Origin of the sequence: Streptomyces sp. MMG1533 (assembly GCF_001279775.1) — a bacterium.
Taxonomy (GTDB): domain Bacteria; phylum Actinomycetota; class Actinomycetes; order Streptomycetales; family Streptomycetaceae; genus Streptomyces.
Map to the genome: position 1 here is coordinate 1 of NZ_LGDG01000244.1, position 54963 is coordinate 54963.

Consider the following 54963-nt stretch of genomic DNA (forward strand, 5'->3'; position numbering starts at 1 on the left):
TGCTGGCGGATCTTCCGACGAGCTCGGTGCAGCCCGAATCGAATGACGTCAATCGCAGCAGCGGTCCTCGCTCTGGAGCGGCAACGCTGAAAGACCTCAATGAGCACATTCACCTTGCCACCGCAACCCCGCGAGTGACACTACTTCTCACGAACGACTTCCCAGCTAACCAGCCGGTGACATCCACTCAGACGGACAACTGACAACCCACAAACACCGTCAGAGCCATCCTTGCGAAAACCATTGGTGCCCGGCTTGCTCCGCTGATGGACTGACGTCCTGCCGTGAGTCTGCCGCGCGACGGAGGTAGTGGTTGTGACAGGCTATGACGTGCTTGCCGAGGTGTACGAATGGCTCATCTCGGATGCAAAGTTGCCTCCAGCCGAGTTCGCTGCGTCGTTCGACGACGTCCTCAATCTCCTGCCGTCGAACGCTCACGTCCTCGACTGTTCGTGCGGAACCGGACAGTTGGCGGTTGGCCTCGCCGGTCGTGGCATGCAGGTTGTCGCAACTGACGCCAGCGAGGCGATGGTTCGTCGGACTGCAGAGTTGTCTGAGGAGTTCGGGGCATCCGTCCGGGCCGTACGGGCGAACTGGGAAGAGTTGCCCGACCATTTCCAGGACAACACGTTCGACATGGTGTTCTGCGTTGGCAACTCGCTTCACCATGCCGCGGGCGCGACAGGCAGGGGTGCTGCTCTGGGGTCGATGTCACGGCTTCTGCGCCCCGGCGGGCGCTTGGTACTCACATCCCGCACTTGGGAACTCGTGAGGGCCAGAGGTTCCCGGCTGGAGATCAGTGACCGACTCGTCCGCCGGAACGGTCGCGATGCCCTCGTGGTCTACCGCTGGGAGATTGCGCCGCATTGGGAGGAGGAGCACCACATCGAGATTGCGATCGCGCAAGTTGATGCGACCGGATTGGTTCTTGTCCGCTCGGAACTGCTGTCCTGCTGGCCCTACCGGTACGAGGAACTCGAAGTCGAGCTGCACCGGGTCGGACTCCAAGCGGAACTGAGCACGTTCGATCTTGAGGCCGAGAACTACATGGTGGTCGCGAGCAAGGTATAAACACCGGACTCTCAGTCCCTGGCCGGACCGCGCGGTTGCTCGCAGGACGCTTGCGCCCTCTCATCGGTGCGGGTTCAAGTGGTCAACGCAACGCCTCGGACGAGGAGTGCTCGTCGATCAGACGGCGGTAGATCCGGGGTGACGGTGTGGCGCTGTTTCCTGGTCGCGTCCAGATCAATGAGCAGGATCTCGTCGATCAGCAGCGTGAACGGATCCAGCTTCGACGGCCGCGCCGAAGCGGTTGTCGTGCGTGGCTGCGGCCAAGCCGAGGTCAGGGTCTTGTTGACCGTGCTCCAGGTGACGCCGTACTTGCACTGCAACGCCCGGTTCGACATGCCATCGCGGGAGTCGCGCCGCAGCGCGGCGTACAACTCGACCTTCGACTGGCCAGGCGGCATCGGGGGTGCTGCTTTACTGAGCACATCCAGCTTGACACCGCAACCCCGATGGTGACGTCAGAATTCGCGAACATCTTTCTGGGCCATCACCTGGTGCCGTCAGCTTTCACGAACAACTGACGTCACCAACTACCGACAGAACCAGACCGCCAGCCACACACCTGAGTACGGCTACTCACATGGAGTGGCCATCAAGCCGGACTTCACCATGCGGCCGTCACAAAGGTCGCGGCAGGAGCAGTGTCTGACGGGGCCACCTGGTCCGTGCTTCCGACGCCGGGACACACGCCTGGGCGCACGCCCCCTGTCCGGCGATATCACCTGGTCATGGCCGAATGCCGTGCGCATCCGAGTGATCTGACCGATGCCCGCTGGGAGTTGACCGAGCCGGTGCTGCCGGCGTGGCGGGCCGAGCGGCACCGGTATGCGCTGAACATCGGCCGCCCGCCGGAACACCACCTGCGCGAGATCATGAACGCGATCTTGTACGTGGACCGCACCGGGGTGCAGTGGCGCTACCTGCCGCACGGCTTCCCACCCTTTCTGTGGAATCGGATTCGCCAAGTCCCAAGTGCTGTCAGCGAAGCGGATCGAGGACGTCGGGTGTTGCGTCCACGGCGGGACCGCAACCTGCGGGAAGGTGTGCGACAACCAATGCGACGGCTTCGTCGGCGGTGTCGGCTTCACCGACCTCTTCCCGTCCCGAACCTCGTGGTTCATGCAGCCTCAGCACGCGAAATCGTTCACCGATGAGGGGGAAGATCGAGGGGAGGTCGCCGGACCAGGGAAAGCGGGTGCATCGGCTGAACTGCAGCGATCCGTGGCTGACCAGCGGGAACAATCTTCGCAGAGCAGGGGCGGCGTAAGCCGCCTCGACGAGGGGCTTGTCTATGAGGTTCTCGTGCATCTCTCGCACCAGCTGCCACTTGGCGTCTACTGGATCGTCAGATGCCGTCTGGGGCGTGTCGCTGTCGTCCATGCGCGGACATTAGCGGACTCCGATGGGCTGGTTCCGGCACCTACCCCGTCGATGTCACCTCGGCGATCGGCGGCAGGGCTGCGGTGGCCGGGATCCCGAGCCGGCGTGGTGTCGGCCCCGCGGGAGCAGGGACACCGGTGAGCCGTTCCAGGAGTTGGCCGAGGCCGGCCTGGCCGCCGTCGACGGCGGCTCGTTCGTCGTCGGCGAGAGGGGATGCTGGCGAGCATCTTCTGCAGGTTCTCCTTCGCCTCCAGCAGCCGGCCCCTGCTGGAGTCCTTCGGGGCGTAGAAGTCGCAGCGTGCGCAGGCCATGCGGTGCCGGCACTGTTCGAGGAAGGTGTAGGTGCACCAGCCGCGGCCGAGGCCGAAGTACTGCCACGGTTCGCCGTTGGCGGCGGCGCCAGAGGCGACCGCGCCGCGGCCGACGAGGACCTCGATGGTGCGGACGTCGCGGGCGAAGCAGCCGGCGTCGTTGCAGGCCCTGGCCAAGGTGTCCGGAGTGAGCCTCGCGTAGTGAGTCGTCGCGTCAGGCGTCCGGTGACCGAGCCATTCCTGCAGCTCGAACAGCGTCATCGGCTCCTTGGCGTTGTAGAGCCGGCTGGCGATCGTGGAGCGGGCCCGGCAGCTGGTGACGTTGCCCCGGACCTCCGCGGTGGGGACGCCGGACCTGCGGCAGAGCATCGGGATGATCGCCGTGTTGATGTAGTGCTTGGCGACCCGGCGGGCTCGGTGGGCGAAGAAGTCGGCGCACTCGTCGGTTGCGCCCGAGCATCGGCGGCTGGGCGGACCTGACGGCCTGCCACGCCTCGATGACCTGGCCGAGCAGCGGGTCGACGGGCTTGGTGAACGAGGTTCCAGTCCTGTGGGTGGGCACGTCCGGCAGGCAGACAGCGTCGCGGGCAAGGACCTCGCCGGAATCGCCGGGGATGGGCAGGCTGTCGTGCTGCCAGCGGATGCAGCCCACCCACAGTCGAGAGCGTTACACCGCCAACCGGTGGCCGGAAAGGCGCCGCCAGGAGGCCGTGTCGTTCACCGTTCACCGTTCACCGCATCCTCGCGTCGGCCGTGGACGAGGACGAGCGGTGGGCGGCGATCGAGGACGCACCGTTCAACCCGCGCACCGGGGCGAGGCAATGGACGCCGGACGGTGCGAAGCGGGTTGTCGGCCAGCGGGTCGACCGGCCGGTCACGGTGGACGAGAAGGTCCAGGCCGTGGCCGACCTGAACCAGGGACGACGAGGTCGCCGCCCAGGTCGCCACCGACCTGCTGAAGCGGCCGGCGGTCACCGAACACGTCACCCCAGCCGAAAAGGTCCGGGGCGTCGCTGAGCTGACCAGGAACGACACCGTCGCGCAGAAGGTCACTAGCAGACTGCTGCACCGCCCGGACGCCGCCCGGAAGACAATGCGGGACGACACCGCCCGGACGCTCGTCAACCGCGCCCAGTTCGACAACTCCCACGAGACACGGGACCGGATCCGGGAGCGCACCCCGGCCGTCCGCGCGACCGAGCACACCATTAAAAGTCTCTGCGGCAATGCGATTTCGACGCCCACCCGAACATCGACCCAGCCGTGATACACACCCTCGCATCTTGCGAATGGGTGGAGAAGGGACTTCCACTCTGCCTCATAGGAGATTCCGGAACAGGGAAGTCCCACCTGCTGATCGCGCTCACAACCGAGGCAGCGATGGCCGACTACCGGGTGAAGTACGTCCTGGCCACCAAGCTGGTCAACGAGCTGGTCGAAGCCGCCGCCGAGAAGCAGCTGACCAAGACGATCGCCCGCTACGGACACGTCGATCTCCTCGCGATCGACGAGCTGGGATACATGGAACTCGACAAACACGGCGCCGAGTTGCTGTTTCAGGTTCTAACCGAACGGGAGGAATAGAACAGCGTCGCCATCGCCTCCAACGAAAGTTTTGGAGGGTGGACCAAAACGTTTACCGATCCCCGGCTCTGCGCGGCCATCGTCGACCGTCTCACCTTCGGCGGGAGCATCATCGAGACCGGCACCGACTCCTTCCGCCGCGCCCAGACCCGAGCCAGGGCCGAACAGGCCGCAGGCTGACGATCACAACGGACCCTTCCCCTGTTCGTTTCTGCGCGCCGTTCCTCTACGCTCAAGGAGGTCATCAACTGCCACATGACATCTGCCCGGTGACGGAGTCAGCGTGGGGTGCGCGTCCCCGCTCCACGCCACCACTGGACGGCTTCAGGCGCAGCCACGGGTCGGCACATCCGGACGCCGACGACCCCGTTGGCGCGTCCCGCCGGGCGGCGAAAGGGAAGCGCCGTGCCTTCGGCTTCGGCGAACTACCGCACCCTGCTGCGCACTTCGGGTGCCGCGGCCTTCTTCCTTCCCGCCGCTGTCGGGCGTCTGGGCATCGCCATGACGGGCATCGGCATCGTCTGGCTGGTGCACACACGCACCGGGTCGTATGCCGCCGCGGGCCTCGTCACCGGCGGATTCGCTGTCGCGGACGCCGTCGCCGGGCCCCAAATCGGGCGCCTTGTCGACCGGTTCGGGCAGACGCGGGTGCTTCCCTGCGCGCTGTGCGCACATGCCGGGGCCGTGGCGCTGCTGCTCGCCGGCGCCGTTCCGGACCTCGTCGCCGGAGTGCTCGTCGGGGCAACACTGCCCCAGCTCACCGCCCTGTCCGCCGCTCGCTGGGCCGCCCTGCTGTCCGGCGAACGGGCTGCCGCGCTGCCCACCGCCTTCGCCCTGGAGGCCCTCGCCAACGGCGTGTCCTACCTGGCCGGGCCGGCCCTGGTGAGCGTCCTCGGTGCGGCGGGCCGCCCGGGCACCGGGGTGCTGCTCGCCGCCGTGCTCGTCGTCGGCGGCGGGCTCGCCCTCGCCACCCAGCGCCGCACCACGCCACCCCTCACCGGCCGCGCCGAACGCCGGCACGCCGGACGCGCCCTGCTCCGCTCCGCATTCCTGCGGCAGGTCGCGCTCGGCCTCACGCTCGGGGTGTTCTTCGGCGCGATGCAGGTGTCCGTCACCGCATACGCCGTCGGACGCGGCACCCCGGACGCGGCAGCGCCGCTCTACTTCGCCTCCAACTGCACCAATCTGGTGGGTGGCTGGGCCTACGGAGCATGGCGTCACGGCAGCTCACCCCGGCGCCACCAGGCCGCAGCCGCAGCCGGCCTCACCCTCGCGAGCCTCCCGCTGACCATCCTCGACAAGCCCCTCGCGATCGGCGCCACCCTCGCCCTGACCGGACTCGCTGTCCCGGTCCTGCTGATCCTCACCTCCGTCCTCACCCAGTCTTCGGTCCCGCACGCCGTCCTCACCCAGGCGTTCACCTGGGGCAACTCCGCAAGCGCCGCAGGATCAGCAGCCGCCGCGGCGGTCGCGGGACGGGTGGTCGACGCGGGCGGTGCACACTGCGGCTTCGGCGTGGCGGCGGGGGCCGCGGTGGCGATGACGGTCCTGGCGCTCGGCGGTCTGCGGGACTCATCAGCAGCCGAGGACGAACGGCCTTGACCCTGGCCGGAGGACGGCCGCTATCAGGACACCGAGGAAGGAGCCGAGCCCCCGCAAACGGTGTCAAAACTCACTGACATTCTCCGCCTCACGGAACAGGAACCGCTGCCAGGACCCATCGAGATGCGGTGTTCTGTCTCGTCGACGAAGCCAGCCGCCGGTGAGCGCCGCCGAGCATCATGTCAGCGGCCGCTCACCCCTTGCCGTAGGCAGGGTTCGGATGCGTAGATGACCGTCGATGCCGCCCGTGGCGAAGAGTCTGCTGTCCGGTGAGAACGCAGATGCCGTGACGTAGCCGCTGTGGCCGATTTGTGGACCGGTCAGCTCAGTCCAGGTAGTCGTTTCCCAGATGTCGAAGCTGAAGTCCGGTTCTTCCGGATCGCTAGAGACCCGGTCGCCGCTGACGGCTACGAGGATGCGCCCGTCCAGGGAGAACGCCATCTCCGTAACCATGGCACTGAGCATTCGAGAGGCTCATGGATCATCTGGCGTGTACGTATGTCCCAGAGCTGGATGTCGTCGCTGCCGGTGGCGAGCACATCGCCTTTCGGTGTGAGGGCCAGGGCGGTGACGTCCGATTCGTGGCCGCGCAGGGGTGCGTCGATCCGTGTCTGCTCTTGTGCCTCCCAGAGCTGGGCAACGCCACCATCCGTAGTGACCCCCACCGGTCACCCAGAACAGGACCACCCGATGACCACCACCACTCCCGCTCCCCCGATCGCGGAACCGGACCCCTCCGCCCTGACCTGCCCCGGCGGCCGGGTCGGCCCCTGCTCCGGATGCCAGCGTCAGACCCACACATACGGCAGCGGTGGCAGCCCCCTGTGCCAGTGGTGCATGACTCCGCTCTGGAGAAGTGGGGCCCGGACGTGCGGTTCGTCAGCACGCACTCCTAGGCCAGCCCGCGGCAACCATGCCCGTCGCGGACTCGGTCGGGTGAAGCTGCCGGCACAGCAGAACTCCCGGGGGCGCCGGCGCGTAATGCCGTGTATGAAGCCGATCAACGAAGCACATGTGGCAGTACCGGGGCTGGCCGTGGTGGAGGTCGCCGACGACGACGCATCCGCGTTCGCGGTGCAGGAGCTGCTCGCCGCACGGTGGGCCATCGCGCCGGCGGACCGTACGACCCGGGAACCCGGCGAGCCCGGCGTGCGACTGCGCTGCTTCCTGGACATGCGCCAGGAGCCCGACACGTAACCTCCACGGGCGTGCGCCTTGTGGCCGGCCAGGTCGCCGCGATGGACAGCGCGCCCCCGGTCCGCCATGCTGCCTTGGCGATCATGCGCCAGCGTCGGCTGCATTGTGTGAGGGGTGGGTGTTGGTGGAGCAATTGCAGGTCGAGGCTATGCCGCCGCAGCGCATGCGGTACCGGTGTACGCGTCTCCAACGCGTACTGCCTGTTCTGCCCCTCCTTGTCGTCGTCGTGGGCACGAGGGTCTTCGAATGGATGGCCTGGAGGCTCACCGGGTCTGAGATGGCCGAGTCATTGGGTACGTGGGGCGCCATGCTGCTCGTGCTGTTGATCCTCGGGCAGTACTTCGGCGTCACTCTCACGGAGTCGACGGCCGTCGTGCACAGCCTCCGCCTCCGGACCATCCAGTGGTCGAACGTCCAGGCCATCCGTGTCGAACGCTTTCGGGGCGCCCAAATCGTTGTGATCTACGAAGCGGGTGGCCGTCGTACGCGCCTGCGGGCACCGATCACCGGGTTTCTCTGCCGGGATCACGAGTTCGGGGAGAAGTTCCGCGCCATCGACAGGTGGTGGCTGGACCATCGCGGCCCGGATTGGACGCCTGTCCTGCTTCCGGGGGCGCAGTGGGGCGGCCCACCGGTTCCTGACGGGAACCCTTTTACCTCTCCCACGTAGTCGGCTGCCGGTCCACGCACCGTCGGGCAGCGGATGCTCCTGGGTGCCCTGGGGCGGATCCGGTGCTTTCGCCGTCGTAGCAGGCGGTCATTGCGCAGAGGGCCGAGGCGGCGATGCCGGGCCGCCAGCACTGCCGGGCATACACGGTGGGGAGAACATGATCGGCTCCTGGTGCAGAGGACGACGGAACGCCGCTTTCATGCGCTGCGTGGTCGGCGTCCCGACGCCTTCTTGGCGGTCTTCTTCACGGCGGGCTTCTTGGCCGGCTGCTTCTTCGCGGCCGTCTTCTTCTTCGTGGTCTTCTTCGCCGGCAGGTCGTGCACTTCGGCTTCCGCGCCCTCACCGCGGGAGGCCCTGGCCTGCTGCACGGACTCCGTCAGGGCGGCCATGAGGTCCAAAACCTTGCCCGGCTCCCCGGGCTCCGGCGCCTCGGGCAGCTCACGGTCCTCCCGCTTCGCCTCGATGATCTTCGCCATGGCGTCGGTGTAGGCGTCCTGGAACTGCGGCCCGTCGAGATCCTCACGGCTCATGCTCTCCATCAGGGCGAGCGCGCCCTCGATCTCGTCCTCCGTCAGCTCCACGGGCGGCGGCAGGAGCTCGGACGGGTCGCGGATCTCGTCCGGCCACCGCATCGCGTGCAGCACGATCACGTCCTCGCGCACGCGCAGCAAGCCCAGTCTCTCCCTGCCGCTCCAGGCGTACTTCGCGACCGCGACCTTGGACGAGCGTCCGAGGGCCTGGACAAGCAGCTTGTACGGCTTGGCCGCGACCTGCCCGTCCGGCTGGAGGTAGTAGCCCTCACCGATCTGGATCGGGTCGATGGATTCCAGCGGCACGAACGCCTCGATCTCGATCGCCTTCGCCGTCGGCAGCGGCAGTTCCCTCAGCTCGTCATCGCTGATGGCGACGATCTGGTCCTTCGACCACTCGTAGCCTTTACCGATCTCCGACTGGGCAACCTCGCGGTCCTCCAGCTCGCACACCTTCCGCACCCGCACCCGCCCCATGTCCTCCAGGTGGTACTGGTGGAACTGGATGCTGTGGTCCTCCGTCGCCGACTGAACGCGAATCGGCACCGTGACCAGGCCGAAGCTGATGGCGCCGGACCAGATCGTTCGGGGCATGGCAGACCTCCCGCAGCAGCCCCGAGCATCCTCAGCCTAAGACTCGAGTACTCCCCCGGCCTCCTGCGGCAGCCGTCCTGGGGAACCGACGTTCGCACCGGGTCCGCGGACCGCGTCCGCAGAACCGTGATCTCGGGGCAAGCAAACACGGCCAGGCCCAGGCCGCGGAGATCGCCCGCCTCCGCCGCCAACTGCGAGACAGCCGACACGAGCAACAACGACTCCAGGACGAAGTCGACGCCGGCGCCACGGTGATCGCGGCCCTGATCGCCGAGAACACGGCCCTCCGCGAGCAACTCGTGAAAGGTCAGCCGTGCTGGTCCCGCTCGATCGCGGGCACGCAGTGCGAGAATGACCACCGGCATCATGCCCACGACTGACGCTCGGGCAAGAGCAAAGCGTCACGCCTGCGGCCGGGTGAGTTTGACGGCCACAGCGTCGAGGACCCAGTCCAGGCCGGTCGCGAAGGATGCCTCGGCGTCCACGTCCGTGCCTTCGTACACCGCCTTGGCCAGGGCCGGGAAGCGGCCGGTGGCCAGTATTCTCGTCACATGCGGGCCGTGGGCGCGCTGCCAGTCGTGCTTGGACAGGCCCGTGGCGTGCTCGGCCCGCAGGTTCGCGATCTCGCGCCTGATCGCGCCAATGAAGTAGGCGCTGACAGTCTCCACGGCGCGCATGACAGTGTCGACGTCGGCGAGGCCGTCGAAGGCGGCCAGCGTGGCCTCGGTCACGGCGAGGCCGTTCGGACCCAGGGTCGGGCGACCGCCGAGCAGGTCGGCCAGCCATTCGTGACGGAGAGCGGCCTGTCTGGTGCGATGGGCGAGGATGCGCAGCGCCTCCCGCCAGTCACCGAGGTGTTCCTCGGGGAGGATCTCGGCCTGGACCTCGTCCACCATGAGGTCGAACAGCTCCTCCTTGGTGGAGATGTATCTGTACAGCCGCATCGGGCCGGCGTCCAGGCGGGCCGCGACCTTGCGCACCGACACCGCCTCCAGTCCGCCCTCGTCGGCCAGTGCGATGGCGGCGGCGACAATCCGCTCCCGGTCGAGCGGCGCGGGGCGAGTCGGCGGTTCCGGCCGGTCCCAGACAGTCATGCTCACACCGTACCGTTGCGATGCACCGTATAGGAGCAATACAGTGTATCGACATGAGACACCGCATCGCAGTGGTCGGGAGCGGTCCTGCCGGCCTTACCTTCGCCCGCGTCCTGCACCGCCATGACCACCCCGTCACCGTCCTCGAACGCGATCCTTCCCCCGACGCCCGCCCCCCGGGCGGCACGCTGGACCTGCACGAAGGGCTGGGTCAGCTCGCGCTGGACAAGGCGGGGCTGCGGCCGGAGTTCCAGGCGCTGTCTCGTCCCGAGGGGCAGGCCATGCGCATCCTGGACACGGACGGGACCGTCCTGCGCGACTGGCGACCCCGTCCGGATGACCGGGCCAATCCCGAGATCGACCGCGGGCAACTCCGTGACCTGCTGCTCGGCCCTCTCGACGTCCAGTGGGGTCGGGGCGTGACGCAGGTGGTGCCGGGGCCCCGGGATGGCGTACTGGTCCATTTCGCGGACGGGCGACAGGAGACGTTCGACCTCGTGGTCGGCGCGGACGGCGCCTGGTCCCGGGTCCGCCCTGCAGTCTCGCCGGTGGCGCCGCACTACACCGGCGTCACCCTGGTCGAGACCTCCCTGGACGACGTTGACACCCGCCACCCTGACCTCGCCCGGTTGATCGGCGACGGTTCCGTGGCTGTGTACGGCGTGAACCGAAGCCTCGTCGCCCAGCGCAACAGCGGCGGCCACGTCAAGGTGTACACCAAATTCCGCGCGCCGCTGGACTGGCACACGAACCTGGACCTGGACGACGTCGAGGCCGCGCGATCGAGCCTGCTGGCTCTGTTCGGCGGCTGGGCCGCTCCCGTCCTCGACCTCCTCCGCCACGGCACCGCTTTCGTCCGCCGCCCCCTCTACGTCCTGCCCGAGTCCCACACCTGGACCCACGTCCCCGGGGTGACGCTACTGGGCGACGCCGCCCACCTGATGCCCCCGCTTGGGGCGGGCGCGAACCTCGCGATGCTGGAAGGCGCCGAACTCGCCGAGTCCATCGCCGCCGCCCCCGGTCCTGGAGATCTGGACGAGGCCATCCGCGCCTTCGAGGAACAGATGTGGGCACGGGCCAGCAGGTGGGCGAAGATCACGACGGCCGGTCTGGAACGCCTTGTGAGCCCAGACCCCGCCGAAGCCCTCGCCCTCTTCGACCAAGTCCAGCCATCCTGACTGCCAAGCGCGAGAGCACAGCACCAACAGCTCGCCATGGCTTCACGGGACGGTACGGCACCGCCGCAGTCCCTTCCGGCAAGACCACCGCTGGACCGTCTCATGAGACACGTCAAAGTCTGGAGAAGGATGGGTGGCGGACCCTGGTCTCGGTGGACGCCGGGCAGGTGGTGCTGCGCTCACGGCAGGGCACGGGCCTGGTCGCGTCGTTCCCGGAGATCGAGGCCGGGAGCGGCCGGTTGCCGGATGCGACGGCGTTGGACGGAGTCATGTGACCTGTGGGGGTGTCTCAGCCCCAAGGTGTCTCAGGCGGCGCAGCTCCCATAAACGAGACGTGACGGACGTCGCGGCCACGTGCCGCAGCAGCCGCTCAGAGGTGGCCGTCCAGGAACGTCCGTACCTCAGCGATGGTCATAAGCCCCGTGCCGTGCGCCACCGCCTCTCCCTCCTTCAGCAGGACGTAGGACGGGGCTCCCGTGATCCCGTATCGCTCGGTTGCGGCCGGACAACGCGTGATGTCGGTGCGGACGGCCGTCAGGCGGCCCGTGTAGTCGTCGGCGATGCCACCCACGACGAGGTCCATCACCCGGCAGGGCTCGATTGCCTTGGGCCATGTCCCGGTGAAGTAGGCGAGGACCGGAACTCGGCTCATCCCGAGGATGAAATTGAACTCCGCGTCCTCACGGGGTCGGTGAACCCGCTTCGTCATGGAAGCTCCTGACCTCACGTTCCGTCATTCCATCCCCATCATCCCTCGCGCGGTGTGCCAGGCCGGCCCGGTCGGTCGTCCGGTTGACCTGTCGGAAGGGAGGCACGGGGCCGTCGCAGAACCACGGTGGTCCCCGGCGCGAGCGGCCCGGCCCTCGCCTCTGGTGATCCGGCCTGGACGCCCCGCGGTCACCCAGTTGCAGCCCGCCGCGCGCCCGTGGGTCAGCTCCTTTCAGGACAGCGCCCTCCACGACGACATGAAAGCCGTTTTCCAGGGCATAGTTGCCCAGATCACCGACTCGATGCTCGATGGGCGCGTCGACGAGCGGGCCGGTGCGCATCGTCCACCGGATCCAGTCGAGCCGTATCCGCCACCGCGCTTCTCGGAGGCAGCGCCCCGACGGGCTTCCCGAGCCCTTGTCTGGTCTTCACATCAACCCGCGGTCTCAGCCGGCTCATACCGCTCTTCGCCGGGCCGCATGAGCCAGCTGATGGCACCGAGGACGAGGCACGATTCCTGGACCGCTCGCGGACGCGGTCGTGGTTGGTCGAAGTACGCGTCAGCTGACCCGAAGACCGACCGCCAGCGTCAGTTCAAGGACCCGGTGCGGCGATGCGAGATCCGGAAACAGCTCCCGCAGCTGCCCCATCCGGTACCGGACTGTCTGGGGATGGACGAACAACGCCGCCGCCACCTCGTCCCGCCTGCCCTGGTGCAGCAGCCACTCCCGCAACGTCTCCTCCAGCCGCCGTGCGGTCGCGACAGGCAAGGTCCGCAACGGTGCGAGGGCTCGGGCACGCAGGTCTGCGAACGCGTCCGCGTCGGCGCTCAGCACCAGCTCGGGCAGGTGGTCCTCGGTGTCGCGAATATCAGAGGAGAGCAAGCGCGCGCGTACGGCTCGTGCGTACGAGGCGGACGCACGAGTCCATGGCCGGGCCGGGCCGACCACAGCGGTGCGGTCGGTCAGCTGCCGCAAGAGATGTGATCGGTCGGCATCGGGGACGAGCAGCACACCGGTGGCGTCCGGCAGATCGTCGAGGACGAGGGTGCTCGGGTCGAGTGCGCGGTAGGCAGGCCGGGCCTGGGCGGCGGGCAGCAGGACCGCGGTCAGCGAAACCGGAGGCTGCCACCCGGCCCGTTGAACAGAGGCCAGCAGCACGTCCGGGCTCGCACCGGCGAGGAGGTCGCGGGCCAGGTGTTCCAGGTGGCGCTCGTGGTCCCTGCCCCGGGCGGCCAGTTCGTCGGCGTGGCCCGCGGCGCTCGCGGCGGAGAGCTCGTCGATGTAGGCGAAGGTCAGCTCGGCGAACTTGGCGACCTCGGCGGCGGGCAGACCTGCGGGTACGGCACCCGCTGCCAGGCATCGCCAGGCCACGCGGGCGCCGACGCGGTAGGCGCTGAGCAGGGCGTCCATCGAACGGCCGTCGCGCACCTCGCCGCGGCCCAGCTCGTAGGCTGCGTCACCGGCGTCGCCGCCTGTGGCGTTCCCGCTCGCGAGGTCCAGGTAGTGCCCCAGGGCGGTGCGGACGGCTCGGCGGATGGTGGCGCCCATGTGGCCCGAAAGGGCGTTGGCGTAGGGAGGGACCTCGTCGATGATCGCCTGGACGACCTCGTCGGCGGTGGTCTTCAGCGCGGCCCGCAGTGCGGTGACCGTCGTCTCGTCCAGGGCCAGTTCGCTGGCCCTCTGGATTGCATGGCTCATGTCTTTGTTCCCTGCGAACAATTCAGCCGACCAGATTTACGTCCTGCGGTCAGGACTTTACGCCTTGAGGCGCAGCAAGCTGGAGTCATGACGAGTACAGCCCTCCGCAGCAGGGCGTGGAAACTTCTGGAGATGGTCACGACGCCGCTGCTGCCGTCGGACTACCTCGACCTGGTCAGCCCGCTGCGTGCGGGCGCTGACCTGCGTGGGCGCATCGAGGCCGTGCACCCCGAGACGGGTGACGCCGCGACCATCGTGATCAGGCCGGGACGGGGCTGGCGCGGCCACACAGCCGGTCAGTACGTGCGGATCGGGGTCGACGTCGACGGGGTGCGCCTGTGGCGTGCCTACTCCCTCACCTCGCCGACGAACCGCCAGGACGGCCGCGTCACGATCACCGTGAAGGCGATCCCGGACGGCAGGGTCAGCAACCACCTGGTCCGCAGGGCGAAACCGGGCACGCTGATCCAGCTCGACCAGGCGACCGGTGACTTCGTGCTGCCGCAGGCCAAGCCCGCCAAGGTGCTCTACCTGACGGCCGGCAGCGGCATCACGCCCGTGATGGGCATGCTGCGCGACACCGAGTTCGACGACGTCGTCATGGTCCACTGCGCGCCACAGCCGCAAGACGTGATCTTCCGCAACGAACTGCACGACCTGGTCGCGGACAAGAAGCTGCGGCTCACCGAGGTGCACACCGACACAGACGGCATGCTCGACATCGCCCGTCTCGACGAACTCGTGCCCGACTGGGCCGAGCGCGAGACCTGGGCTTGCGGGCCCGCGGGCCTGCTCGACGCCTCCGAAAAGCACTGGAGCGAGCACGGCGTCCAAGAGCGCCTGCACACCGAACGCTTCCGCCCCAGCATCGTCGTCGCCGGCGACGGCGGCGAGGTCACGTTCAGCGACACCGGCAAGACCGTCGACGCTGACGGCTCCACACCGTTGCTGGACATCGGCGAGGAAGCCGGCGTGCTCATGCCCTCCGGGTGCCGCATGGGCATCTGCTTCGGCTGCGTCACGCCGCTCAAGGCGGGCGCCGTCCGCGACCTGCGCACCGGCGAGATCACCGAGGCCGAGCCGGGCGTCCTCATCCAGACCTGCGTGTCCGCCGCGGCGGGCCCCTGCGACATCGAACGGTAGGAGCACCTTGACCGCCATCGACCCCACCGCCCACCTGACCGCGGAGCAGATCGAGGAGCTTGGCCGCGAGCTGGACGCCATCCGCGACGAGGTGATCGCCGGCCGCGGCGAGAAAGACGCCGCCTACATCCGCAAGGTCATCTCGGCACAGCGCAAGCTCGAGCTGGTCAGCAGGGGCGTGCTGCTGTTCTCGATCTTCCCGCCCGCGTGGCTGATCGGCACCGCCGGGCTGTCCGTGGCGAAGATCATGGACAACATGGAGATCGGCCACAACATCCTGCACGGCCAGTGGGACTGGATGCGGGACCCGAAGATCCACTCCACCACCTGGGAGTGGGATCACGTCTCGCCGGCCGACCAGTGGAAGCACTCGCACAACGAGCTGCACCACACGTACACCAACGTGATCGGCAAGGACAACGACCTCGGCTACGGCATCATGCGCGTCGACGAGGACCAGAAGTGGCACCCGTTCCACCTCGGCCAGCCGTTGTGGAACTTCATCAACGCCTGCTTCTTCGAGTACGGCATCGCCGCCTACGACCTGGAGCTCGGCAAGAACCTGCACAAGCGCCGCCGCAACAACCCGGAGTTCCGCGCGCGGGCCAAGGCCGTGGGCCGCAAGATCCGCAAGCAGGTGCTCAAGGACTACGTGATCCACCCGCTGCTGTCGGGTCCGTCGTTCCTCCCCACGCTCGCCGCCACGTTCACCGCGAACCTGGTCCGCAACATCTGGTCCCACTCGGTGATCATGTGCGGGCACTTCCCCGAGGGCGTACAGGTCTTCGAGCGCCGCTCGATCAAGGGCGAGACGCGCGGCCAGTGGTACCTGCGCCAGATGATGGGCTCGGCGAACATCAGCGGCAGCAGGGCCATGCACTTCATGACCGGCAACCTCTCGCACCAGATCGAGCACCACCTGTTCCCGGACCTGCCGAGCAACCGGTACGCCGAGGTCGCGGTGAAGGTGCGCGCGCTGTTCGAAAAGTACGAGCTGGAGTACGTCACCGGGCCGCTGCCCAAGCAGGTGTTCTCCGCGTGGCACAAGGTCTTCCGGCTCTCGCTGCCGAACAAGAAGCCCAAGGCCAAAACGCCGGACCGCGAGCAGGAACTCGTCGCCGCCTGATTCCCGGCATCGGTTCAGATCTCCCGGCCGAACCCGGCGGCACCGCCGGGTTCGGTGAGATCCGTCGCGGACGGCGGGCGACCGCGGCATCAGAGCGTACGACACGGGTGACTACTCCGTGCTCCCCGTGTACGGGGTGTCGGTAAGACTCGTGCAGCCAGGTACACGCGATTGAGTTCGCCCAGTTCAGCGGTGGCCCTACTGATCGGTGGGGAGATGGCTGACGGCGTCTTCGAGGTCGGCGTGGGTAGGCAGGGTGTACCGGCGGGTGGTGTCGAGGCAGGTGTGGCCGAGCAGTTCGGCGACGACGGCGATGTCGACGCCCGCGGGATGCGCGCTACTGCATCGACCCCACCGGCGGGCTCCACCGCAGCACTGACGGCGGGACCACGTGGAAGAAGTCGGCCGCGGTGCCGGGTGGCCGCAGGCCCTGTCGGCTGTCGGCTGTCGGCTGTCGGCTGTCGGCTGTCGGCTGTCGGCTGTCGGCTGTCGGCTGTCGGCACGGAGCATGTCCTGGCCGGCCACGCAGACCGGGGTGTACGAGCCGAAGGACGGCGGAACCACCTTCACCAAGCGCCTCGACGTGAAGTCCAGCGGCGGCCACTGAGCCGACACCCGCCTGCGTCGCGGCCTTTAGCGGCCCTTCGAGGCCCGGCCGCGGCGCAGGGCGAACCCGCCCACAAGGGCCACCTTGACCAGGACGACGGCCAGGACGCCGACGGCGGCCCAGCCTGTCCATTGCCAGTTCGCCAGGAGGGCACTTCCCAGCCCCAGGTGTACGGCGAGGGCGAGAGCGACGGCTGCCGCAAGGCCCGTCACCTTGAGGTGCACGCGGCGTGGTGCGCCTTCTTCTCCGGGTGCCGCGGCCATGGCGACAACTGCTTCGGAGGAAACCGTGGCTTCCGACAGTTGCCAGCTCACTCGCAGCCCATCACGGCGTCCGAACCGCTCGACGTGTCCGCCGGCCAGGTCCTGAAGCCGACTCAGGTTCTCCTCGTCGGCGGCTTCGACCCGCAGCGTGAGCACTCCCGGGGCTGCCCGCAGGCTGATCCGGCCCCAGGGAAGGCTGACGCTTCCTTCGGTGTCGGACCATTCGACCTGTGCCTGTTCCGCCACGGCCCGCATGGCACTGAGCGACTGTATGTCGCTGTCTCCGTGGGCGCGGGGTCGATGGCCGAGGTGGCGGCCCTTGTTGGAGAAGTGCTTGCAGAGCTGGACGAGGTACCGGCTGGGGCGTTCGGTCGCGATGTGGGTTTCGGCGGTCGGCATGGCGTGTCCTTTGCGGCGGGTGGGTCAGATGCGGGTGAGCGTCACCAGCCAGGCCCGGATGCCATCCGGGTCGGTGGTGATGTGGATCGTGGACGGTTCGATGGAGTCGACCCGCCATCCGTCGGCGAACGCGGCTTCGATCTCTGCCCGCGTCAGCTTGTGCACCACTGCGTATTCGCCCGGCTGCCGGTCGCTGAAGCCGAGCATGAAGTAACGGCCGCCCGGAGGCACGACCGACCGCAGGGCCTCGACGTAGGTGGTGCGGTCCTCGCCGCTGAAGATGTGGAAGAGCCCGCAGTCGAGCACGATGTCGAACGTTTCGCCGAGCTCGGCCAGCCGCCGGGCGTCGTACCGGAGGAACCGCACGGTACGCCCACGGACTTGTGCCTTGTCTTCGGCGGCGCGCAGGGCGTTGGCGGCGAGGTCCACGCCGGTCGCGTCGAGTCCGAGTCCGGCCGCCATGACCGCGTGCTCACCGGTCCCGCAGCCGACGTCCAGGACCCGGCCTCGGACGGCGCCCGCTGTGGCGAGGGCCTCGAACACCGGCTGGGGTCGGCCGATGTCCCAGGGCGGCCGGGTGCGGTACAGGTCCTCGGGCTCGATCGAGGCGGGGCCGCCCGAATGAGGGTGGCGGGTCGAGCCGGTCATGATCTGCCCTCCCGTGGGAATGAGCGTCCGCGCTCTTGCTTGCAGTGCCAGCTTTATCGAGACACTCTGTCACTGTCAATTCATGTTGTCCCGAAGGTGTCGGACCGTATGATGAGGCCGTGCCGAAGCTGTGGACCGAGACGATCGACGCGCACCGTGCCGCCGTACGCGCCGCGGTTCTGGACACCACGGCGGCGCTGGTCGCCGAGCACGGGCTGACCTCCGTGACGATGTCGCGGATCGCCAAGGACTCCGGGATCGGGCGCGCGACGCTGTACAAGTACTTTCCGGACGTGGAGTCGATCCTGCTCGCCTGGCACGAACGTCAGATCGGCCACCACCTCGACCACCTGGCCGAGATCCGGGACCAGGCCCAGGGCACCGGTGAGCGGCTCGAAGCTGTGCTGCGGGCGTTCGCCCTCATCTCCCACGAGTCCCGCCGACACCACGACGGTGACCGCGCGGCCTTCCTGCACGGGGATCAGCAGATCACTCGGGCGCATGGGCGACTTCACGGCATGGTCGAGGAACTGCTGGCGGAAGGCGTCCGGAGCGGCGACGTCCGGGACGACATCGCGCCCGGTGAACTCGCCAGCTACTGCTTGCACGCCCTGACCGCGGCCGGCGACGTGCCGTCCCATGCTGCGGTCCACCGACTCGTCACGGTCGCCCTGGCCGGTGTACGACCCGAGCCCGCGGCTTCCTCGAACTACCACCCGAGCACCGGCAGCCCCGCGCACGCCCCCCACCACCACGACAGGCACTCCCCCCATGGCCGGCGTCCGGCCGGTTCCTGAGCGAGCCGTCGCTGTCGCCGTGAGGCACGGGGCGGGCGCGTCCGCGTCGCCGCCCTGGTCGCTCCACGACGCCTGAGGTCAGTGGTGGTGACCCTCGTCGGCGTGCCCGGCGTCCTCGACCTCGGCTGGGGCTTGTCCGGTGCGCGAGGCTCGGAAGCCGTTGCCTCGCTGCCCTTCTCCTCGCCCGAGGGTGCTGCTGTATCGGGCGGACGCCAAGGGGTGCGCGGCCACCGTGGAGGGCGGGGCCGACCGACCGGCAGGGCCAGTCCGCGCCGCCTGGACGGCGGATACGACCAGCACCAGGGCGCTGGTCAGGACCAGCAGCCCCGCACCGGGTCCTGGGGCGGCACACAGCCCCTCGTACAGGGCTGCCGACGCGCAGACAGCCGTAATGGAAAGGGCCCAGAACCCAGCGGTGCGCGCCGTTGGGCGGTGGTGCTCATCAGTGACCCTTGGGGTGGCGATCCAGACCTCGATGGTGATCGCGGCGAGCGCCAGCAGCAGCACGGCGGCCGCGCCGAGGGCGATCTTGCGCTCGCGCCACCTGCGTTTCGGGCTGCGGTCCAGGAACGGCACGAGGAAGATCAGTCCGAAGACGCCCGCGATGACCCATGCGATGGATGCGACCCCGAACCATTCCTCCATCGGGAAGAACCACCGGAACATCCACAGCGGACGGGTGATCTCGATCCCTTCGACCGGCGTTGGTCCGACCACGGGCGGCACCAGCACGCCGAGCAGCGACAGCACCCCGAGCAGGACGAGTCCGAATGCGGCCACGCGCCTGAGGTGGGCGGTGAACGGCTCGGCCGACTCGACGGCCGGCACCTGGATCTTGGGATGCGAGGAATCCTGTGCCGCTTGATCAGCAGGGCGTGCCACACGAAGAGCAGCACAATCAGGCCGGGGACGATCACCACGTGGGCGTTGAACAGACGCAGCAGGATGGAGATCCGGTCGGTCAGCTTGTCCGTGAACCAGATGCCGGCCCCGCCGAGCAGTTCGGCCACGTCCAGGTTGTGGATCCGGGCCTCGTACCCCTCCTGGTCCCACTTCAGGACGGTGCCGGTGAAGACCGCCAGGAACGTCAGCAGGAACATCGCCGCACCGACGACCCAGTTGCCCTCACGGGGCTTCTTGTACGAGGCGTGGAAGAACACGCGCAGGAGGTGGAGCAGCGCCAGGACGAACATGGCCTGCGCCGCCCAGAAGTGCAGGGCGCGGGCGAAGCTGCCCAGCCATACGTCGGTCACCAGGTCACGTACGGACTGGTTCGCGTCCTCCGGGATCGGTGCGTAGAACTGCGTGATGTAGATCCCGGTGACCAGGAGGATCACGAACGCCACCGCTGTGATGCCGCCCAGGCTCCACGCCAGGTTGTTCGCGTGCTCGGGCACCGGATAGGTCAGCGCCTTGATGCCCATGCGTTCATCGATCGCGTCGACGGCGCGATGGAACGGCCCGCGATCAGTTCCTCCCGCCCTGGCCGGGGGCGCCGGAGTCGGTGAGGGACTCGGCGGTCATCGTTTCCTGCCCTCTCCGGCTTCTTGCGCGGCGGCGCGGCGCTCGAGTTCCCGGATGCTGTGGCGGGGGCGCAGTCGCACCGACAGTCACAGGCCGACCGCGATGGCGACGAGGGCCAGCGCGAACAGGGCGGCGTCGCCGGAATCGGCGATGCCGCATGCCGGCCGGAACTCGTCCAGCACCACGCTCGTCCCGGTCTCGGTACCCGTGACGAGCTTCCCCGCCTCCGGAGCGGACGGCAGCTTGCCGTCCAGCGAACGCAGCAGGACCCCTCGGGCCTCCTGGAGGGAGGCCCCTTCAGGACCCGGGCGCTCGACGACGCCGCGGGCCTGATCGACGAGCTTCAGATCGACGCCGTCCTTGTGCGGTGCCATCAGGGCGTCTTCGATGCGCTCGGCCGCCTTCTCCTTACCGGCGTCGTTGGCGATCAGCGCGATGGCCCGCTCGACGAGCACCGCCGACTCGACGCTCTCCCCGTCATGCGCCTCGGCCTCATCCGCAAGGAGCAGCAGGGCGAGGGTCGCGACCGGAAGGGTCGTAGGAGTTCGGGCAGCGGCGCGTACCAGCGCCCATGGGGTGCCGGGTGGCTCCTTGCTCATGGCGATGGCCTTCCACGGGCGGTGAGGACGCTGCGCCTCTTTGAGGCTCTCGGCGGTGACCACCGGCTCGTCGACCTCCCTCCGTGGACAGCGTGATCACGATGTGCCCAGGGGTTCGCGCTGAGCTGTGCCCAGGATGTGTGTGGCGGCGGGCGAGGGCAGTCGGGTGTCGGGGAAGGAGAACTTCTCCGTCTCGGTGAGGCGGAACCCGGCCGCGGCGATCGCGGCCCGGGTGTCGCGGCCGACGTGGCAGCCGCCCATCAGCAGGGGCCAGACGGTTGCGTCCAGGGCCCGCTGTACGCGGCGCATCGCGGGCGAGTCGGCGCGTACGTGTTCGAAGAAGCGGAGTTGTCCGCCCGGCCGCAGCACCCGGTGAAGTTCGGCGAGCGCAGCATGTGGGTCGGCGACCGAGCACAGGGTCAGGCAGGCGACGGCCGCGTCGAACGAGGCGTCATCGGCAGGTAGTTGCTCGGCCCGTCCGTCCACCACCTGAACGGGGACGGCTGCGGAGCGGACACTCTGGACGGCCAACTCACGCAGGTGAGGCTCGGGTTCCACCGCAAGGAGTCGGGTCACCGTGCCGGGGTAGTGGGGGAAGTTCAGTCCGTTGCCCGCGCCGATCTCGATGACCTGGCCGGACAGGCCCGCCACGAGGCGCTAGCTGTTCCGTGACGCCCGCCTTCGCCAGGGCTGGACCGGCGACCTTGCTGTAAAAGCGCGCGAAGACCGGGCGCGAGGGGATGGGTGGCCTCGTCTGCTGGGGCATGGACTGTCACCAACTCTTCTCTACGGGGCTCACGGCGTCATGGGGCATGGCCTGGGCTGGGCACGCGGGCTTGCCGCTTTGGTGTCAGCCAACGCTGAGGGTGCCCTTCATATTCGGGTGGATGGTGCAGATGTAGGAGTAACTGCCGGGTGCGGACGGTGCGGTGAAGGTCGCCGTTGCGTCGCCTGCGATGCTTCCGGTGTCGAACGTCTTGTCCCCGGCGGTGACGGTGTGCGCGGCGGAGTCGCGGTTGACGACGGTGATCTTCGTTCCGGGGCGTACGCGAAGGTTCGCCGGGCTGAAGGCGAAGTTCTCGATCACGATGCGCGCCGCGGCGGGGCCGGCACTGGTTGCGGCGGGCGGGTCACTGGTTTTGGCTGGGCCGTTGCCGTTGCCGCCATTCGAACAGCCGGCCAGGGCGAGCAGGGTGCAGGCACCCGCCAGAGCAGCAGCGGTGCGGCCCCGGTGCAGTGGGGTGAATGTCATGCGGGGCGTGCCTTTCGGGCGGGGACTGCGAGGTCGGCGCGGTCGGCGGCCGCACTCAGGTTCGCTCTCACTGGCGGTGCTTGGACGGGTCGTACCGCCGTCTGCTTCGCCTGCTCACCCACGGGGGTGGGGTCCGCGCCCGGCAGTAGGTGTTACCTGGACGTGGTGGCGGTGCGGCGGAAGAGGACGGCTGCCGCGACGGTGAGCCCGGTCAGCCAGGCGAAGGCGATGAGGAGAGGGCCGGTTTCGTCGAAGGTGGGGGTGAGGGCCGCGTCGATCAGGACGCGGGTGGCGCCGTAGCCGGGCAGGGCGTGTGCCCAGCCTGGCGGGGCGGAGCGGAGCATGGGGCTTTGTTCGATGCCCAGGTCGATGAAGGGCACCAGGAAGGCGATGAGGACCCCGCCGACACGGCCGAACAGCGGGCCGAGCAGGACACCGACGAGGCCGTAGGTGAGGGCGATCAGGACGTTCGCGGCGATGTAGAGGCCCCATTGACGGGCGTCGACGACGGTGGCCGTCAATGCGAGGGAGGCGGCGGTGGCCAGCAGCGCGCCGAGAGCGACCACGGCCAGGCGGGAGGCGAGCAGGGCGGCGGGGCGGAACCCAGCGAGGGACAGGCGCTGGTCACCCGCGCGGGCGTCCAGGACGGTGAACAGCCCGGCGAGCGTGGCCAGGGATGCGATGGCGATCGGTGCCATGGTGCCGCCGTGGATGTCGGGCAGCCACGCCTGCTGGACGAGGGTGCGGCCGCCTTCGCGCACGGTCAGCGACGTGGATTCCTCGGGGGTGGTGGCCACGGTGAGGAGGATGAAGACCACCGGCACCGCGATGAGCAGCGTCCACAGCACCCGGTTGCGGCCGGCCTCCCGCAGCCCCATTCGCACGCCTGCGGCCAGTTGGGCCGTGACCGAGCCGGGCTGGGCGTGGTGGCGAGGCCGGGTGACACGGCTGGTGGTGGCGATCACCGTCCAGCTGACTGCAACCGCTGCGGCGGCCCAGGCAAGGGCCCAGCCCAGGTCACCGATCCGGCCACCGTGGCCGGAGGACAGGTCCACCATCCACAGCGTCACGAAGTGCGTCGGCAGCACCCGGGTCACCGCCCGGTCGGCCGCACCCATCACGGGCCCGAAGAAGACGTCCAGGATCCATACGAACAGCACCAGCACGGTGCCGTTGACCGGGCTGGTCACCGTCGCGCCGATCAGCGCCCCGATGGCCAGGTAGATCAGCGCGTACATCAGGGTTCCGGCCAGCACCCGTCCCGGAGCGTCACCGAGTCCGGTGCGTAGCTGCAGGGCCAGCAGGGCAGCGGCAGTGGCGAGCAGGGCCAGGAGCAGGCCGGTGGCCATCCGCGCGGCTACCAGGCGGTGGGTGGCCAGCCCGGCCAGGACCAGGCGGCGGTCGGCGGCGCGGGCGGCACGCAGCTGGAAGTACATGGCGATCGCGGCGATGAACCCCGCCGCCCACCCGGCCGTGGCGGACTGCACCGCAGGCCCGCCCGTGCCGCCCAGCAACTCGGCGGCATCCGCCAGCGGGCGCGCGGCCACCACCACGAACACCACCGGCACCAGGACGAGCACCAGCAGGTTCACCGGGGTCCGCGCGGCCTCGATGAGGAACCGGCGGGCGAACGGCAGGGACCTCATCGGGCCACCGCCCGGCCATCCCGTAGTTCCACGATGCGGTCGAAACGCTCCTGGTCGGTGACGAAGTGACTGATGATCAGAACGGAGCGTCCCGCCTGGCGGCGTTCGCTGACCAGGTCCCAGAACTTGAGGTAGGTGTCGAAGTCGAAGCCCGCGTACGGCTCGTCCAGCAGCAGCACCTCCGGGTCAGCGAGCAGCGCCAGGCCCAGGTTCAGCTTGGACAGGGTCCCGCCGGACAGTTGGTCCGCGCGGGTGCCGGCGTAGCGTTCGAAGCCGAGGGCCGCGTAGATCTCCCGGCGCGAGCGCCGCTCCGCCTCGCTGGTCATGGCGTAGGCACGGCCGAACAGCTCGAAGTGTTCGTCGCAGGTGAGGCGTTCGTAGACGACCGGCTCCTGCGGGCAGTAGCCCACACGTCCGGCGTGGGTCACCGTACCGGCGTCGGCGGCAAGCGCCCCGACCAGGATCTTCATCAGGGTGCTTTTGCCGGAGCCGTTCTCGCCCACGATGCCGACCACTTCGCCGGCAGCCAAGGTGAGGTCGACGCCGCGCAGCACTGCTGTCCGGTGCCGGGCCGGCCATACGCCGCGCCGGTAGGTCTTCTCGATCCCTGCCGCCTCCAGCACCGGACGGAAGGCGGTTGCCCCTGCTGGTTGCGATGCGGTGCCGTGCGCCGCATCTGCCTGCCGCGATCCGCTGGTCTGCGTTACCCGCGGGTCCCCGCCGCTCACGACCGGCTCCCCGGCCGTGACGCCGTTCGCGTGCGGGGCGGCAGGTCGCGCAGGGTGTCTCCGACGGCGTAGACCAGGGCGGCGGTAATGGCGGTGGCGCCCCACAGCCCCCAGGCCGCGGCGGGCGCATCGTCGGACAGGAGAGCGGGAATGGGCACGAGACCTGCTACCAGAAGGATCAAAGCAGTGCGGTGCAAGGAACGGACCAATCCTGCGGGGTCGCGGTGATGGCGCCGGGTGAGACGGACCGCGCACCAAGCGGTAGCCAGTTCCCCGAGGATGACCAGAGTCCAGACAACGGCGTCCATGCTCAGGTCACCTCCGGGTGACTCGCGAGTCCGAACGGCGGGCGGACCTGACAGTGCCGGAGGCGTCCGGTTTCCGGGAGGTCGGGCCGCTGCGGGGCCGCTTGGGCCAGAAGGCGGGGGTGTTGGCCGCGTACGCGGCCCACTGCTCACCGAACTCCTTCGCGACTTCGCGTTCCCCACTGCGCGCCAGCCTCACATACACGTAGACCAGGACCGGGAACATGATCAGGGCGGGGATGGTGGGCCACTGCAGCAGGAAGCCGATCATGATGAGCAGGAAGCCGTCGTACTGCGGGTGGCGCACCCACGCGTACGGGCCGGTCATGGCCAGCCGGTCTTTCTGCGCGGCTTCGTGCAGGACCTTCCACGCGGCGGCGATCAGCCAGAATCCGAGGCCGACGGCCACGTAGGAGGCCAGGTGGAAGGGGCTCAGGTGCGGATCGCCCTGCCAGTTGGTGAGGTCGTTCCACAGGTGCCCGCCGGCGTGGCTGTCTTTGAGCAGCGGGAACTGGTTGCCGAGCCAGCTGCCCAGCAGGTAGATCGTCAGCGGGGTGCCGTACATCTCGGTGAACAGGGCGACCATGAACGCGCTGTAGGCGCCCATCGCTCGCCAGTCCCGCTTGGTCTTCGGGTGGAAGAAACTGGCGGTCAGCGCCGGCCGGATCCCGGGTGCTGCTGCTGGTCGTGCTTGTGCAGCGGGTCCTCGTCGCGGTCGTCACGGCTGTCACCGCCGTGCATGTCCTGACCGCGCATGCTCTTCATCATGAAGAACATCATCAGCGGGCAGGCGGCCACGAGGGCGAGCCAGACGAGGCTCCCCAGCGAGGCGCCCACGACCAGGGCTCCGACGACGACAATCGCGGCGGCGAGCGCGTACATGCCGTAGTTGCGCTTGTTCATCTCGTTCATCACGGGCCTCCTTCAGCGAAGGACAGCGGCCGCAGCCAGTGCGGCCGGCTTTCAGGGTTTGGTGAGAGGGCCTGCGTGCAGGGCGTTCAGGCGGCGCCGGTATTCCTCTTCGTCGATCTCCCCGCGGGCGAACCGCTCCCCGAGGACCTGCTCGGGTGTCTGCGGCGCGGCAGGGGTGTGGGTGTGCTCGTGAGGCCGGTTCACAGCGCGGAAGATCAGCACGCCCACTGTGATGATCAGCGCCCAGAACAGGACCATGCTGGCGGACATCGCGAACCAGCCCCATCCGCTGACGTCGTGGCCGTACCAGAACATCGCCATTCACCTGCTTCTGATCGTTCGGCGATCGGGTGCCGGCCCGGAGGTCCGGCGCCCTGAAGGAGCCTGGTGTCCTCGTATTCATCGTGCCTCTCCCGAGGGCGGCGCGCTGGGGCCGGGTGGTCCCGACCGGATGGGGCCGTTCAGCCCCTGCCGGGTGGGGGTAGCCGGGCGGAGGCTTGAAGGAGCGAGCTGGAAGGAGGCGCGCCGCCATGGGTGCCATCGATGTCGTCGTTGTCCTGACCGCCGTGGGACTGGTCGCCTCGCTGGGCTGGTTCTTCTTCGGCCCTCGCCGCGCCGGTGCCGCGCGCCTGGAAGGCGGAGTGCAGCGGGTGGAGGTAACGGTGCGGGGCGGCTACAGCCCCAATCTGATCAAGGTCCGCGAGGGCACGCCGGTGGAGTTGGTCTTCGATCGGCAGGAGTCCGGGGAGTGCACCTCCCGGGTGGTCTTCCCCGAGCTCAAGGTCGGCGCCGGGCTGCCCGCCCACACCCGCACCACGGTGCGGCTGACCCCGGAGCGGCCGGGCTCCTTCGGGTTCGCTTGCGGCATGAACATGATCCACGGCACACTCCTGGTCGAGCGCGCCGACGGCCCTTCAGCGGCCCCTCCGTCCTCCCTCGACGGCCATGGCACCGCCGCCGCGCCCGCCGCTCAGGAGGGCGGGCCCCCGGCCGGGGAAGGACCGGCGGCGGCCGAGGCGGAGGCTGCGGACGCCGCCGAGCGGCAGGCCGAGATCAAGGATCTCACCCGCAGGGTGCTGGTGGGCGTGGTGCTCACCGCCCCGGTGTTGTTCGCGGTGATGGCGCATGAACTCTTCGGCGCCGACTGGGTGCCGGGCTGGATGCTTAACCACTGGCTGCAGCTGGCGCTGATCACTCCGGTGATGTTCTACACCGGCCTGCCCATCCATGTGACCGGCTGGCTGACCCTGCGCCACCGCGCCGCCGACATGAACAGCCTCATCACCCTCGGTACTTCCGCCGCCTACGGCTACAGCCTCCTGGTCACCCTCGCGCCTGCGCTGCTGCCGGAGGACGTGCGCGAGGTCTACTTCGAGGCCGTCGGCGTCATCCTCACCCTGATCCTGCTCGGACGGTTGCTGGAGGCCCGCGCGAAGGCCGGCACCGGCGAGGCCATCCGTGCCCTTCTGGGCCTGCAGGCCCGCACCGCCCGCATCGTCCGTGACGGCACGGAGACCGAGATCCCGATCGAGGACGTCGTGGTCGGGGACGAGATCGTCATCCGGCCCGGCGAGAAGATCCCCGTCGACTCCGAGGTCCTCTCCGGCTCCTCCGCGGTCGACGAGTCCATGGTCACCGGTGAGCCCATGCCCGTCACCAAGCACGCCGGGGACACGGTCATCGGCGCCACCGTCAACACCACCGGGTCCCTGCGCGTGCGGGCGGCCAAGGTCGGCGCGGACACGATGCTCGCCCAGATCATCCGCCTCGTGCAGCAGGCCCAGGCGTCCAAGGCCCCCATCCAGCGGCTCGCCGACGCCGTGTCGGCGTACTTCGTGCCCGCGGTCATCGCCATCGCGATCGGCACGTTCGCGCTGTGGTTCACCGTCGGCCCCTCCCCCGCGCTGACCCTCGCCCTGGTCTCCGCGGTCGCCGTACTGATCATCGCCTGCCCGTGCGCACTCGGCCTGGCCACCCCGCTTTCCGTGATGGTCGGTACCGGCAAGGGCGCCCAGGCCGGCATCCTGATCCGCTCCGCCGAGGCCCTGGAGACCGCCCACAAGCTGAACACTGTGGTGCTGGACAAGACCGGTACCGTCACCGAGGGCAAACCCGTCCTCACCGACGTCCACCCGGCCGACGGCATCGACGAAACTGAGCTGCTGCGGCTGGTGGCAGCAGCTGAGGCCGACAGCGAGCATCCGCTGGCCCAGGCCATCGTCACGGGCACCCGCGACCGCGGTCTGTCGTGGCCGGCAGCGAACGGCTTCGACTCGGTCACCGGCAAAGGCGTCCAGGCCACCGTGGACGGTCACACCGTCCTGGTCGGCACCGCCCGGCTCCTGGGCGACGTCGGCATCGACACCACCCTGCTGGCGCCCATCGCCTCCGGTCTGTCGGCCCAGGGCAAGACCCCCGTCCTGGCCGCCGTCGACGGACGCCCCGCCGGGGTGCTGGCCGTCGCCGACACCATCAAGGACGACTCCGCCGCCTCCATCGCCGCCCTCAGGCGCCTGGGCGTCGAGGTCGTCATCCTCACCGGCGACAACGCCCGCACCGCCGCCGCGATCGCCGCCCAGGTCGGTGTGACCCGAGTGCTGGCCGAGGTGCTGCCCGAGCACAAGGCGGATGAGATCCGCCGCCTGCAGGGCGAGGGCCGCACCGTCGGGATGGTCGGCGACGGCATCAACGACGCACCGGCTCTGGCCGCGGCCGATGTCGGCCTCGCGATCGGCACCGGCACCGACGTGGCCATCGAGGCCGCCGACATCACCCTTATCTCCGGCTCGCTGAGCGGCGTCGTCACCGCCATCCGGCTGTCGCGGGCCACGATGCGCAACATCCGTCAGAACCTGTTCTTCGCCCTGGTGTACAACGCGGTCGGCATCCCGCTCGCCGCGGGCGCCCTGTATCCGCTGTGGGGCATCCGCCTCAGCCCGATCATCGCCGCCGCCGCGATGGCCCTCTCCTCCCTGTCCGTCGTGACCAACGCCTCCCGCCTGCGCCGCTGGCACACCAGCCCGCTGCCACCCGCCACACCGGAATCCGTCACACCCCGGGTGGAGTCCGCAGCCAACCGGGACACGGCCCAAACCACCGCGGCCGACGTCGGGCGTAGGCGACACCACTCGCCCGAGTACGGCACCGGCCACGAACACCCGCCAGGAGTGGAGGCGGCGACTGTGGACCCGGTATGCGGCATGCCTCTTGACCCGGCCACCGCCGCCGAACAACGCCACACCGCATCCGGCAGCCACTTCTTCTGCTCCGCGCACTGCGCGGACACCTTCGACGCAGACCCAGGCCGCTATCCCGCACCGGCAGCAGACGGGACAAACAAGGGAGGGCACAACCGATGACCACCATCCCCGACCACGCCCACACCGCGGATCCGGTAGCGAACGCCACCCCGCCCGGCTACACCGACCACAAGGACGACCACCTGTCCCGGCTGCATAAGGTCGAGGGACAGATACGCGGTATCACGCGCATGGTGGACACAGAGCGGTACTGCATCGACATCCTCACCCAGATCAGCGCCGTCACCCACGCCCTGCACGAGGTCGCCCTCGGCCTGCTCGACGACCACATACGGCACTGCGTCCTCGACGCGGTCCGCACCGATGAAGCCGAAGGCGACGCCAAACTCGACGAACTCACCCTCGCCCTGCGCCGCACGCTGCGGCTGTGAATGCTGCCCAGTCGGGCCCCAGTATCGAAGCCCATACGGAACCGGCTCCGGCCGCGGTGAAGCATACGACCTCCGCCAGGCCAAAGAGCTGTTCAAGGCCGGGCTCTACCCGTTCGCTCCGCCGGAAGCAGGTATCGAGGGAACGCTCGGCTCCCTCCAGTCTGGCCCGACAGACACAGCCCGCCACTCCAGGTGGCCGACAGCTGTGGGCAGCCCTCATGTTTGCTCACCAATTGAGCAGAGATCTCAGCGAGCGCCTCCAAACGCCGCTCCAGGCTGGGATGGGTGGAGAAAAGATTGGCCACCGTGGTGCCGGGCCCGAGTGCGGGGGTGAAGAAGAACGCGTTGAACGCCTGGGCGGTACGCAGGTCCTGAGTCGGGATACGGGCAATGTCACCGGTGGCCTTTATCAGGGCCGAGGCCAGAGCGGAGGGCCGCGCGGTGAGCATGGCTCCGGCGCGGTCGGCGGCCAGTTCCCGATAGCGGGACAGCGCCCGGATCAACAGGAAGCTGATCGCGTAGACCAGTGCGGAGACCCCCATGACAAGCGCGAGCACCGCCGCAGTGTTCTGGTCGCGGTTGCGTCCGCCGAACAGCTGGGAGTAGAAGGCGAAACGGACGATGAGCTCGGCGATCACGCCCAGGAACGAGGCGATGGTGATCACCGCGACGTCGCGGTGTGCGACGTGGGACAGCTCGTGGGCAAGGACGCCTTCGAGCTCGGCGGGCTCCAGGCGGCGCTGGAGTCCGGTGGTGACGCAGACGACGGCGTGGTCGGCGTTGCGACCGGTGGCGAACGCGTTGGGCAGGTCCATCCGGGAGAGGGCCACCCGTGGTCTGGGCATGTCCGCGGCTGCGCACAACCGGTCGATGACGCCGTGCAGCTGAGGTGCTTCCTCCCGGGTGACGAGGCGGCCGTGCATGGCGTACAGGGCGATCCGGTCGGAGTACCAGTACTGCGCGACCAGCAGCCCGGCGGCGATGACGACGACCAGGACGACAGACTTGAGCAGCACGATCAGCGCCGCGACGAACGCCACGTACAGCAGCCCGAGGAGGAACATCGTGACCAGCATCCGGGCGGTGAGCTGCCGGTCGGGCTCGAATCGGCTGCGCATCGCCGTCACCCCGGGATAAGGCCCTCGTCGGAGAGCAGCTCCCGCACCTGTGTGAGGCTGGTGTCCTCGTCGGGCAGGACCAGGTCGGACGGTGTGATCGTCTCGGTCGGCAGGGGCGTGCCATAGCTGCGTACCGCGTCCAAGAGGGCCGACAGGGCGGTGGTGAACGCCGTCTCGTCGTCGGCGTCGGCTGCCGACTGCAGAGCGGCGTCCAGCTCGTTGAGCCGGCCGAGGTGTTCGTCGGTGATCTCGTACTGGCCCTCGCCGAGAATCCGCATGATCATGATGTGGCCTCCTGATCCGGCGGGCCCTGCTCGGCGCTCTTGCCTTCTACGGCCGGTGGGGTCGCGGACGCGGGGAGCTGGGCTTTCATCCGGGCCAGCTCCTTGTCCACGTCCTGGCCCGCAGTGACGCGTTCGAGTTCGGCCTGGATGTCGTCGCGGCCGGCGGGAAGGGTGGCGTCCTCCAGGGCACCGGAGGCGAGCAGTTCGTCCAACGCACCGGCGCGGGCCTGCAGTTGCTCGGTCTTGTCCTCGGCACGCTGCATAGCCATGCCGACATCACCCATCTCCTCTCCGATACCGGTGACGGCCTCGGTGATGCGGGTCTGGGCCTCGGCCGCGGTATAGCGGGCCTTGATGGTCTCCTTGCTGGTGCGGAAGGTGTCCACCTTCGTCTGGAGGCGCTGGGAGGCCAGGGTGAGTTTCTCCTCCTCGGCCTGCAGCGTTGCCTGCTGGATCTGGAGGTCCGTGAGCTGGGAGGCCACGGCGGTGCGCCTGCTCAGGGCTTCGCGGGCGAGATCCTCGCGTCCGGCTCCGAGCGCCTGTTGGGCCTGTCCCTCCAGCTTGCCGCTGGACTGGCGCAACTGGTTGATCTGCAGGTCGATGCGCTTGCGGCTGGTGGCCACGTCCGCCACACCACGTCGTACCTTCTGCAGCATTTCCTGCTGCTGGGCATAGGAGTAGTCCAGTACCTCCCGCGGGTCTTCGGCCTTGTCCAGGGCCTTGTTCGCCTTCGTCCGGAAGAGGGTGGCTATGCGGTGGGCGATGCTGGTCATAGCGGCCTGCCTCCTCTCGATCGGTGAGGAATCAGCCAGTCCATGCCACGTCTGCGGGACACTTCCAGACTCCGGCGGCGTGGTCCGGGCCGCAACCTCGGTCCCGGCGTCCGAGGGCGCGGCTGCAACGGCTGCAGGCATGAGACACCGCACCCCCATCCTGCGCCTCCCGCGCGAGGAGTGATGGGCGGGCGGCCCGGTGGGCGGGAACGGCCGGCCGCTCACCATGGCGAGCGAGAGCTGCTACGGCGGCCCTCAGCCTTCGCCACCCGATTGCGGTCGTGCCTCTCACGCTCGCGCCTGGCGGGTCGATGATGGAGGTGAGCCGCAAAGGGAGGTGATCGGGGATGCCACCGCACTGTGATTCTCTCGACGGTCCCGTCGTCACGGCCGCGCGCAAAGCCCTGGAAGGAAGGGATGTCGACCAGGTCCTGCCCTACGTACCTGAAGAAGGGGAACCAGAGGTCCGTGAGGCGTTCAGTCTCACGGCCAGGGCGCGTACGCACGGCCGGGAGGCCCAGGAAGTGGCCGACCGCTGGTTCTTCGAGACGGTCGTCCGCGTACACCGCTCCGGAGAAGGGGCTCCCTTCACAGGACTGAAGCCGGCCGGGCTCGATGTCGGGCCGGTGATCCCGGCTGCTGAGCGTGCCCTCGAGGCCGGCTCCGCGGACGAACTGACCGGGGCGCTCTGCGGAATCATCCGTGAGCAGGTGGAAGAGCGTCACAGACGCGCCATGAGGCTCAAGGAGCATGCCACTGAGGGGGTTGATGCCGCCCGCGAGTTCGTGGAGGCCAGCCTCGGCCTGCAGGTGTGGGCGCACCGCGTGTACAAACAGGCGATCGCCGTCCCGCATGCACCCACCCGGCGCTCGTAAGGAAACGAACCAGTCTGGGCCCCCCGCCGTATGAACCCCGGCGCAGAGGACGGCGCGCCTATCGCCTTGTTCCATGCGGATCCGCACGAGGTCGGTCCTCGGTCGCGGTACCACGGCATCCTCCCCGGATTCATGCCGTCACACTGACGCGCGTGCGAAGGTTGTGGAACTGGCGGGTTTGCATGATCAGGTGAGCGGGTTCCCAGAACAGGATGTCCATGGTCCGGGTGAGGGGCCGTGGGCGGCTGCGACCCCTCGCGCGGACGATCAGCCGAGTCCTTCCGCCAGGCTCCGGCCGGAGGTGGAAACCCCAGATCGAGTCGATGTACGCCTTGGGCAGCGGCTCGTACCGCACGTCGAAGGGGCGTCCCGAGGGGAGTTTTGTCTGCGAGCGCAGCACCAGGGTCCGCTCCGGTTCCAGGACCGCGACGGTGAACCAGGCATCGCCGCTCGGCAGGGAGTCCAGGTGCTGGTCCTGCTCCAGGAGCTGCCACTCCGGAACGATGCGTTCGGCGCTTGGGCGCCCGCCATTGTCCAGGCGGTCCCAGCTGTACCAGCCGCCGCGGTTGCAGCCCATCTGTGCCAGCCAGGGCCAGACCTCTTCGGGCGGCGCCGGCAGGGTCGTGGCCATGGTCGAGGTGCCGTCGGCATCAGGGATGAGGCCATCGCCGGGGAGGTCGCGGTCGGCTTCGTCGGGTGTCGTGCCCCAGGTCAGCACCCGCGGCCGCAGGAAGACGCCGTACAGGGCCAGGGCGGCGGCCGCCACACCGAACGGACGTCGCCCGGCCCCGGGCCAGTGCTCGTTCATGTCCTCAGCGTCGCAGCTCGGTATCGGTGCTACCACAGGAACTCGGCACCGCCGACCCCAGAGCCCGACTCGAACCGAGTGCCGTCACTTCACGCACGGCATGTCGTTGGCCTCCCAGGGTCAGTCGGCGGGAGTCAGGACGGTGGGCGGGCCGGCGGTGACACCGCCGTCCAGGACGAACTCCACGCCGGTCGAGAAGGTGGCGTCGGTGGCGATGAAGAGGACGATGCGGGCGACCTCCTCGGGTTCACCAAATCGAGGGAGGGGTTGTCCGGCCGTGAACGAGTCGTCGAAGTCGGCCGTCATCGCGGTGCGCACCGCACCGGGATGGACGGAGCAGACACGGATCCCGTCCGGGGCCAGTTCCAGAGCCGCGGCCTTGGTCAGCCCGCGCAGTGCCCACTTGCTGGTCACATACGCTCCGATGCCGGCGTAGCCAGTAATGCCGGCGATCGAGGAGATGTTCACGATCACGCCTCCGCCGGCGCGGCGAAGTGATGGTGCAGCCGTCCGCATGCACAGCCAGGCGCCCTGGACGTTGACGTCGATGACCCTCCGGAAGGATTCGAGGCTCTGCTCCTCGATGGTCCCCCACTCAAGAATCCCGGCATTGTTGACCAGCACCGAGACCGGGCCGAGTTCCTGCTCAGTCTCCGCGACCACCGTCTGCCAGCCGTCCTCGGTGCTGACGTCCAGGTGCGCGTAGCGGGCCGGGCCACCGAGCTCCGCCGCCAGTTTCTCCCCCTCGGCGTCGAGGACGTCGGCGACTGCCACGGCCGCGCCCTCGGCCGCGAACAGACGCGCCACAGCGGCGCCGATCCCTCTGGCTCCACCGGTGACGAGAGCCACCCGCTCGCTGAGACGTGCCATCATGCCCTCCTGAACCAATGCTCTCGACGAAGATGCGCAAGTTTGGCGTCGGCCGCGACCGACTCGGCATGACGGCATGACACGTCCGGTCTCAAGGGCCGCAGGCCGAGGGACAACGGGTCGGTCAAGGGGCCGCGCAGATGACCTCGACGAAATGGCCCACCTCGTCCTCGGGCAGGTGACGTGCGAGGTCAGCCTCGCTGATCATGCCGACGAGGCGATGGTCGTCGATCACCGGCAGCCGACGGATCCTGTGCTCTTCCATGGTCTGAAGGACCTGGTCGGCATCGGCCTCGGCGTCGATGGTGATCGGCTTGCCCTGCTCCGGCTGGCCCGCGGTCACGGTCCTGGGGTCCTTGCCCCTGGCGAGACATTTCACGCCGCCGCTACAACGCCTACACCGACCTTCCCCACGGCGACATCGTCGCCCTCGCCCTCGACACCTGGCTCCGGGCAAAGGGCCACCCACCCGATGTCAAGCCGCAGGTCAGGCATGCTTCCAGCCCGCCAAGGATCTGAAGGATCTGATGGATGAACAGTTCGTCGGGGTGTCCCTCCCCTCGTAGCATGAAGACCTCGACTGCAGGGGAAGTTGGGAGTGGAGGTCCTCGCTGCACAGCCGTTCTGCTGGGGCCGCCCCGTCTGCACATCTACCCAGTGCTGCGGCTCGTCGCCGCGGCCTGCACCGAGTAGAGAACGGGCTGTCAGCCTTGCCGCCGACTGCTCTTCCCGTCGCGGTACGCCGGCGCCCTGCCGCCGCCCCGCGCGTGCGTCGCCAACAGCGGCAGCGTACGGGGCTCCACCACCGTGGAGAGGACCACGACGCTGGTCGAGCGTGCGATGTGCGGGGAACGGGTGACTTCCAGGAGAGCCTCCTGCAGTTCCTCCTGGTTCCGGGCGGCCATGCGACAGAGCACATCGCCGGTTCCGGTGGTCGCGAAGGCGTCCAGCACGGCTGGATGGCGCTCGAGTACGTCGCGGACCTCGTGCAGCGCGCCCTGTGCGATCTCAAGCGTCACGAAGGCTTGGACGGTGTAGCCCGCGGCATGCAGATCGATGTCGGGCCCGTATCCGGTGATCACGCCGGCGGATTCCATCTTCTCGATTCGGGACTGGACCGTCGCTCGCGCTACGCCGGTCAGTCTGGACAGCTCCAGGTGCCCCGCGCGGGGGTGGCCCTGGAGGGCGTTCAGCAGAGCAACGTCCAGTTCGTCGAGGCCGCTCATGCAGCTACCTTTCGCCAGGGCCAGGTTCAAGCGCCGTAAGTAGGCACAACGTATAGCAGAAGCTCCATGCTGCCAGGCTGACTTAGCAGATCGACTAGCGAATGCTGGGTAAGTTGCGCAGTTGCGGGGCCGCCCGCTCATACTCCCGCATGCCAACCCCGTGTCGCCCGGCGACATCGAGCCAGCGGAGAGAACCATGAGCCTCGAGCACACCCTCACCGACCAGGAACGACTGGCCGACCTCGGCCTCGACGAGCTGAAGCAGCTGGTCGGCCTGGTCTCCTACGACGACACCACAGACCCCTTTCCGGTGACCGGATGGGATGCCGTCGAGTGGGTGGCCGGCAACGCGAAGCAGACGGCGCACTTCTTCCAGTCCGCCCTGGGAATGGAGCTTGTGGCCTACTCCGGCCCCGAGCACGGCAATCGCGATCACCACTCCTACGTCCTCAGGAGCGGCTCCGTCCGGTTCGTCGTCAAGGGTGGCGTGGCCCCCGACAGCCCGCTGCACGACCACCATCGCAAGCACGGTGACGGCGTGATCGACATCGCTCTGGAGGTGCCCGATGTGGATCGCTGCATCGAGCACGCCCGCAGCCAGGGTGCGACGGTACTGGAGGAACCCCACGACATCGCGGACGAGCACGGAGTGCTTCGCGTCGCGGCCATCGCCACCTATGGCGAGACCCGGCACAGCCTGGTGGACCGCTCGCGCTACGAAGGCGTGTACCGGCCCGGCTATGTCGAGCTGACCTCGTCGTACGTCAAGCGTCCGGGCGCGCCGAAGCGCCTGTTCCAGGCTCTGGACCACGTCGTGGGCAACGTGGAACTCGGCCGCATGGACGAATGGGTGGACTTCTACAACCGCGTCATGGGCTTCACGAACATGGCGGAGTTCATCGGCGACGACATCGCGACCGACTACTCGGCCCTCATGTCGAAGGTGGTGGCCAACGGCAACCACCGGGTGAAGTTCCCGCTCAACGAGCCGGCCGTCGCCAAGAAGAAGTCGCAGATCGACGAGTACCTCGAGTTCTACCAGGGACCGGGGGCGCAGCACCTGGCCCTGGCGACGAACGACATCCTCCGCACCGTGGACTGCCTGCGGCAGGAGGGCATCGAGTTCCTCGCCACCCCTGACTCCTACTATGAGGACCCGGAGCTGCGCGCCCGCATCGGTGAGGTCCGCGTCCCCATCGAGGAACTGCACAAGCGCGGCATCCTGGTCGACCGTGACGAGGACGGCTACCTCCTGCAGATCTTCACCAAGCCGATCGGGGACCGTCCCACCGTCTTCTTCGAGTTCATCGAGCGTCACGGCTCCCTCGGCTTCGGCAAGGGCAACTTCAAGGCGCTCTTCGAGGCGCTGGAGCGCGAACAGGAGCGGCGAGGAAACCTCTGACAGCCGTCTGCGCCCGGGCCACCATCATCGAAGGAGCGACAGATGGCTCATTACCTCAGCGTCGGGCCTGTCCCGCCCAAGCGTCACACCCAGCACCGCACTCCCACGGGCGGGCTGTACTACGAGGAGTTGATGGGCGAGGAGGGGTTCTCCTCCGACTCCTCCCTGCTGTACCACGCCCATATCCCGTCGGCCATCCTGAGCGCGCGGAACTGGGAGCTTCCGGACCAGCGCACCGTTGCGAACCACCCCCTGAAGCCTCGTCACCTCAGGCTCCACGACTTGTTCCCGGACCAGGACTGGACGACCACCGATGCGGTGACCGGGCGGCGTCTGGTGCTGGGCAACGCCGATGTGCGGCTCGGCTACGCCGCAGTCGGCCGGCCCTCACCGCTGTACCGGAACGCCACCGGCGACGAGTGCGTCCATGTCGAATCCGGCTCAGGGGTCGTCGAGACGGTCTTCGGTCACCTGAGCGTGGGGCAGGGCGACTACGTCGTCCTCCCCCGGGCCACCACCCACCGATGGGTGCCGGGCGGCGACGTACCGCTGCGGCTGTACTTCATCGAGGCGAACAGCCACATCACTCCGCCCCGGCGCTTCCTGTCCCGCTACGGGCAGTTCCTGGAACACTCCCCCTACTGTGAGCGTGACCTGCGCGTGCCGACGGCGCCTCGGGTGGTCGACGAGCAGGACGTCGAGGTCTACATCAAGCACCGCGGCCATGGTGCCGGTGGGCTCGCGGGTACGGTGCATGTCCTGCCGCGGCACCCCTTCGACGTGGTGGCATGGGACGGGTGCCTGTATCCGTACGTCTTCAACATCTCGGACTACGAGCCGATCACCGGGCGTATCCACCAACCGCCCCCCGCGCACCAGGTGTTCGAGGGTAACAACTTCGTCATCTGCAACTTCGTGCCTCGCAAGGTGGATTACCACCCCTTGGCCGTACCGGTCCCGTACTACCACGCCAATGTGGACTCCGACGAGGTCATGTTCTACGTCGGCGGTGACTACGAGGCACGCAAGGGCTCCGGTATCGGTCAGGGCTCGGTCTCTCTTCACCCCGGCGGTCATTCGCACGGGCCGCAGCCGGGGGCTGTCGAGCGCAACCTGGGCGCGGAGTTCTTCGACGAGCTGGCGGTGATGGTCGACACCTTCCGGCCGCTGGAACTCGGCGAAGGCGGACAGTCGGTCGACGACGGGACCTATGCCTGGTCGTGGGCCGGGCAAAGGGCCGCATCGTGACCGTGCTGCCGTCACGCACAGGCGCCGAGGGGCTGAGCATGCCGTGGGTAAAGGAGTTCGGCGGATTCTTCGACGACGCCGCGCTGTTCCCCCCGGGCAACGCTCCCATGGCCAGGGCGGTGGCCCGCCACTGGGAGCATCGCGCCGCCTGGTACGGGCCGGTGGTGGGGACCTTCGTCTGCCCCGATCGACGCTGGGACGAGCTCATCGGCCAACTGGACGGTGAGGGGCCCGTGCTCGACCTGTCCCTGGTCGTCGTCGACGGCCCGGAATCCCTTGCCGCCGGCATGGCCCGCGCACAGGCGCACCCACGCGTCCGCCTCAGTACGGTGGAACTGCCCGTCACCGGCAGCGCGCCCGGTGGACTGGCGGCACTGCTCCAGGCGGTCGCCGCGGCCGTTCCCCGGACCGTGACCGTCTACGCCGAGGTGGCCCTCGGCCCCGGTGTGCACCATGCCGTGCAGGCTGTGGCCCAGACCGGTTTCCGTGTCAAGTTCCGGACGGGCGGAACGCGGGCGGATGCCTTCCCCGACGAGACACGGCTCACCGAGGGACTCGTGTGCGCCCTGCGGCTCGGTGTCCCGTTCAAACTCACCGCCGGTCTGCACCACGCCGTCCGCCACACCGGGTCCGGCACCGGGTTCGAGCACCACGGTTTCCTCAACGTGATGGCCGCCGTCGCCGCGGCTCACGACGGAGCGGACGAGGAGACCATCACCTCCGTACTGGCCTGCAGGGACCCGGAGAGCGTCGGGCGCAGGTGCACACCGCAGCAACGGGCCGCAGCCCGAGCCTGGTTCACCTCTTTCGGAACCTGCAGTATCGACGAACCCCTGACCGACCTCAGCGCCCTGCGGTTGCTGGGAAGGGACTGACATGCCACCTCACTCCACACCGCGACCCGCACGGTCCTGGGTGCCGATGCGACCAGACCACCCCTTCGGCATCCAGACCCTGCCCTACGGGTCGTTCACGCGATCGGACGGCCGCCCCCGGACCGGCGTCGCGATCGGGGACCACATCCTCGACCTGTCGGCGGCCTGGCCGGCGCTGGCCCCCGCTGAGGAAGACCTCTTCTCCACAGGATCGCTGGACCGGTTCCTCGCCGCAGGACCCTCGTCGTGGGATCGCGTCCGATCCGCCGTCACCAGGTGGCTCAGCGACGAGAACGACGAGCGGGAACGTGAGCACGTCCGCGGTTTCCTGCTGCCCGCAGCGGAAGCGACGATGCTGCTGCCCTTCACGGTCGCCGACTACGTCGACTTCTACGCTTCCGAGCACCATGCCGCGAACCTGGGGATGATGTTCCGGCCCGGCGCCGATCCCCTGACGGCGAACTGGAAGCACATGCCGATCGGATACCACGGACGCGCGGGGACCGTCGTCGTCTCCGGGACGACCATCACCCGTCCCCAGGGCCAGCGGCGCACCGCGGAAGGCGCCGTCACGGTCGGCCCCAGCCTGCGGCTCGACATCGAGGCCGAACTCGGCTTCGTCGTAGGCGTGCCCACCACCCTGAGCGAGCAGGTCCCGCTCAGCGCCTTCGACCGGCACGTCTTCGGTGTCTGCCTGGTCAACGACTGGTCCGCACGCGACATCCAGGCATGGGAGTACGTCCCGCTCGGGCCGTTCCTGGGCAAGTCGTTCGCAACCTCCGTCTCGCCCTGGATCGTGCCTCTCGCCGCCCTGCAGGAGGCGCGCACCGCACCTCCGCCGCGTTCCCCGCGACCGGTCGCCTATCTCGATGACAGCGGTGAGGCACCCTGGGGGCTGGATGTACGGCTCCAGATCGGCGTCAACGGCACCACGATCAGCGAGCCGTGCTTCGCGGACATGTACTGGACCGCCGCCCAGCAACTGGCCCACATGACCTTCAACGGCGCGAGCCTGCGAACAGGGGACTTCTTCGCCTCGGGAACGATCAGCGGCCCCACCGAGCAGAGCCGGGGATCGCTCATCGAACTCACCTGGAACGGCCGGGAACCGCTGGAGATCGACGGCGGTCGGCGCACCTTCCTCGAAGACGGCGACGAGGTGGTCATCACGGCGACCGCCCCGGGCCCGGCCGGAACCGTCGTGGGTCTGGGCGAAGTGAGAGGCAGGGTGGCGCCGGCCGGTGGCCGGGCCACCGCGCCGCGGGAACCACGACACAGTGAAAGGCAGGGGTAGTTGACAAGGTTGTCTCCTCCGCGTCCGAAGCAATCGCCGGGATCGGCGACAGGGCCCGCCTGGCGGTCGGCGGATTCGGGCTCTGCGGCATCCCCAGTGTGCTGATCGCCGCGCTCCACCAGGCGGGAGTGGGCGATCTGGAGATCGTCTCCAACAACTGCGGCGTGGACGACTGGGGTCTTGGAATCCTTCTGCGCGACCGGCGGATCCGCAGGATCATCGCCTCGTACGTGGGTGAGAACAAGGAGTTCGCGCGGCAGTACCTGGCGGGCGAACTGGAGGTCGCGCTCACCCCGCAGGGGACCCTCGCCGAGATCCTGCGAGAAATGGCCGACTGAGCAGAACGGCCGCTCACAGCCCTGCCGACCGTCGCGACCGGCCCGTCCACGGCCGTGATCCCGTATCGGAAGTCGCTGTCGCCATCCTCAACGACCGCGGTATCGACGGCATGGGCATGGAGGAGACAGCCAGGCGTCTCGGCCGGAGTCCAGAAGATGTCACGGGCTGCCACGACCGTGAGGAAGAGATCCGCCTTCCGGCTGAAGGAACCGCGCGCTGGGATGGAGGCCACCCTTCGCGGCATCAAGGCACTTGCGGAGGAAGACAGCTGAGAGCGTGTCCTGCGTGGTGAAGCGAACGAGGCGCTTGTAGCAGCAGATCCTCTGGGCCTGGTCCCCGCCGCCCTCGGCATCGAGCATCCCCGGTTCCGGCCGCTCATCCCGGTCGCCACCGGTACCACGGCCTCACTGCTCCTCATACGCAGGCGGCTCCGGCGCCGGCAGAGCGAGGCCAACCGCGCCGCAGCCAACGACACCACCGCAGAGGACTCGCCCGCTCGGCCCTGAGCGCCGTGCCGGAGGCGGTCAGCCGTCCCGACCCGCGGCGAGCATCACCGTGAGCCTCGTCGCGCCGGGCCGGCTCTCCAGCCGTCCACTCCCGGACGCGGACGCAACGGGCGCGGTAGCAGGCGGGGGCGGGCGCCGTATGGGCCGTCTCCGCACCGCCGTGCGCGCACCGTATTCCTGCATGTCATCGCGTACCTCGTCGGGATGCCACCAGGCACGGGTCAGCAGATGCCGCAACCCCGCAGGAGTGCGGTGACCGGCATGCCCGGCCGGCTGCCATGTGTTCTTGCGGCCCACCGGCCCGAGTGGACCGTGCACAGGCTTCCGGCGAGGGCTCGGTGAGCGTCATCGGCCCGCCGGATCGCGGGAGTGCCGACACCACGGATGCGGCAAGCGGATACGTGGACGGCTCGGTGTTCTCCCTGATGTGCGCACGGCCCGCAGCTGTAACGGTTGTCGCCCCGGCGCCCGCGTCACCCCGGACGGGCGCCGGGACCTTACGAGACAAGGATGGTGTAGTGCGCCTGTCCGACAACAGACGGTCCGACCCGGACAACGGTTCCGGGGATGTCCTGTGGCCCGCGTCCTTCTCCCATCGCCCCGCAGCCCGCACGGCTGCCCACGCCCTGGCGGGGCTCGTCGTCGAGTTCGCGCTGCTGCTGGCGTATGCCGGGTACTTCTTGGACGGATTCGCACCACTCGGCCGCCCGACCGGCCACACATACGACGTCGACTTCCTTGCCGGCTTTGTGGCTGTCTCTCTGACCGTGCCGATGCTGTTCATGTTCTGCGCGCTGGTCGCCGGGCTCAACGGAGGTGGTGAGGCGACCCGGCGTCTCCTCACCGGCCTGGGCTGGGCCGGCACAGTTGTGGTGAACCTGTTCGTGCTGCTGCTCTTCCAGCTGGCGGGCGAGGAACTGTCCGACAGCCGCTGCGTCGTGACCTGGCCCGCCATCCCCGGCGGCCTGGACATGGTGACGGCGGCGGCGCTCTGTGTCATGGCCGCCCTGGGCATCGGCACGTTCACCAGCTGGGCCGTGTGGAACGTCAGGTGTCGCCGCGGCCGCCCGATCGGCCGCACGGCCTTGTATGTGGGGTGGCTGACGGTCGTCACGATCGCCGCTTTCCTCCTGCTGGCCTACCTGTTCGGCCATTTCGGCCCCTACCAGTACGCCGCCCCCAGCCCCCGCCTCTGCCCCGGCTGACGGGGGCGGAGGCGGGGGCTGAGGGTTCACCGCACAGGCCAGCTGTCCCGGTGGTCGCGGACGCGGCGGGCGATCTCGGTTGCCTCAGCCTGTTCCGCGGTCAGGTCGCTCACGCCGTAGACGCGTTCCGGCAGACATGTCAACGGGTCTGGGGCTACGGCGGGGTGTGTCTCGGCGCCGTCGGCAGCGATGCGCCGGATCCTCGCGTGGGCCGATCCCGGCAAATGCCCTCGTACCGCCATCGGGACCACGGGCGGCTTACCGCGGTCACCCACTGCTGAGGCCTACGTGAAACCACGTAGACCACTACGGGACTTGGGGCCGCAACGCTTCGATCGCAAGCCTGCGGGGGGACGATCTCCGTGACAGAGAAGCTGCGAGGTACGCAGGGGGGTGAACATGTCGGATGCCCGCAAGGGCCGGTCGACACGGGCCCGTATCGTCCTGGTCGTGTTCCGCCTGGCCATGGCGGTGGTGATCGTGCTGTTCGCTTGGCGGACGTATGAGGAGATGGCCATCGCCAGCGCCCGTTCCTCGGGAAACCTGGAGCCGGCGGACGCCACCGTCGTGAGTGTGACTGAAGATCGTAATGAGTCGCTCGGCGGCGCAGGCCAGGACCGCACCTCAGAGACGTTCGTCTGGTACGAGGTCACGTTCGAACTGCGGGTGAACGGCGAGCTGCAGTCCGTGAAGGGCGGCGGCGGCGACAGGGTGCTGAACGTGGGCGACCATGCCCGGGTCGGCCTGTGGCACGGGTACGTCGTCGAGCTCGAGGGGTACTACGTGTGGCGAGGGTGGCACAGCGGCCTCGGAGGCAACACCCTCCTCGCGTTCTACCCCCTGGCCATGGGCTACCTGATCACCCTGGCGGTGGCGGCACGCATCCGGATGGCGGGCCTGCGCGGCATTGATGACAACTTCGTCTTCGACATTGTGCTCGGCTTCATCGTCGGGTGGGCCACGATCCTCCCGCTGGCTCTGGTCCCCGGCGCCCTCGGCACCGACCATCCCCGGTTCTGGCCGCTCATCCCGGTGGCCACCGGCACCACGGCCTCCATGCTCCTCATGCGCGGGCAGCTCCGGCGCCGGCAGAGCAAGGCCACCCGCGCCGGGACCGATGCCGAGGGCTCGCCCGCTCGGCCCTGAGCGCCGTGACGGAGGTGGTCGTCAGCTGTCCGGACCCGCGGCGAGCTCCACCGTGAACGTCATCGCGCCGGACATCGAGGAATTGGACATGTGCAATTGATGAGGATGGGAGCCAGGGGATGGTGGAAACGTACGGGCCGCATCTGGATCCGCGCCCAGCGGCTCCCGCGCCCGGCAGGAGGTGGTCGCACCTGGCGACCATCGCGCAGCTCGTTGGGTCTTGACGTACGGCTGGCCGGCGCCGAGCACCTGCACTCCACGATCGGGGAGCGGTTCGCCCCACCCGGGCTGCTGCGGGACAAGGTCGCTCGCGGCAAGCTGGGCCGCAAGACCGGTCAGGGGTTCTACCGATGGACGTGACGGAAAGGGCGGCCACCAGTGTCCAGGAGGAGAAACCAAGGGGCCAGGAGAACAGGTCCAGGGGCCAGGCGTACGGGCACCCCGGCCCGTACGGAGTGGGGTACGACGTCAGCGGCGCCGTCGCCGTCATCGAGCCCGGCCGACCGCGTCCACCAGGAACTGTTCCACGCCGGCTACGTTCCGCCCGCCCGCCCCACGGCCCACCAGGAGAGGGATACGCACGACCGCATGCTGGAGCCGGCGGGGAAGAAGACGGAGACGGCCGGGGCATATCGGCTGTTCGCCGAGCTGGGGCAGGGCGGCATGGGCCGTGTGCTCCTCGGGGCCGGGCCGGACGGGCGGCTGGTCGCCGTCAAGCAGATCCATGCCGAGTACGCCGACGAGGACGGCTTCCGGGCCCGTTTCCGGCGGGAGGTCGCGGCCTCGCGCCGGGTCTCAGGGGCCTGCACCGCGCCCGTCGTGGACGCGGACCCGGAGGCCGAAATACCCTGGCTGGCCTCGATGTTCATACCCGGCCCCACGCTGAGCGGGGCCCTGGACGAGATCGGGCCGCTGCCCGAGGAGGCCGTACGGCGGCTGGCCGCCGGGCTGGCGATCGCGCTCGCCGACATCCACGGGGCCGGGCTGGTCCACCGTGACCTCAAGCCCTCGAACGTCCTGCTGGCCGAGGACGGCGTACGGGTCATCGACTTCGGCATCGCCCGCGCCGTCGCGGGCGGCACCCGTATCACCCACACCGGCTCGCTCATCGGCTCGCCCGCCTTCATGGCGCCCGAGCAGGCTAGCGGCGGCCACATCACCCCGGCCACCGACGTGTTCGCACTCGGGTCCACCCTCGTCGCGGCTTGCACGGGGCGGCCACCCTTCGCCGGGGAGTCCGTACCGAGGCTGCTGTACGCGATCCTGCACGACGAGCCAGACCTGGCCGCCGTACCGCCGTCCCTGCGCGGGATCATCGCACCCTGCCTGGCCAAGGACCCGGCCGCGCGGCCGACCCCGCAGGAGCTGCTCGCCACGATCGGGGCCCTGGCGCCGACGGCCCGGCCGTGGCCGGGGGCGCTGGCGGCACTGACCTCGGCCCAGCGGGCCGAGGCCGAGACCCTGGCGGCGCGGCTGCCGGCCGCCCCCGCGACGATGGCCGCGGCTGTCCCCGGCGCCGCCCCACTCCGCCGGGGACGGTGGCGCCGGCCGCTCGCCGCGGCGGCGGCCGCGGCGGCGGCGGCCGTTGCCGTGTCGGGCACCCTCGGACTGACCGCCGGGCGGCCGTACGCCGTGGACCTGTACCACTCCCTCGGGCTGGGGACCGTACCCCTGTCGGAGCTCGAGGACCGGTTCCAGGCGAGGGCCCTCGACTGCTCGGACATCAGGGGCGAGATGGACGTTCCCATCGGGTTCGCCCTCTCGGAAGGAGGCGGGATCGACCGGCGCGGCGGGACCTGGGCCGGGCCCGACAACCTCTGCGTGTGGACGACTCCGCCCGTGGGGACCGAGGGCTCCGCCAAGATCTCCGTGCACTGGTATCTCCACCTCACCGGCGAGGGCGAAGGGACGGGCGCCGAGCAGGCCTACCGCGCGCTCGAACAGCTCAGGGCCCGCGGCGGGACCCGGGACGAGCCTGCGCTCGGCTTCGGGGACGAGGGCCTCTGGCTGAACACGAGCGCGGAGGAGGAGGACGTCAAATGCGCGCTGTCAGTGCGCGATGGCAACCTGAGGGTGTCCGTCAAGGTGATCGGGCAGCGCTATTGGAGGGAGGACGGCTGCCAGGCCCTGGCGAAGCAGGCCGCCCGGACCGCCGTGCGGGTGCTCCCGAAGCGCTGACAGGGGACTGACCGGCGCCTGACGGGCAATGATGACGGATGGGGAAGCGTTGAGGGAGCTCAGACAGACCGACCCGATCAGGGTCGGGCCGTACCGGCTGCTCGCGGAGATCGGGCGGGGCGGGATGGGCCGGGTGCTGCTCGGGGCCGGGCTCGACGGGCGGCTGGTGGCGGTCAAACAAGTCCACGCCCGGTTCGCCGCCGACGAGGAGTTCCGGGCCCGGTTCCGGCGCGAGGTGGCCGCCTCCCGCAAGGTGTCCGGGGCCTTCACCGCGGCCATGACGGCCGCCGACACGGAGGCCGAGACCCCGTGGCTGGCCTCGGTGTTCGTCTCCGGCCCCGCGCTCGGTGCGGTGGTCGACGCGGTCGGTCCGCTCCCGGAGGAGTCCGTACGCCGCCTCGCGGCCGGACTCGCCACGGCGCTGGTGGAGATCCACCGGGCCGGGCTGGTGCACCGGGACCTCAAGCCCGACAACGTCCTCCTCGCCGAGGACGGCGTACGCGTCATCGATTTCGGCATCGCGAGGGCGGCGCAGGCGGCGGGCGGGGACGCCGCCGAGCTGACGCAGAGCGGGGTGGTCGTCGGCTCGCCCGCCTTCATGTCGCCCGAACAGGCCGAAGGGAAGGAACTGACCCCGGCGAGCGACGTGTTCTCGCTCGGGTCGGTGCTGGTGCTGGCTGCGGCCGGACGCAGCCCCTTTGCCGCCGGCAGCACCCTCCAGACCCTGTACGACCTGGTCCACGCCGAGCCCGACCTGTCGGCCGTACCAGCGGGGTCCCAGGCGCTGGTGGCCGCCTGCCTGGCCAAGGACCCGGCCGCCCGGCCGACGCCGCAGGGGATCCTCGAACTGGTCGGGGCCTTGGCCCCGGCGGACGCAGATGGCCGCCGGCCGTGGCCTGCCGCCGTGCACACGATGATCGCGGCGCAGCAGGCCGAGGTGGACCGGGTGCTCGGCGCCCCGGAGCGGACCGTGCTGGACCTGCCGGCCGGGCGGGCCGGGGCGCCCGTACCGGGCGAGCCGCAAGGGACCGGCCCCGGGGCCGCCGCGCCGACCGCCGTGGCCACCGCCGCGGACCTGGCCGCGGCACCCGCACACGATCCGGTCCGGCGCCGGATCCCGCAGCCGCTCGTGGCGGCGTCCGCGGTGGTGCTGGCGGGCCTGATAGGCGGAGCGGCGTACCTCTTGTGGCCCGACGGGGACGGCAGCGGCAACGGGAGCACCCAGGGGGACAAGTACGTCAACACGGTCCTCTGCCCGGAGGCGGCGGACCAGCTCCCGCTGCCCCCGGCCGAACGCAGGGAGGCGGACGACATCCACAGCGACGGCGGAACGTATGAGGGGGTCGACTGCACCTGGTACGGCGACGGGGAGTCGAAGCAGCACGCATACGTGACCTGGACGGTGTACCACAGCCCCAAGTCCGCGCCGTCTACGTCGCCCGGGCAGGCGGTGACGCAGTCAGCAGGGACACAGTCGGCGGGGACACGGGCGGCGCACGCGAGCCTGGCGGAATTTGCGAAGGCGACCCACTCCTCGCCCGGGCCCGGCCCGGGCGAGGAAGCGGTCTGGGGGACCGCCTGGTCGGACGGGTCGGGCTGCCGGTTGGGGGTGCGCGACGGGAACCTGGAGGTGGTGACGGTGCTCAGCGAGCCGCGGCACCCCGCGGGCACCTGCAAGGCGGAGGCCGCGAAGATCGTGGAGGCCGTGCTGAACATGATGCCGCGCTGAGGCGGCCGGGCCAGCCGTAAGGGTCACGCGGAGTCAGCGGCGTCCGCCGCCCTGCTGTGCGGGCAGCTGTCCCGCAGTCCTGGCCCTCCCTCCGGGCAGGCCGTCCTCCTGGGACTCGCCCTGGGCATGTCCGCCCTGCGGGCCGACATGGCACGCACCCTCGCCATCGCCCGCTCCCCCGGCGACCAGACCGGTGAGGCCGGAGTCCTGGCTCTGTCGGCGCTGGAGGAGGCCTATGAGGGCGACACCGATGCGGCCGGCCGGTTCGCCGACGCCCGCTGCCGGGCTCGTGGACGGACTCACCGATCCGAACCTCACAGACCTGTGCGAGTCGCTGGTGTGGCTTGCCTGGGCGGAAGCACTGCTGGAGCGCTACGACGACGCGGAACGGCACGCGGACCGCGGTGTGGGCATCGCCCGACGCAGCGGTCAACTCCATGTCCTGCCGCACTTGCTGACGACCACGGCGTACGTGGGCTGCGGTGGGTGCCGACGGCATCGCTCATCCCCGCGGACCATGAAGCCACCTCGGCTCGGACCAGGTCGGCCCCGAGTTCGAAGGACCGCCGCCGAGCCATCCGTCATGACGTGGGCAGAGTCCTCGCCACCGGCGAGGCATACAGCCGACCCACATCAGGGGCGGTGCAGGGTGACCGAGCCGCCATCGGAATCTCTCGGTATCCCGCACGATGAGAACAGGGCCTCGATCGATTGAGGCACGGCGACGAGCTGCGCAGCGGCTACGCCTCCGCTCCGGCTCGGAAGGTCCGTCACATCGCCCGGGCGGTCGGCACTCGTCAACGCCTCGTGGAACGGGGCGAGTTCAGGGCGGATGGCCCCGGTGGCGCCGCCGAGGAGGGCGCGTACTTGCTGGTCGAGGACGCATCGCCAGCATGGGCGGGGGCTGAGCTGCCAGGTGATGGCGCGACCGGGCAGCGGTCCCAGAACTCCGAGTCAGGGGTGGCGTATTTCCCGCACAACGGCGCTTCCCAGCTGCCGCTGCGAGCCTGGGCGGCGGTGCCGCAGGGGGCACCACGGGGAAAGGTTCGCGCCGCTGCTGCTGGGTTTCGATGATCTGGGCGAGCCGGCCGATCAGGTCGTCGACGGCCTCAGCGAATAGCCAGGATCGCCATGACGGTGACGGTGGTGGTCGTGGCAAGCCACACCGTGTACAGCGTCACAGGCCGCACCTGGCAATCCGAGCCGACCCACGTGACCCACGCCGCAGACGATCCGGCGGCCAGCCCCACCAACCAGCAGAACGTGAACGCCCACAGGATCCAGGCCGCGGCAGTCAGCAGCCGATGCCCCACTCCACGCGCGTCTCGCAGTCTGCCGCCCAGTACCTCACACATCGTCAGGACCTGTATCGCCGTGAAGCACGCCATGGCCGGGTGCGTCGCGGTGACGAACAACAGCGCTGCCAGCGCGTGCCGCGGTGCCACGGGCACGGGGTGTGCCCGGAAAAGAGGCAGGCCACAAGATGTGGTGGGCGCGGGTCTCAGGCCCCAGGCGAAGAGCCTCTTTCCAATGCGCACCGATCAATTGCTGCACGTGCCAGTGCCTTTCGGGCTCAAAGGGGATGCGGACGGATGCACCGCAAGGCCCCAGTACGTGTTCGACTCTGGTGCATCGCCTTATGAAGCGACATCCGTGGAACCACGCAATCCAACACTGGAACATCAGCCGGGTTCCGCCGGCCATGGCAGGTCCGGCAAGGGGCGACCGCCGGGCAGGGGGGCGTATGAATCGGGTTGCAGCCGACGACGGCATCGCACGTCGGCGGGGTCATCGTGATCGACAAATCCGGTGACCGCAAGGACGTACGGCGACCGCGCACGTGGGCCGGCAGCGAGTGGTGGACACGCGGATACCCGATGGGGTGGAGCTGTCCAGGACTGCACCGCACGGAAGTCTTCGTGTCCCACCGTGATGCCCGGCTGACCGTTCACGGCAGGCGGCCGCTGGTCGAGCGAGTCTGCGCAGGCCGCCCGGTCGCGCATGTCGCGGCCGGGATGGGCATCTCACGAGCCACGGTCTGCGGGCCTGGTAGGGAGAGCCTGTTCAGCCCAGATCGTCTTGCCGGTGCGGGTGGGGCGGCTGCCCCAGCGCTGGGTGAGCTGGGCGACGAGTAGCAGACCGCGGCCTCCCTCGTCGAAGACCCGGGCTCGGCGCATGTGAGGGGCGGTGCTGCTGGAGTCCGAGACCTCGCAGATGAGCGCGGTGTCACGAATCAGGCGGAGCTGGATGGGGGATCCGCCGTACCGGATGGCGTTGGTGACGAGTTCGCTGACGACGAGTTCGGTGACGAATCCGAGGTCCTCCAGGTGCCAGGCGGCCAATTGTTTGCATGCCAGCGAACGGGCCTGGGCGACGGACGGGGGGTCCGCCGGTACGTCCCACGTGGCGACCCGGCCCGCTTCCAGCGCGCGGGTGCGGACCACAAGGAGGGCGACGTCGTCGGTGGGTTGGTCGGGCAGGTTGTGCAGGATTCCGTCACAAATGTCCTCCAGCGGACGGCGGGGCCCGCCGAGGGCTCGGCGAAGCAGGGCCAGTCCGTCGTCGAGGTCGCGGTCGGGGGCGTGGACCAGTCCGTCGGTGTAGAGGGCGAGGACGCTGCCCTCGGGGAGGTCGAAATCTGCGGTTTCAAACGGCAGACCGCCCAGCCCGAGGGGTGGTCCGCTCGGCAGGTCGAGGAAGGAGACGTGCCCATTCGGGGTGACCATGGCCGGGACGGGGTGACCGGCGCGGGCTGCGGTACAGCGGCGTGAGACGGGGTCGTAGACAACGTAGAGACAGGTGGCGCCGACCTCGCCCGGGCTCTGCGGTTCCCCGGCAGCTTCCGGTGCCCGCTCGGAGTCCAGACGCAGGACGATGTCGTCAAGGTGTGTGAGGAGCTCGTCGGGGGCCAGATCGACGTCGGCGAGAGTGCGTACGGCGGTACGGAGACGGCCCATCGTGGCGGACGCCTGCACCCCGTGGCCGACGACGTCGCCGACGACGAGAGCGACCCGGGCTCCGGACAGGGGGATGACGTCGAACCAGTCGCCGCCGAGGCCGGCACGGGAGCTCGTGGGCCAGTAGCGGGACGCGACCTCGACAGCAGCCTGCCGGGGGGTGTGCTGCGGGAGCAGGCTGCGCTGGAGGGCGAGTGCCGTCTCGCGTTCCTGCGTGTAGCGGCGGGCGTTGTCGACGCAGACCGCCGCGCGCGCCGCGAGTTCCTTGGCGAGCAGCAAATCGTCGTCGTCGAAAGGCTCGGGTGTTCGATGGCGGCCGAGGATCGCCAGGCCGAGTGTGATGCCGCGGGCACGCAGGGGCACGACCAACAGGGCGTGGATGCCGTGTTCGTCGATGCTGCGGACGCTGTCCGGGGAATCCGCGGCCCACCAGCGTCGTCCGGCGTCGTCGACCGCGTGGAACATGCCACGGCCGTCGGTCAGCACGCGCCCTTGCGGCGAGCCCTCGCGGTAGCCGTGGAGGGCGCCGACGGGAATCGTCACCTCGGGGCAGCCCTCAAGCACGGAGCGGCAGGCGGTGCGACGGAAGACGGGCGCGGTAGGAGGCGGGGGCGCCGTCTCGTCCCCGGCCAGCGCGGAATCCAGCAGGTCCACGAGGGCGAAATCGGCGAAGTGCTCCGTGCACACCTCGGTCAGTTCTTCGGCAGTGCGGGTCACGTCGAGGGTGGAGCCGATACGGACGCTGGATTCGTTCAGGACGCTCAGTCTTCGTCGGGCGCGGAGCTGGTCCGTACTGTCCGTGGCCGCCAGACACATGCCTCGTACGCGGTCGGCACTGTCCTTCAACGGGCTGAGGGACACCAGCCAGGCGTGTTCGCGGGGCTCCCCGTGGGGTTGCAGCCAAGCCTCGTACGGCACGGTCTCCCCCGTGCGCAGGACTCGCTGCCCCGCGTCACCGAGACCCTCGAATCCGGGAAGGCGCCGGAGGCTGTCGGCGGACTCGCCCACCCGCTGGCCCCGCAGTTGCCAGGAGGGGCTGCCTGTCACCCTCTCCATCGCGGAGTTGGTCGACACTACGATCCCGTCCTGGTCGAAGAGAGCCACCGGTACGGGGAACTGCTCCAAAGCCCACTTCTGCAGCCGCGCAGTCGGCTCCGGCGCGGTGGCTCTCAGGAACCAGCGGACCGCGTTGTCCGAGCTCAGCAGCGGGTATGCCTCGAGCCGCACCTCGACGTGGTGGCCGTCCTGGTGCCGGACCGTGACCGTGCCCGTCCATCCGTCCGAGTCGGCGAGGCTGTGCAGGGCATCAGGCGGCAGGGGTTCGGCCAGCAGATCTGTCGCTGGGCGGCCCAGCACGTCCCTGGTCTCGAAGCCGAGGAGGCTGCGGGCCGCGTCGCTCCACGCGGTGACCAGCCCCTTGGCGTCCGCCTCGGCTGCGGCGGCGCCTCGGGTCATCGGCGTGGCCCTGTGCTCGTCCACCCGTACGCCCCTCTGCACGACACCGGTGTCGATACCCATTGTGCGCCGGGCTTACCTGGGTACGCCCTGTCACTCCGCGATGCGGATGGATGGTGAGAGAGCCCGTCACAATTGGCATTCTCGGAGATGTGGATTGGGTGTCAGGGGTCCTGCACCAACTGTCCGCGACCGGTGGCCGACGGGTGACCAGGTGCCGTAAAGACCGGGAGGTCGGCGAAGGAAGCGCAGCCCGCGCCGAACGCGCCGGATGACCAGGAGTTGGTCGTCTGACCGACGGCGGTCCGTTCGGCGAAGGCCGGCACCCAGAAGGGGGCCGGCCATAGGCGTCGTCCACGAGAGGGGCCGTACCGGAGAAGGGCCATAGCTGAGAAGGGTCAGCCGTTGACCTCGAACGCCATCGCGATGAGCATCACCACGAAGGCAATGCCCCCGATGGCGGTGAAGCCGTAGCGGCAGCGCCCCAGCCAGCGCGGCCGCCGTCCGGCGTCCGGCCACACCAGCTGATAGAGGATCAGCAGCGTCGACAGCCCGAAGCCGCACAGGGCGAGGACGGTTATCGAACCCGGCACCCACATGCCGCTGCCGAGTGTCCACGCCTCGCCGCCGGCATAGCGCGCCGCCACCGAGGTCGGTCCGTCTTGACACCACCAGGGCTCATCAGGCGAGTCGCCGTAACACCGGCTCCCCGAAGGCGTCGGCGCGTACGCGTCACCCCAGCCGCCCTTGAGGGTGATGTCCTCGATCTCCGGTCCGCCGTCGTCCGGGTGGAAGGTGCCGGTGCAGTAGTGCGTCCGTACGACGCCCTCGTCGTTTGGCGACTCCACATCCACGCACTCCACGACCTCGAACCGGCCCGGCACGCCGACCCACCCGGCACCGGCCAGGACCTGCGCACCGAAGGTCACGGTCATCATCACCGCGCCTATGGCGAGCGACAGCCCTATGTAGGCGAAGAGCCCCCGGGCCCATGCCGGGGCCCGGCCGCTCGTGTCCGTCGGTCGCGCGTCCTCTGTTGCCATCAGGCGAGCCTCACACGCGACGGCCCGCGCAGACCTCAGTGGAACCACGTAACCGGACACGCAAGTCAGCCGGTGGTCAAGTCCGGGATCGTCGGCAGTACCGTCTCCCCCTGGGCGGACTGCGGGAAGACCGCACCGCCCACGTCGGCCCGGGGAACATCAACCGCACATCTCTTCCAGGGTCAGCCCGAGGGCGAGCAGTTCGCGGTCGGCTCCGACGGGAGCGTCGATCTCGAGGCCAGTCGGCAGGCCGTTGGTCGCCACGCCCATGGGGATGCTCAGGCCGGGGGCTCCGATGACGCTGGCCGGGCCGGTGTTGCGGATGAAGGTGGCGAAGGTGTCGGCGTCTTCTCCGCGCAGAATCATGCCCTGGTCACAGGTGGCCAGGTCAAGAGCGGTGGCCGGGGTGGTCGGGAAGACCAGGCCGTCCAGGCCGTGTGCGGCGAACGTGTCCGCGTAGGCCGCGCGCAGGCGCTGCCGCTGGGCCAGGCACTCGCGGTAGACGTCCTCGGAGACGAGGCCCGGGGCCCCGTCGAGGATGCAGCCTTCGAAGACGCCGCGTACGTCGGGGCCCGCTATGAGGGCGGCGAGAGTGGCGAGGTCCGTCTGCGGCCGGTACTTCGCCAGGTAGGCGGACAACTCCACCCGGGCCTCGTACAGCACGATGGCCATACCGGTCGCGAACTCGCCCGCGGTGAACGAGCTGACATCGACCGGGACCAGGTCCACGCCGGCCGCCTCCAGGTTGCGCAGGGCCGTCTCCCACTGGACGGCCACCTCGTCCTGCAGCGGATCGGTGAAGTGACCGGTCGGCACCCCCAGCCGGATCGACCGCGGCGGACGGGCGGCGACCGGGGCGTCGTCACCGCTGAGGATGCCGTCCAGCAGAACCAGGTCCGCCACCCGGCGCCCCATGGGCCCGATGGTGTCCCTGGTACTCGACAGGGGCGTCACACCCTCCCCGGGGTAGCGCCCGACCGTGGGCCGCAGCCCGCAGATGCCGACGACGGCCGCGGGAACACGCACCGAGCCGCCCGTGTCGGTACCCAGCCCTGCCCGCACCACCCCGGCCGCGACGAGGGCGGCGACCCCGCCACTGCTGCCACCGGCGAAACGGCTGGGGTCGCGCGGGTTGCGGACCGGGCCGAACGCCTGGTTGTTACTGGTGATGCCGAACGCCAACTCGTGCATGTTGGCCTTGCCGAGGATGACGGCACCGGCGTCGCGCAGCCGCCGTACCGCGGGCGCGTCGCACGGGGGGACGAAGTCGCGCAGGGCGGGGGTACCGGCCGTGTTGGGCAGACCGGCGACGTGGATGTTGTCCTTGATCGCGAGGGTCATGCCGGACAGCGGGCCGGGTTCGTCGGAAGTCTTGGCGGCGGCATCACGGTCGAGGGTGATGAAGCCGCCGAGGTGGGCCGCCTCCTCGGCGCGTTCCAAGGACGTCTGCACGACCTCGTGCCGGCTGTGCGCGCCCTCGAGCGCCGTCGCGCCGGTCTGCCTGCCGGGTTCCTTCGTGGTGGGTTCGCTCATGGCCTGCTCCTTCGTGCGGATCCGCTTCGACAGCTCACGGACGATCACTGCGCCGCGCCCGTACGGCGCCGGCTTTGGTTGCGGCTTCTTCGAGGGTTGACCACCCCTGAGGCTCATGTCATCGTTCGCTCACGCGATGACATGTTGGAGGAAAAAGTGTCCACCATCAAGTCCAACCACCTCAATCAAGACCTGGCTCGCCGTCACGGCTGCCTCCGCGCTCGCCCTGACGGGCTGCGCCACCGACGGCGGGAAGCCGAGCGCCGGGAAGCCGTAGTCCGACTCCGGCGGTGCACTGAAGATCGGCCTGCTGACCAGCATGTCCGGCCCCGCCGGGCTCTTCGGGCCGGCGACGAGGAACGTCGCGGAACTCGCGGCCGGAGCAGAAGATACTGGCGATCGCCCGGACGGTCGCGGCTCCGGGCACGATGTGCGTCTTCGACGAGCCGACGGAGGACCTCCAGCCCGCCAACGTGGACCGGTTCACCGAGGCGGTGAGACGGCTCGCTGCCGCCGGCGTCGCCGTACTCCTCGCTGAGCAGCACCTGGACATGGCGCTGGGCGTGGCGGACCGGTGGTACCTGATGGAGAAGGGGCAGATCGCCGAGGAAGGGCAGGTCCACGAGGGAATCGTCGAGCATGTGGCGGGCCGGATGGCGCCCTGAGCACCCGCCCCGGTCTGGCTCGGCGGGCACGTGAACGGTAAAGTCAACGGGTACACATACATTGACACGTTGTCGCCGCATCACCGTGCCGCCGCATTCCGAAAGGATGAGAGGTCCCAGGAAGTGATCGACCACAGCCACGAGAGCGACCTGGTATTCCGTGCCCTCAACGACGCGA

General features: G+C 69.4%; 58 protein-coding genes and 7 pseudogenes (1 of these 65 only partly in view). 30 read left to right on the top strand and 35 right to left on the bottom strand.

The window, feature by feature from the left end:
- Both ADK57_RS49375 and ADK57_RS33150 read left to right on the top strand, forming a co-directional pair.
- Positions 1-90, top strand: a pseudogene (locus ADK57_RS49375) (IS5/IS1182 family transposase); the annotation flags it as partial.
- A 225-nt stretch (positions 91-315) separates the two neighbouring features.
- Positions 316-1071 (top strand): class I SAM-dependent methyltransferase, encoded by a 756-nt coding sequence (locus ADK57_RS33150; RefSeq protein WP_053753353.1) that lies wholly within the window; start codon positions 316-318, stop codon positions 1069-1071.
- 74 nt (positions 1072-1145) lie between these two features.
- Here ADK57_RS33150 and ADK57_RS33155 read toward each other — a convergent pair whose 3' ends face one another.
- Complete coding sequence (locus tag ADK57_RS33155) at positions 1146-1469, bottom strand: hypothetical protein (RefSeq protein ID WP_053753354.1); 324 nt, start codon at positions 1467-1469, stop codon at positions 1146-1148.
- Between the two features lie 327 nt (positions 1470-1796).
- Between ADK57_RS33155 and ADK57_RS48065 the strand changes: the two are divergent.
- A pseudogene (locus ADK57_RS48065) lies at positions 1797-2027 on the top strand (transposase); the annotation flags it as partial.
- 19 nt (positions 2028-2046) lie between these two features.
- Here ADK57_RS48065 and ADK57_RS49380 read toward each other — a convergent pair.
- Both ADK57_RS49380 and ADK57_RS48070 read right to left on the bottom strand, forming a co-directional pair.
- Positions 2047-2448, bottom strand: a complete 402-nt coding sequence (locus ADK57_RS49380) for a DUF6193 family natural product biosynthesis protein (RefSeq protein ID WP_107091703.1) — start codon at positions 2446-2448, stop codon at positions 2047-2049.
- On the bottom strand, positions 2403-3128 hold the full coding sequence (locus ADK57_RS48070; protein WP_234390483.1) for a hypothetical protein: 726 nt from the start codon (positions 3126-3128) through the stop codon (positions 2403-2405). Before ADK57_RS48070 ends, ADK57_RS49380 begins: the two co-directional genes overlap by 46 nt.
- A gap of 384 nt (positions 3129-3512) precedes the next feature.
- On the opposite strand from ADK57_RS48070, the gene ADK57_RS52075 reads away from it, so the two are divergent.
- From ADK57_RS52075 to ADK57_RS33170, 4 genes and pseudogenes are all read left to right on the top strand, one after another.
- Positions 3513-3776 carry a DUF6192 family protein gene (locus tag ADK57_RS52075; protein WP_267890792.1) on the top strand — a complete coding sequence of 88 codons (264 nt, stop codon included), beginning with the start codon at positions 3513-3515 and terminating at the stop codon, positions 3774-3776.
- On the top strand, positions 3715-4026 hold the full coding sequence (locus ADK57_RS52080; protein WP_267890794.1) for a DUF6192 family protein: 312 nt from the start codon (positions 3715-3717) through the stop codon (positions 4024-4026). The genes ADK57_RS52075 and ADK57_RS52080 overlap by 62 nt, the downstream gene beginning before the upstream one ends.
- Positions 3972-4523, top strand: a pseudogene (locus tag ADK57_RS33165) (ATP-binding protein); the annotation flags it as partial. The gene ADK57_RS52080 and the pseudogene ADK57_RS33165, both read left to right, overlap by 55 nt.
- A gap of 225 nt (positions 4524-4748) precedes the next feature.
- Positions 4749-5945, top strand: coding sequence for an MFS transporter (locus ADK57_RS33170; protein ID WP_053753356.1), 1197 nt, complete (start codon positions 4749-4751; stop codon positions 5943-5945).
- 177 nt (positions 5946-6122) lie between these two features.
- Here the strand turns inward: ADK57_RS33170 and ADK57_RS33175 are convergent, their stop codons facing one another.
- On the bottom strand, positions 6123-6386 hold the full coding sequence (locus tag ADK57_RS33175; RefSeq protein WP_159050190.1) for a WD40 repeat domain-containing protein: 264 nt from the start codon (positions 6384-6386) through the stop codon (positions 6123-6125).
- Positions 6387-6935: 549 nt separating this feature from the next.
- Between ADK57_RS33175 and ADK57_RS33180 the strand changes: the two genes are divergently transcribed.
- Together ADK57_RS33180 and ADK57_RS33185 are read left to right on the top strand one after the other, a co-directional pair.
- The gene (locus ADK57_RS33180) at positions 6936-7142 is read left to right on the top strand and encodes a DUF6207 family protein (RefSeq protein ID WP_078973475.1); all 207 of its coding nucleotides are present in this window, start codon (positions 6936-6938) and stop codon (positions 7140-7142) included.
- Between the two features lie 307 nt (positions 7143-7449).
- Positions 7450-7812, top strand: a complete 363-nt coding sequence (locus ADK57_RS33185; protein ID WP_234390484.1) for a hypothetical protein — start codon at positions 7450-7452, stop codon at positions 7810-7812.
- Between the two features lie 197 nt (positions 7813-8009).
- Here the strand turns inward: ADK57_RS33185 and ADK57_RS33190 are convergent, their stop codons facing one another.
- Both ADK57_RS33190 and ADK57_RS33195 read right to left on the bottom strand, forming a co-directional pair.
- Positions 8010-8936: a Ku protein gene (locus ADK57_RS33190; RefSeq protein WP_053753359.1), complete on the bottom strand. Its 927-nt coding sequence runs from the start codon at positions 8934-8936 to the stop codon at positions 8010-8012.
- A 401-nt stretch (positions 8937-9337) separates the two neighbouring features.
- Positions 9338-10030: a TetR/AcrR family transcriptional regulator gene (locus tag ADK57_RS33195; protein ID WP_053753360.1), complete on the bottom strand. Its 693-nt coding sequence runs from the start codon at positions 10028-10030 to the stop codon at positions 9338-9340.
- A gap of 53 nt (positions 10031-10083) precedes the next feature.
- On the opposite strand from ADK57_RS33195, the gene ADK57_RS33200 reads away from it, so the two are divergent.
- Positions 10084-11208 carry an FAD-dependent oxidoreductase gene (locus ADK57_RS33200; RefSeq protein ID WP_053753361.1) on the top strand — a complete coding sequence of 375 codons (1125 nt, stop codon included), beginning with the start codon at positions 10084-10086 and terminating at the stop codon, positions 11206-11208.
- Positions 11209-11360: 152 nt separating this feature from the next.
- Positions 11361-11483, top strand: a complete 123-nt coding sequence (locus ADK57_RS52085) for a hypothetical protein (protein WP_267890793.1) — start codon at positions 11361-11363, stop codon at positions 11481-11483.
- Positions 11484-11578: 95 nt separating this feature from the next.
- On the opposite strand, the gene ADK57_RS33205 is transcribed toward ADK57_RS52085, so the two are convergent.
- Positions 11579-11917: a thioredoxin family protein gene (locus ADK57_RS33205; protein WP_053753362.1), complete on the bottom strand. Its 339-nt coding sequence runs from the start codon at positions 11915-11917 to the stop codon at positions 11579-11581.
- A gap of 559 nt (positions 11918-12476) precedes the next feature.
- Entirely contained in the window at positions 12477-13616 is a 1140-nt protein-coding gene (locus ADK57_RS33210) for a PucR family transcriptional regulator (RefSeq protein WP_053753363.1), read from the bottom strand.
- An 87-nt stretch (positions 13617-13703) separates the two neighbouring features.
- On the opposite strand from ADK57_RS33210, the gene ADK57_RS33215 reads away from it, so the two are divergent.
- Together ADK57_RS33215 and ADK57_RS33220 are read left to right on the top strand one after the other, a co-directional pair.
- Entirely contained in the window at positions 13704-14759 is a 1056-nt protein-coding gene (locus tag ADK57_RS33215; protein WP_053753364.1) for a ferredoxin reductase, read from the top strand.
- Between the two features lie 7 nt (positions 14760-14766).
- Complete coding sequence (locus ADK57_RS33220) at positions 14767-15885, top strand: fatty acid desaturase family protein (protein WP_053753365.1); 1119 nt, start codon at positions 14767-14769, stop codon at positions 15883-15885.
- Between the two features lie 633 nt (positions 15886-16518).
- On the opposite strand, the gene ADK57_RS46590 is transcribed toward ADK57_RS33220, so the two are convergent.
- Both ADK57_RS46590 and ADK57_RS33230 read right to left on the bottom strand, forming a co-directional pair.
- A complete protein-coding gene (locus tag ADK57_RS46590) occupies positions 16519-17154 on the bottom strand; it encodes a DUF2218 domain-containing protein (RefSeq protein ID WP_063786045.1) in 636 nt (211 codons plus the stop codon).
- 24 nt (positions 17155-17178) lie between these two features.
- On the bottom strand, positions 17179-17802 hold the full coding sequence (locus ADK57_RS33230; RefSeq protein ID WP_053753366.1) for a class I SAM-dependent methyltransferase: 624 nt from the start codon (positions 17800-17802) through the stop codon (positions 17179-17181).
- Positions 17803-17921: 119 nt separating this feature from the next.
- Between ADK57_RS33230 and ADK57_RS33235 the strand changes: the two genes are divergently transcribed.
- Entirely contained in the window at positions 17922-18599 is a 678-nt protein-coding gene (locus tag ADK57_RS33235; RefSeq protein ID WP_063786046.1) for a TetR/AcrR family transcriptional regulator, read from the top strand.
- A 78-nt stretch (positions 18600-18677) separates the two neighbouring features.
- Here the strand turns inward: ADK57_RS33235 and ADK57_RS50650 are convergent, their stop codons facing one another.
- The 11 genes from ADK57_RS50650 to ADK57_RS33285 form a co-directional block, all read right to left on the bottom strand.
- Positions 18678-19244, bottom strand: coding sequence for a hypothetical protein (locus ADK57_RS50650; RefSeq protein WP_063786047.1), 567 nt, complete (start codon positions 19242-19244; stop codon positions 18678-18680).
- Complete coding sequence (locus tag ADK57_RS50655) at positions 19184-20035, bottom strand: cytochrome b N-terminal domain-containing protein (RefSeq protein WP_324612234.1); 852 nt, start codon at positions 20033-20035, stop codon at positions 19184-19186. The genes ADK57_RS50650 and ADK57_RS50655 overlap by 61 nt, the downstream gene beginning before the upstream one ends.
- Positions 20036-20209: 174 nt before the next feature.
- Positions 20210-20722 (bottom strand): hypothetical protein, encoded by a 513-nt coding sequence (locus ADK57_RS33245; RefSeq protein ID WP_159050191.1) that lies wholly within the window; start codon positions 20720-20722, stop codon positions 20210-20212.
- A gap of 96 nt (positions 20723-20818) precedes the next feature.
- Positions 20819-21373, bottom strand: coding sequence for a class I SAM-dependent methyltransferase (locus tag ADK57_RS33250; protein WP_324612232.1), 555 nt, complete (start codon positions 21371-21373; stop codon positions 20819-20821).
- A 199-nt stretch (positions 21374-21572) separates the two neighbouring features.
- Positions 21573-21974: a cupredoxin domain-containing protein gene (locus tag ADK57_RS48090; RefSeq protein ID WP_078973476.1), complete on the bottom strand. Its 402-nt coding sequence runs from the start codon at positions 21972-21974 to the stop codon at positions 21573-21575.
- 152 nt (positions 21975-22126) lie between these two features.
- Complete coding sequence (locus ADK57_RS33260; RefSeq protein WP_053753368.1) at positions 22127-23620, bottom strand: ABC transporter permease; 1494 nt, start codon at positions 23618-23620, stop codon at positions 22127-22129.
- Complete coding sequence (locus ADK57_RS33265; RefSeq protein WP_053753369.1) at positions 23617-24243, bottom strand: ABC transporter ATP-binding protein; 627 nt, start codon at positions 24241-24243, stop codon at positions 23617-23619. Before ADK57_RS33265 ends, ADK57_RS33260 begins: the two co-directional genes overlap by 4 nt.
- 101 nt (positions 24244-24344) lie before the next feature.
- Positions 24345-24506: a hypothetical protein gene (locus tag ADK57_RS50175; protein ID WP_159050192.1), complete on the bottom strand. Its 162-nt coding sequence runs from the start codon at positions 24504-24506 to the stop codon at positions 24345-24347.
- Between the two features lie 157 nt (positions 24507-24663).
- Positions 24664-25260 (bottom strand): methyltransferase family protein, encoded by a 597-nt coding sequence (locus ADK57_RS51575; RefSeq protein WP_234390485.1) that lies wholly within the window; start codon positions 25258-25260, stop codon positions 24664-24666.
- 44 nt (positions 25261-25304) lie between these two features.
- Positions 25305-25565 carry a DUF2933 domain-containing protein gene (locus tag ADK57_RS33280; protein ID WP_053753372.1) on the bottom strand — a complete coding sequence of 87 codons (261 nt, stop codon included), beginning with the start codon at positions 25563-25565 and terminating at the stop codon, positions 25305-25307.
- 51 nt (positions 25566-25616) lie between these two features.
- Positions 25617-25880 (bottom strand): SHOCT domain-containing protein, encoded by a 264-nt coding sequence (locus ADK57_RS33285; RefSeq protein ID WP_053753373.1) that lies wholly within the window; start codon positions 25878-25880, stop codon positions 25617-25619.
- A 215-nt stretch (positions 25881-26095) separates the two neighbouring features.
- On the opposite strand from ADK57_RS33285, the gene ADK57_RS33290 reads away from it, so the two are divergent.
- Both ADK57_RS33290 and ADK57_RS33295 read left to right on the top strand, forming a co-directional pair.
- Complete coding sequence (locus ADK57_RS33290) at positions 26096-28924, top strand: heavy metal translocating P-type ATPase (RefSeq protein ID WP_053753374.1); 2829 nt, start codon at positions 26096-26098, stop codon at positions 28922-28924.
- Complete coding sequence (locus ADK57_RS33295) at positions 28921-29256, top strand: metal-sensitive transcriptional regulator (RefSeq protein ID WP_078973477.1); 336 nt, start codon at positions 28921-28923, stop codon at positions 29254-29256. The genes ADK57_RS33290 and ADK57_RS33295 overlap by 4 nt, the downstream gene beginning before the upstream one ends.
- A gap of 92 nt (positions 29257-29348) precedes the next feature.
- On the opposite strand, the gene htpX is transcribed toward ADK57_RS33295, so the two are convergent.
- From htpX to ADK57_RS33310, 3 genes are read right to left on the bottom strand one after another with little or no spacing between them, the layout of a single operon-like run.
- On the bottom strand, positions 29349-30374 hold the full coding sequence (htpX, locus tag ADK57_RS33300; protein WP_234390486.1) for a zinc metalloprotease HtpX: 1026 nt from the start codon (positions 30372-30374) through the stop codon (positions 29349-29351).
- A gap of 5 nt (positions 30375-30379) precedes the next feature.
- Positions 30380-30658, bottom strand: coding sequence for a PspA-associated protein PspAA (gene pspAA / locus ADK57_RS33305; protein WP_053753375.1), 279 nt, complete (start codon positions 30656-30658; stop codon positions 30380-30382).
- Positions 30655-31431, bottom strand: a complete 777-nt coding sequence (locus tag ADK57_RS33310; RefSeq protein WP_053753376.1) for a PspA/IM30 family protein — start codon at positions 31429-31431, stop codon at positions 30655-30657. Before ADK57_RS33310 ends, pspAA begins: the two co-directional genes overlap by 4 nt.
- 347 nt (positions 31432-31778) lie before the next feature.
- Between ADK57_RS33310 and ADK57_RS33315 the strand changes: the two genes are divergently transcribed.
- Entirely contained in the window at positions 31779-32306 is a 528-nt protein-coding gene (locus ADK57_RS33315) for a DUF6448 family protein (protein ID WP_053753377.1), read from the top strand.
- 130 nt (positions 32307-32436) lie between these two features.
- Here ADK57_RS33315 and ADK57_RS33320 read toward each other — a convergent pair whose 3' ends face one another.
- From ADK57_RS33320 to ADK57_RS33335, 4 genes are all read right to left on the bottom strand, one after another.
- Positions 32437-33114 carry a hypothetical protein gene (locus ADK57_RS33320; RefSeq protein ID WP_053753378.1) on the bottom strand — a complete coding sequence of 226 codons (678 nt, stop codon included), beginning with the start codon at positions 33112-33114 and terminating at the stop codon, positions 32437-32439.
- Between the two features lie 120 nt (positions 33115-33234).
- Complete coding sequence (locus ADK57_RS33325) at positions 33235-33984, bottom strand: SDR family NAD(P)-dependent oxidoreductase (RefSeq protein WP_053753379.1); 750 nt, start codon at positions 33982-33984, stop codon at positions 33235-33237.
- A gap of 124 nt (positions 33985-34108) precedes the next feature.
- A complete protein-coding gene (locus tag ADK57_RS51580) occupies positions 34109-34327 on the bottom strand; it encodes a CBS domain-containing protein (protein WP_234390487.1) in 219 nt (72 codons plus the stop codon).
- Between the two features lie 361 nt (positions 34328-34688).
- Positions 34689-35210 carry an Lrp/AsnC family transcriptional regulator gene (locus ADK57_RS33335; RefSeq protein ID WP_053753380.1) on the bottom strand — a complete coding sequence of 174 codons (522 nt, stop codon included), beginning with the start codon at positions 35208-35210 and terminating at the stop codon, positions 34689-34691.
- Between the two features lie 196 nt (positions 35211-35406).
- On the opposite strand from ADK57_RS33335, the gene hppD reads away from it, so the two are divergent.
- The 5 genes and pseudogenes from hppD to ADK57_RS33360 all read left to right on the top strand — a co-directional run.
- Positions 35407-36612 (top strand): 4-hydroxyphenylpyruvate dioxygenase, encoded by a 1206-nt coding sequence (gene hppD / locus ADK57_RS33340; protein ID WP_053753381.1) that lies wholly within the window; start codon positions 35407-35409, stop codon positions 36610-36612.
- 42 nt (positions 36613-36654) lie between these two features.
- On the top strand, positions 36655-37860 hold the full coding sequence (locus ADK57_RS33345; RefSeq protein WP_053753382.1) for a homogentisate 1,2-dioxygenase: 1206 nt from the start codon (positions 36655-36657) through the stop codon (positions 37858-37860).
- A gap of 38 nt (positions 37861-37898) precedes the next feature.
- Positions 37899-38735: a hypothetical protein gene (locus ADK57_RS33350; RefSeq protein ID WP_063786050.1), complete on the top strand. Its 837-nt coding sequence runs from the start codon at positions 37899-37901 to the stop codon at positions 38733-38735.
- Position 38736: 1 nt separating this feature from the next.
- The gene (gene fahA, locus ADK57_RS33355; protein WP_053753384.1) at positions 38737-40029 is read left to right on the top strand and encodes a fumarylacetoacetase; all 1293 of its coding nucleotides are present in this window, start codon (positions 38737-38739) and stop codon (positions 40027-40029) included.
- Positions 40029-40352, top strand: a pseudogene (locus tag ADK57_RS33360) (CoA-transferase); the annotation flags it as partial. The gene fahA and the pseudogene ADK57_RS33360, both read left to right, overlap by 1 nt.
- Positions 40353-41039: 687 nt before the next feature.
- On the opposite strand, the pseudogene ADK57_RS52625 reads toward ADK57_RS33360, so the two are convergent.
- Positions 41040-41201 (bottom strand): annotated as a pseudogene (locus ADK57_RS52625) (IS701 family transposase); the annotation flags it as partial.
- A 191-nt stretch (positions 41202-41392) separates the two neighbouring features.
- Between ADK57_RS52625 and ADK57_RS33370 the strand changes: the two are divergent.
- The 6 genes and pseudogenes from ADK57_RS33370 to ADK57_RS33385 all read left to right on the top strand — a co-directional run bounded on the left by ADK57_RS33370 (position 41393) and on the right by ADK57_RS33385 (position 47132).
- The gene (locus ADK57_RS33370) at positions 41393-42079 is read left to right on the top strand and encodes a hypothetical protein (RefSeq protein WP_053753386.1); all 687 of its coding nucleotides are present in this window, start codon (positions 41393-41395) and stop codon (positions 42077-42079) included.
- Positions 42080-42214: 135 nt separating this feature from the next.
- Positions 42215-42445, top strand: a pseudogene (locus ADK57_RS51585) (hypothetical protein); the annotation flags it as partial.
- Positions 42446-42478: 33 nt separating this feature from the next.
- Positions 42479-43225: a hypothetical protein gene (locus ADK57_RS33375; protein WP_159050193.1), complete on the top strand. Its 747-nt coding sequence runs from the start codon at positions 42479-42481 to the stop codon at positions 43223-43225.
- Between the two features lie 213 nt (positions 43226-43438).
- Positions 43439-43585: pseudogene (locus ADK57_RS48095) on the top strand (3-hydroxyacyl-CoA dehydrogenase family protein); the annotation flags it as partial.
- Between the two features lie 228 nt (positions 43586-43813).
- Positions 43814-45403, top strand: coding sequence for a serine/threonine-protein kinase (locus ADK57_RS33380; RefSeq protein ID WP_078973479.1), 1590 nt, complete (start codon positions 43814-43816; stop codon positions 45401-45403).
- A 49-nt stretch (positions 45404-45452) separates the two neighbouring features.
- Positions 45453-47132: a serine/threonine-protein kinase gene (locus tag ADK57_RS33385; protein ID WP_053753388.1), complete on the top strand. Its 1680-nt coding sequence runs from the start codon at positions 45453-45455 to the stop codon at positions 47130-47132.
- Positions 47133-47165: 33 nt separating this feature from the next.
- Here ADK57_RS33385 and ADK57_RS50180 read toward each other — a convergent pair whose 3' ends face one another.
- The 6 genes from ADK57_RS50180 to ADK57_RS33410 all read right to left on the bottom strand — a co-directional run bounded on the left by ADK57_RS50180 (position 47166) and on the right by ADK57_RS33410 (position 54441).
- Positions 47166-47435 (bottom strand): hypothetical protein, encoded by a 270-nt coding sequence (locus ADK57_RS50180; protein WP_159050194.1) that lies wholly within the window; start codon positions 47433-47435, stop codon positions 47166-47168.
- 806 nt (positions 47436-48241) lie between these two features.
- Positions 48242-48577, bottom strand: a complete 336-nt coding sequence (locus tag ADK57_RS33390) for a hypothetical protein (protein WP_053753389.1) — start codon at positions 48575-48577, stop codon at positions 48242-48244.
- 579 nt (positions 48578-49156) lie between these two features.
- On the bottom strand, positions 49157-51568 hold the full coding sequence (locus ADK57_RS33395; RefSeq protein ID WP_324612233.1) for an ATP-binding SpoIIE family protein phosphatase: 2412 nt from the start codon (positions 51566-51568) through the stop codon (positions 49157-49159).
- A gap of 374 nt (positions 51569-51942) precedes the next feature.
- The gene (locus tag ADK57_RS33400) at positions 51943-52587 is read right to left on the bottom strand and encodes a hypothetical protein (RefSeq protein ID WP_159050195.1); all 645 of its coding nucleotides are present in this window, start codon (positions 52585-52587) and stop codon (positions 51943-51945) included.
- 159 nt (positions 52588-52746) lie between these two features.
- The gene (locus ADK57_RS33405; protein ID WP_078973483.1) at positions 52747-54120 is read right to left on the bottom strand and encodes an amidase family protein; all 1374 of its coding nucleotides are present in this window, start codon (positions 54118-54120) and stop codon (positions 52747-52749) included.
- A 129-nt stretch (positions 54121-54249) separates the two neighbouring features.
- Positions 54250-54441, bottom strand: coding sequence for a hypothetical protein (locus ADK57_RS33410; protein WP_053753391.1), 192 nt, complete (start codon positions 54439-54441; stop codon positions 54250-54252).
- A gap of 107 nt (positions 54442-54548) precedes the next feature.
- Here ADK57_RS33410 and ADK57_RS33415 point away from each other — a divergent pair, with 107 nt between their 5' ends.
- Both ADK57_RS33415 and ADK57_RS33420 read left to right on the top strand, forming a co-directional pair.
- Positions 54549-54785, top strand: a complete 237-nt coding sequence (locus tag ADK57_RS33415; RefSeq protein WP_053753392.1) for a hypothetical protein — start codon at positions 54549-54551, stop codon at positions 54783-54785.
- Positions 54786-54908: 123 nt separating this feature from the next.
- Positions 54909-54963, top strand: partial view of an ArsR/SmtB family transcription factor gene (locus ADK57_RS33420; protein WP_159050196.1) — the start only. It continues 299 nt past the right edge of the window; the window shows 55 of its 354 coding nt (coding positions 1-55); the start codon lies at positions 54909-54911; its stop codon lies beyond the right edge, outside the window.

Bases quoted from the DNA above. Each gene is read 5' to 3' on its own strand.
- ADK57_RS33155 (WP_053753354.1), bottom strand. From the start codon at position 1,469: ATGCCGCCTGGCCAGTCGAAGGTCGAGTTGTACGCCGCGCTGCGGCGC.
- ADK57_RS49380 (WP_107091703.1), bottom strand. From the start codon at position 2,448: ATGGACGACAGCGACACGCCCCAGACGGCATCTGACGATCCAGTAGAC.
- ADK57_RS48070 (WP_234390483.1), bottom strand. From the start codon at position 3,128: ATGCTCTGCCGCAGGTCCGGCGTCCCCACCGCGGAGGTCCGGGGCAAC.
- ADK57_RS33175 (WP_159050190.1), bottom strand. From the start codon at position 6,386: ATGGCGTTCTCCCTGGACGGGCGCATCCTCGTAGCCGTCAGCGGCGAC.
- ADK57_RS33180 (WP_078973475.1), top strand. From the start codon at position 6,936: ATGAAGCCGATCAACGAAGCACATGTGGCAGTACCGGGGCTGGCCGTG.
- ADK57_RS33185 (WP_234390484.1), top strand. From the start codon at position 7,450: ATGCTGCTCGTGCTGTTGATCCTCGGGCAGTACTTCGGCGTCACTCTC.
- ADK57_RS33190 (WP_053753359.1), bottom strand. From the start codon at position 8,936: ATGCCCCGAACGATCTGGTCCGGCGCCATCAGCTTCGGCCTGGTCACG.
- ADK57_RS33195 (WP_053753360.1), bottom strand. From the start codon at position 10,030: ATGACTGTCTGGGACCGGCCGGAACCGCCGACTCGCCCCGCGCCGCTC.
- ADK57_RS33200 (WP_053753361.1), top strand. From the start codon at position 10,084: ATGAGACACCGCATCGCAGTGGTCGGGAGCGGTCCTGCCGGCCTTACC.
- ADK57_RS33205 (WP_053753362.1), bottom strand. From the start codon at position 11,917: ATGACGAAGCGGGTTCACCGACCCCGTGAGGACGCGGAGTTCAATTTC.
- ADK57_RS33210 (WP_053753363.1), bottom strand. From the start codon at position 13,616: ATGAGCCATGCAATCCAGAGGGCCAGCGAACTGGCCCTGGACGAGACG.
- ADK57_RS33215 (WP_053753364.1), top strand. From the start codon at position 13,704: ATGACGAGTACAGCCCTCCGCAGCAGGGCGTGGAAACTTCTGGAGATG.
- ADK57_RS46590 (WP_063786045.1), bottom strand. From the start codon at position 17,154: ATGCCGACCGCCGAAACCCACATCGCGACCGAACGCCCCAGCCGGTAC.
- ADK57_RS33230 (WP_053753366.1), bottom strand. From the start codon at position 17,802: ATGACCGGCTCGACCCGCCACCCTCATTCGGGCGGCCCCGCCTCGATC.
- ADK57_RS50650 (WP_063786047.1), bottom strand. From the start codon at position 19,244: ATGGAGGAATGGTTCGGGGTCGCATCCATCGCATGGGTCATCGCGGGC.
- ADK57_RS33245 (WP_159050191.1), bottom strand. From the start codon at position 20,722: ATGAGCAAGGAGCCACCCGGCACCCCATGGGCGCTGGTACGCGCCGCT.
- ADK57_RS48090 (WP_078973476.1), bottom strand. From the start codon at position 21,974: ATGACATTCACCCCACTGCACCGGGGCCGCACCGCTGCTGCTCTGGCG.
- ADK57_RS33260 (WP_053753368.1), bottom strand. From the start codon at position 23,620: ATGAGGTCCCTGCCGTTCGCCCGCCGGTTCCTCATCGAGGCCGCGCGG.
- ADK57_RS51575 (WP_234390485.1), bottom strand. From the start codon at position 25,260: ATGGGCGCCTACAGCGCGTTCATGGTCGCCCTGTTCACCGAGATGTAC.
- ADK57_RS33280 (WP_053753372.1), bottom strand. From the start codon at position 25,565: ATGAACGAGATGAACAAGCGCAACTACGGCATGTACGCGCTCGCCGCC.
- ADK57_RS33285 (WP_053753373.1), bottom strand. From the start codon at position 25,880: ATGTTCTGGTACGGCCACGACGTCAGCGGATGGGGCTGGTTCGCGATG.
- ADK57_RS33290 (WP_053753374.1), top strand. From the start codon at position 26,096: ATGGGTGCCATCGATGTCGTCGTTGTCCTGACCGCCGTGGGACTGGTC.
- ADK57_RS33295 (WP_078973477.1), top strand. From the start codon at position 28,921: ATGACCACCATCCCCGACCACGCCCACACCGCGGATCCGGTAGCGAAC.
- htpX (WP_234390486.1), bottom strand. From the start codon at position 30,374: ATGCGCAGCCGATTCGAGCCCGACCGGCAGCTCACCGCCCGGATGCTG.
- pspAA (WP_053753375.1), bottom strand. From the start codon at position 30,658: ATGATCATGCGGATTCTCGGCGAGGGCCAGTACGAGATCACCGACGAA.
- ADK57_RS33310 (WP_053753376.1), bottom strand. From the start codon at position 31,431: ATGACCAGCATCGCCCACCGCATAGCCACCCTCTTCCGGACGAAGGCG.
- ADK57_RS33315 (WP_053753377.1), top strand. From the start codon at position 31,779: ATGCCACCGCACTGTGATTCTCTCGACGGTCCCGTCGTCACGGCCGCG.
- ADK57_RS33320 (WP_053753378.1), bottom strand. From the start codon at position 33,114: ATGAACGAGCACTGGCCCGGGGCCGGGCGACGTCCGTTCGGTGTGGCG.
- ADK57_RS33325 (WP_053753379.1), bottom strand. From the start codon at position 33,984: ATGGCACGTCTCAGCGAGCGGGTGGCTCTCGTCACCGGTGGAGCCAGA.
- ADK57_RS33335 (WP_053753380.1), bottom strand. From the start codon at position 35,210: ATGAGCGGCCTCGACGAACTGGACGTTGCTCTGCTGAACGCCCTCCAG.
- hppD (WP_053753381.1), top strand. From the start codon at position 35,407: ATGAGCCTCGAGCACACCCTCACCGACCAGGAACGACTGGCCGACCTC.
- ADK57_RS33345 (WP_053753382.1), top strand. From the start codon at position 36,655: ATGGCTCATTACCTCAGCGTCGGGCCTGTCCCGCCCAAGCGTCACACC.
- ADK57_RS33350 (WP_063786050.1), top strand. From the start codon at position 37,899: ATGCCGTGGGTAAAGGAGTTCGGCGGATTCTTCGACGACGCCGCGCTG.
- fahA (WP_053753384.1), top strand. From the start codon at position 38,737: ATGCCACCTCACTCCACACCGCGACCCGCACGGTCCTGGGTGCCGATG.
- ADK57_RS33375 (WP_159050193.1), top strand. From the start codon at position 42,479: ATGTCGGATGCCCGCAAGGGCCGGTCGACACGGGCCCGTATCGTCCTG.
- ADK57_RS33380 (WP_078973479.1), top strand. From the start codon at position 43,814: ATGCTGGAGCCGGCGGGGAAGAAGACGGAGACGGCCGGGGCATATCGG.
- ADK57_RS33400 (WP_159050195.1), bottom strand. From the start codon at position 52,587: ATGGCAACAGAGGACGCGCGACCGACGGACACGAGCGGCCGGGCCCCG.
- ADK57_RS33405 (WP_078973483.1), bottom strand. From the start codon at position 54,120: ATGAGCGAACCCACCACGAAGGAACCCGGCAGGCAGACCGGCGCGACG.
- ADK57_RS33410 (WP_053753391.1), bottom strand. From the start codon at position 54,441: ATGCTGGTCAGCAGGCCGATCTTCAGTGCACCGCCGGAGTCGGACTAC.
- ADK57_RS33415 (WP_053753392.1), top strand. From the start codon at position 54,549: ATGTGCGTCTTCGACGAGCCGACGGAGGACCTCCAGCCCGCCAACGTG.